The sequence below is a fragment of the Candidatus Viridilinea mediisalina genome (assembly GCF_002532535.1).
In the GTDB taxonomy this organism is placed as follows: domain Bacteria; phylum Chloroflexota; class Chloroflexia; order Chloroflexales; family Chloroflexaceae; genus Viridilinea; species Viridilinea mediisalina.
In genome coordinates this window covers 1-57,671 of the sequence record NZ_NQWI01000012.1, presented here as the reverse complement: position 1 = coordinate 57,671, position 57,671 = coordinate 1, and the positions used below count along the sequence as shown (strand labels likewise).

The following is a 57,671-nucleotide window of genomic DNA, read 5'->3' as shown; positions in this document are numbered from 1 at the left end:
TAAATTCACCAATGCCAGCACAAAATTCAGCAAATGTGAACATGCTTGTTTCTATTCTTTACCAGAAACCGTGTACACCCTGCATTATACCTGTTCCATGCAGTGGCGTCAAGCGCGGATTTGCGGCTTCGCTGTCAAAGCGCAACAACTGACGGGGGGTTGGGGGCGGCAAAGCCGCCAACTCTTTTTGTTCGGTGTTGGCGGCTTTGCCGCCAACACCGAACAAAAAACGGGGTTTGGGGCGTAGCCCCAACCTCTCCCACCGGAACGGTGGGTGCCCCCAAACCAATTTAAGCTTCAACTATCCTAGACAGATGCCCATGCAACGGCTACAATGCAGGACGCGGGCTGCGTGGTGTGCGTGTGCCCATCCTGAAACCAAGCGCTTGGGCTTGGTCTCTTTTCAGAATGAGGAGTACCCATGATCCGGTTGGAACATGAAATTCTTTTCACTCCCATCCCCGAACGTATCGCCCGTCTGCGTGAGTTGGCCTACAATCTGTGGTGGACGTGGCATCCCGAGGCGCAGGAGCTCTATCGCCAGATTGATCCTGACCTCTGGGAGTTGGATTACCACAATCCGGTTGATTTCTTGCGTGATGTGCGTCAGCGTAAGTTGGACGCGGCAGCGGCTGATCCCGCCTACCTCAAGCGCTTCGATGCCGTGATGAAGGCGTTCGATAGCTATATGGGGGCTAAGAAGACCTGGTTTAGTAAGCACCATCCGAATGCGAAGGATGTGCAAATTGCGTACTTTAGTGCCGAATTTGGTCTCCATGAGTCGCTGCCGATCTATTCCGGTGGCTTGGGCATCCTTTCGGGCGACCATGTGAAGGAGGCGTCCGATATGGCCCTCCCCTTCGTCGCTGTGGGTTTTATCTATCCCCAAGGCTATTTCCGTCAGCGCCTTGACCATAGTGGCTGGCAGTTTGCTGAGTATAACAAGATTAATTTTGCTGATGTGCCCGCGATTCCCGCCCTTGATCCCGATGGTCACGAGGTGGTGGTTGAGGTTGAGTTGCCCGGGCGCACGATTTACGCCAAGGTCTATAAGTTCCGCGTCGGGCGCGTGGAGTTGCTGTTGATGGATACCGACATCCATCCCAATAGCCCCCAGGATCGTGAACTTTCGGCACGGCTCTATGGCGGCGACCAAGAGATGCGGATCTCTCAGGAGTTGGTTTTGGGCATTGGTGGCGTGCGTGCCCTGCGCCGCCTCGGCTTTACGCCGACGGTCTGGCATATGAATGAGGGCCATTCCGCCTTTTTGGTACTCGAACTCTGCCGTGAGTTGGTTGCTCAGGGCGTGAGCTTTGAAGATGCGCTGCAACAGATTAAGACCCAGTGTGTCTTTACGACCCATACGCCCGTTCCGGCGGGTAATGATGCCTTCCCGCTGCCGATGATCGAGAAGTTCTTCTGGAACTTCTGGCCCCAATTGGGCCTTACCCGCGATGAGTTTATGCAGATTGCGCTCCAAGAGCAGCAGTGGGGGCCGACGTTTGCGATGACGGCCCTGGCGCTGCGTGGCTCCGATTTCCACAATGGGGTGAGTAAGCTCCACGGCCATGTGGCGCGCGGGATGTGGCAGTGGCTCTACCCCGGCAAGAGCCAAGATGAGGTGCCGATTGCCTCGATTACCAATGGTGTCCATACCGCTACTTGGCTCGCCCCAGAATTGCGTGAGCTCTACAATGCCTATTTGGGCAAGACGTGGGAAGATAATCTGGACGATCCCAAGGTTTGGAAGAAGATCTATCAGATTCCCGATGAGGTGCTCTGGACGACGCGCCAGAAGTTGAAGTCCCAGCTTTTGGCTTTTGCGCGTGAACGTATTGCTGCGCACCACCGCCACTTGCATCAGCATGTGCCGACCGATCCGCTGCTCGAAGAGGGGATTCTGACGATTGGCTTTGCTCGTCGCTTTGCGACCTACAAGCGGGCTACGCTGCTCTTTAAGGATATTGAGCGCCTTAAGTATCTGATCAACCGCCCCGGCAAGCCGATCCAGTTTATCTTTGCGGGTAAAGCCCACCCCAAGGACGATCCAGGCAAGCACTTTATCCAGGATGTCTACCAGTTGGCGCGCCAGCCCGGCCTCGCAGGGCGCATCGTCTTCCTTGAGGAGTACGATATGGCCGTGGGGCGGGCGATGACCCAAGGGGTTGATGTGTGGCTCAATAATCCGCGCCGTCCCTATGAGGCGAGTGGTACCAGTGGGATGAAGGCGAGCCTGAATGGTGCGCCCAATTGCTCCATTCTCGATGGCTGGTGGCCCGAAGCCTACAATGGGCAGAATGGCTGGGCGATTGGCGAAGAGCGTGAGTATAGCAATCAGGACGAGCAGGACTGGAATGATGCACAGTCGCTCTACTATCTCCTCGAACACGAGATCGCCAACCGCTTCTACGATGGACGCACCGATGCGGATGTTCCCACTGCCTGGATTCAGGTCTGCAAAGAGTCGATAGCGAGTGTCGCGCCTGCCTTTAGTATGCGGCGCATGCTTGCCGATTATGTGCGCGAGCTCTATATGCCTGCGGCGGGGCATGGTTCGGCGAAGGGGTAGGGGAACCATGTTCCCCTAAACCCTTTTTGTTCTTTCGTGTTGGCGGCGCAGCCGCCAACACGGAACAACAAGAATTCTTTCGGGGGAGGCTTCGCCGCCTCCAACCTCCATATGTTCCAACACACATTGACAATTGGGCGCATTGCAACGATCCCGATCCGGATCCACTGGAGTTGGGGGTTGGTCTTTGGGCTGTTGGTCGTAACCATGCAGCCGGTCTATGCGCTCTATGCATGTGGTACGCCTGATCCGTGTGGGCCGGGGGTGGGGTTGGCGGTGCTGATGGCGCTGCTGATTGGTGTGGCGATTGTCCTGCACGAGTTGGGCCATGCGCTGGTTGCGCTGCGACTGTTGGTGCCGGTGCATAGCATTACGCTCTTTGCTTTTGGGGGGGTGGCTGAGGTTGAACGTGATGCGCCGAGCCCCCAGGCTGAACTGGCGATTGCCATCGCTGGCCCGGCGGTAAGTCTACTTTTGGCGCTGGCTTCGGGGCTGATCTGGTGGAGCTATGGCGGTGTGGCGGCGGTGGCCCCTGTGGCGCTCTTGGCGGCCCATTTTGCGGTAGCCAATGGCATGATGGCGATCTTTAATCTGCTGCCCGGCTACCCAATGGATGGCGGTAGGGTGCTGCGGGCGGCGCTCTGGTTCTTGGGCAATGATGACTTGCTGGCCACCCGCAATGCTGCGCGGGTCGGACAGCTCTGTGGCTGGGGGTTGGCTCTGCTGGGCATCATCGTCGCCTTCGCTACCCACCAGCCCCTCACGGCCCTCTGGATGGGCTTGATTGGCCTCTTTCTGCATCGTACCGCCAGTATGAGCCACCGCCAGAGTCGGCTCCAATTGGCCCTCCGCGGTGTCTCGGTCGGCGACCTCATGCAGCGCCATGTGCGTACTGTGAGCCGTGAACTGAGCATTGAGCAATTTGTCGCACGCTACATGCTTGGTCAGGCGGAGTTGGGCTTTGCGGTGGTTGAAACAGCCCCTGATGCGCCCCAACCGCGCCTGTTGGGGATGTTGACGATCAACGATCTGCGCCGCTTTAAGACCAATCAGTGGACGATGTGTCTTGTTGGTGAGGCGATGACGCCCCGCAGTCAAGTCTTGACGCTTACCCCCACGATGGCGGCGTTTGATGTGCTGACCGAGTTGAGTTCTGCTCCCGCTGGCATGCTGCCGGTGACTGAGGGGGATGTGTTGGTGGGTATGCTGTGCCGTCGTGATGTGGCGGTCTTTGTGCAGGTGCAATTGACGCGGAGTAGCGCATGAGCTTGCTCACGATCTACGACCGGCTCCATGCCCACTTTGGCCCTATGATCGGCCCGCAAGCCTATCGGCCATGGTGGCCCATCTTTGGCCCTGATGCTCCCTTTGAGATGCTGGTTGCTGCGGTGTTGGTGCAGCAGACCCGTTGGGAGTTGGTGGAACGGGTGGTCTTGCGCCTGCTGGCTACGGACATGCTACAACCTGCGGTCTTAGCCCAAGCGCACGAGCAATCTTTGGGTGATCTGCTGCGCCCAGTTGCCTTCTACCGCCAAAAAGCCTCCGGCCTGATCGCCATTGCAAGCTACATCCAGCAGCACTACGCTGGTAGTACCGCAACACTGCTGGCCCAACCAACTGAACCCCTGCGCCAAGAGTTGCTTGCGCTACCGCGCATTGGCTACGAGACCTGCGATGTTACGCTGCTCTACGCTGGGCAGCATGCCATCTTTGTGATTGATGAGTATACGCGGCGCCTGTTTGAGCGGGTGTTCCAAGGGCAGGAGTCAGAACCTCAGGGCCAGAAGGCTACAGGCAAGAGTGTTTGGCGTCAGCCATATGAAAAACTGCGCGCGCGGGTTGAGGTTGCTCTGCGGATCGAACAGCAGCAGCATGGCCCCACCGTCCACATGGAGCAACAGACCCTCTTCGCCGATTTTCATGCCCAGATCAATGAAGTGTGTGTGCGCTACTGCCTGAGTCGCCCGCGCTGTGATGGCCCTCCTGCACGCCGCGTCTATAGTCGCCAAGAGGGCCGCGATCACTACCATGGGCGTATGGATGCGTGCCCCCTGCGGGCAATGTGTGCCTGGAGCAACTCTCAGGCTTAGAGTGTTTGAAGAGATACAGAGAATTTTACCACAGAGACACAGAGAACACAGAGAAGTTTGTGATACTCTCTCCACTACAACCTCTGTGCTCTCGGTGCCTCTGTGGTGAAATCCTCTGTATCTCTTCTCGTTGACGTTTTGAACCCCTTGTTCAACATCGAGGCATGATGAGTGAGCAACCTGCCCCCCAAGGCACACCCCTAGAGGTTTTGGCCGTCTTTACGCGCTTAGGCTTCACCTCGTTTGGTGGGCCTGTAGCCCATGTGGGTTATTTTCGGGAGGAGTTGGTCGAGCGGCGGCGCTGGTTGGATGAGGCGAATTTCGCCGATCTGGTGGCGCTCTGCCAGTTTTTACCCGGGCCTGCCAGTAGCCAGATTGGGATTGCGTTGGGCACCGCACGGGCCGGGTTGCTCGGCGGGTTCATGGCCTGGATCGGCTTCACCATGCCCTCGGCGCTATTGATGCTCAGTTTTGCCCTTGGCCTCATGGCCCTGGGTGGCGATGGCACAGCGGGTTGGTTGCAGGGCTTCAAGGTGGTGGCGGTGGCGGTTGTCACCCAAGCGCTCTGGGGCATGGCCAAGAACCTTACGCCCGACGCGCTACGCGGCACCCTAGCGATTAGCGCTGCGGTTTTGCTGCTGCTCTGGCCCGCTGCCTGGATGCAGATCGTTGTGCTGTTGCTGGGCGGGTTTGCGGGCTGGCTCTGGTTGAAGGATGGCCCCCAGGCAACCCAAGCCTCCACCTTGGCCATCCATGTACCTGCGCCACTCTCGTGGGCGAGTGGTCTGCTGCTGCTGCTCGGTTTAGGGGCGTTGCCCCTGCTTGTGGCCGTGAGCAACAACCACGGTCTGGCGCTCTTTGACGCCTTCTTCCGCGCTGGCTCGCTTGTCTTTGGCGGCGGGCATGTGGTACTGCCACTGCTTGAGCAATACGTGGTTGCGCCGGGTTGGGTGATCCGCCCCGAGTTCATTGCGGGCTACGGGGCGGCCCAGGCCATGCCGGGGCCAATGCTCAGCTTTGCGGCCTACTTGGGGGCCATGAGTGGCCCGGCCCCCAACGGGCTGCTGGGCGCAAGCATTGCGCTGCTTGGCATCTTCTTGCCCTCATTCCTGCTCATCTGGGCCAGTCTGCCCCTTTGGGCGCGCCTCCGCAGCGCCCCCAGTGCCCAAGCGGTGCTCCGCGGCATCAATGCCGCCGTCGTCGGCATCCTACTGGCCGCCCTCTACGATCCAGTCATGACCAGCGCCATTCACAGCACCTTCGATGTCGCCTTGGCGCTCAGCGCCTTTGCGGCCCTACATCTATGGCGCGTGCCGGCATGGGCTCTGGTGCTTGTGGCCGCCGCCGGGGGGCTGCTCTTTGGATGAGAGAGGGCGCAGAGGACACAGAGAATTTCACCACAGAGGCACCGAGGGCACAGAGGATTTTGTTAGCACGAAGAAGCCCTGGGCTCGTAGGGATGCGTCGCGTTGGCTGAGCTTGTCGAAGCCACTGCGACGTTGGCTTCGACAGGCTCAGCCAACGTCGCGGCCCAGAACTTTTTCGTGCTAACAGGATTTTTAGTTGGGCTACCACCCTCAAACCCTCTGTGTCCTCGGTGCCTCTGTGGTTCAAACCCTCTGTGCCCTCTCCAAAACCTCACACATTAAACAAAAAGTGGCAAATATCCCCATCCTGCACAATGTAGGTCTTGCCCTCCATGCGTACCGTGCCCTGCTTCTTGGCCTCGGCCATCGCACCGGCCTTGACCAGATCGGCATAGGGCACCACCTCGGCGCGGATGAAACCACGCTGGATGTCTGAGTGGATAGCCCCAGCGGCCTCGACGGCGGGCATACCACGGCGGATGGTCCAGGCGCGCACCTCATCGGGGCCAACGGTGAGGAAGCTGATCAGCCCCATGAGGTCATAGCTGCGCTGAATCACAAGGTCGCGCGCCGGGCTTGTGATGCCCAAATCATCCATAAAGCTCTGCGCGTCCTCATCGTCGAGTTGGGCCAATTCGGCCTCAATTTTGCCACAGAGCGGTACCACCGCACTCTGCGGGTAGGCGTACTCGAGCGTCGGAGGGGCAGCGATCTGCGCCTCACCAACATTGGGCACCAAGAGCAGCGGCTTGGCCGTGAGAAACTGGTAGCCACGGATCATGCGCTGCTCCTCATCGCTCAAGCCCAGCGCCCGGATCGGCGTCTCCGCCTCAAGGGCCGCCTGGAGGCGCACAAGCAACTCCTGCTCCGCGAGCCGCAACTCCTTCTCCTTGGCGGCCATTTTGGGAATCTCGGCACTGAGGCGGCTGAGACGCCGTTCAATGATTGCCAAATCGGAAAAGGCCAACTCCAGATCAACCGCCTGCACATCACGGCCCAGATCAAGCGAACCATCGGGGTGAGGCACCCCACTATCCTCAAAGGCGCGCACCACATGCAGCAGCGCATCGGCGGTACCGAGATAGTTGAGCAACGCCGGAGGCAAGCCGCCCCCCTGGCGGCCACCGCCACTCAGCCCCGCCACATCAATATACTGCACATCGGCGTGAACCGTCTTCTTCGGCTTAAAGATACCCGTCAACACCGCAAGGCGCTCGTCGGGCACCTTCACCGTAGCCAGATTTGGCTCCAACTGACCCGACGAATAGGCTGTGGTGGCAGCCGTGCCTCGGGTCAAGGCATTAAAGACCGTCGTCTTCCCGCTATTTGCCAATCCGATCAGCGCAATCTTCATAGTGACCTATCAGAGCGAGTCGGGCGAAGCCCTCAGCGCAACCCTCTTCCGTATCTGAAAAGCTACAGTATAGCGCGGGGGCGCAAGGGGCGCAAACAGAAAATATATTCATTGCCGCACAGGTGTCCTTCGCGGCTTCGCGGCTTTGCGCGAGCTTATTTGAAAGGTATTGGCTCTAGCTCACGCTCATGGGCGGTCTTCAACTCGGTGACCGAGTTCCGGCGCACGAACAGATCCGGCATTCCCGTCAGCGCAGCTTGCTTCCATTCCCGCAGCACCGTCGGAGCGACCCCGTGCTCAGATGCGAGCTGGGTGATGGACTTGGTCTCTTTTAGCAGCTCCAGCATGAACTGCGCCTTGAATGCAGATGTGTAAGACGTTTTCATAGACCTATGCTACGGAACCTTGGCCGGATGAGTGTCTAGATTCTTGGGTCCATCATAGGCAGCCCGCCCGCATAGATGACATCGGCCTCGACGACCGCCTTCGGCTTCTGGTAGCGTTTGCCATCGGGAACCTCGTGGGTCAGGCTCTTGGGCAACGAACGGGCGATGGTGTAGATCGTCTGGACTTTGTAGGCATCACTCGTAATCCGCAGCGTCGCGGTGCCCACGCGGGCCATATCGAGTGCCCCGCCGCGCACCGCATCGGCCCCCACAAGGAACGGCTGGCCGCAGCAGCGCCTTATTTGAAGCTAGGATGCACTATGCTACAATGAGAACGCCTTGGGACGCATCACGCGTAACCCTCGGCACATCTCGTATCTGAAGATGAGGGTAACTATGCAGACCATCACGGTTGAACTTGACCCAACAACCAGCGCACGCGCCCAACGTCTCGCCCATGCGCGAGGCACGACGATAACCGCACTCGTCCAGAGTCTCATCGTTCAACTCGACGCGAGCGACTCGGCGGTGGACAGCATTGGTGGGCTCTTTGCCGATGAACCGGCCCTCTTAGATCTTGTTGTCGCGCAAGCGCTTCATGATCGTGAGCAGCAGCCATTGCGAGCGGATCATGGCTAAAGTCCTCTTGGATACAGACATATTTTCAGAGATTCTCAAGGGCAAGGCATCCATACCCACACAACAGCAACGCCTACCACCAAGCCGTTGGTCAGAACCAACAACCCTGGCGGTAGGCGTTGCGCGTGCGTCAACCCCACCAACCCAACGGACGTTCACACTGGAGCCAATGGCCGGACTCGAACCGGCGACCGGCTGTTTACGAAACAGCTGCTCTACCTACTGAGCTACATTGGCGTAGGTGTACCATGCACGCCGGAATTATAGCCTAGCCCTACCTACATGTCAAGCACGACGCTCTCCTTTCTCCCATTGATTGCACAGTTTTCTGCATCTTGCCCTATCCGTTATAATGTTGCTGCCTATGCTATAATTATACGGCTAGGGAAATGGCCCCCTGTGGCTTTTTTATACTATAAAACAGGAGTTGTGGCGTTCCCATGGAGGTATCTGTGCAAGAAGAGACACCTGTTCTCTTCAATTTCCCATCGGCTGGAACCCCTGATTCACTGGGCGATCATTCCAGCGCCGAGCGTGATCTGATCGTGATGCCAGTGCCCGATACGGTTCTCTTTCCCCATATGCTTGCGCCGCTCTTTTTGGTGGATGAGGCCGCTATCGCTGCCGCTGAGTTGGCGTGGGCCGGTGAACGGGTGGTGCTTGCGATTACACGCCGTGAAGTTGCCCCTGGACGCTCTGCACTGGACGATCTCTATACCGTTGGGGTTGAAGCGACCCTCCAACGTTCGCGTAAGATGCCCGATGGAACCACCAGCGTGGTGCTTGAAGGCCAACGCCGAATGCGTGTCGTTGCGCCAATTGAAGATAGCCCCGCCCTGCGCGTGCGTGCGACCCCGCTCTATGGCGATGATGAACGTACCCTCGCCATTGAGGCGATGATGCGGGCCGTCCTGGCCCTCTTTGAAAAAGTTGTTCGCCTCTCGCGTACCCTCCCCGATGATGCCTATATTACTGCGCTCAATGTGGACGATCCCGGTGGGATTGCCGACCTCGTTGCTTCGACGCTGCCAATTAGCATCCCTAATCGTCAGCAGATTCTTGAGACCATTGATCCTGAAGAACGCCTCCATCGTGTCTCGACACTCCTGACCCAAGAACTTGATCTGCTTGAATTGGAAAATCGGATTCAATCACAAGTACAAAAAGAGGTAGATCGTAGCCAACGCGAATTCTTTCTGCGTGAACAACTCAAGGTTATTCAGCGTGAACTTGGTCAAGACGACCCGACACAACGTGATTTGGCCGCCCTGCGCGCCCGTGCAAAAGAGGCTCACCTGTCTGAACGCGCCCGCGCCCGCGCCGATGAGGAGATTGGTCGGCTTGAGACGATGCCTCCCATTACGCCTGAATATTCGGTTGTACGTACCTATGTTGATTGGATTATTAATTTGCCTTGGGATAAGGCGAGTGATGATGAGATTGATCTGCGCCACGCCGCCCATGTCCTTGATCAGAATCACTTTGGCCTGACCCGCATTAAAGACCGCATTCTTGAGTTTATTGCGGTGCGCCAGCTTGCCGGTCACCTCCAACGCGCCCCGATCCTCTGCTTCGTTGGGCCGCCTGGCGTTGGTAAGACCAGCCTGGGGCAGAGTATTGCCCAAGCGGTGGGGCGCCCCTTTGTACGCCTGAGCCTCGGGGGGGTGCGTGATGAGGCCGAGATTCGCGGCCATCGCCGTACCTATATTGGCGCAATGCCGGGCCGCATTATTCAACGCATGAAAGATGCCGGTACGGTTGATCCCGTCTTTATGCTTGATGAAGTTGATAAACTGAGCGCCGATTTTCGTGGTGATCCCGCCCACGCCCTGCTTGAGGTGCTTGATCCTGAACAGAATCATACCTTCTCTGATCACTACCTCGATCTTCCTTTTGATCTCTCCAAGATTTTTTTCATTACTACTGCTAACTATCTTGATGATATCCCCGAGCCACTGCTCGATCGCATGGAGGTAATTACGCTTCCTGGCTATACCGAGGACGAAAAGCTCCAGATTGCACGCCGCTTCCTGGTGCCACGCCAACAGCGTGCCTCTGGCCTCGCTGAACATCCCCTGCGCTTTAGTAACACCACGCTTACGACGATTATTCGTGGCTATACGTATGAAGCGGGGGTGCGGAACCTTGAACGCGAGATTGGCTCGATCTGCCGCAAAACTGCCCGTCGCATCGCCGAGGGTCGCACATATCCCCGCGTCATTATGCCGCGCATTGTTGAACGGCTGCTTGGGCCACCACGCCACGAAATAAAGGCCGCCGACCGCGAAGATCAAGTTGGCGTTGCTACGGGTATGGTCTATACCGGCGCTGGCGGTGATATTATGGCCGTCGAAATTTCGCTGATGGAGGGCAAAGGTCAATTGACCCTCACAGGTCAACTTGGTGAAGTGATGCAGGAATCGGCCCAAGCGGCCCTCTCCTATACCCGTGCCAATGCGAATGCCTTGAACCTCGATGTTCGCCGCTTCGAAAAGACCGATATTCACGTCCATGTCCCCGAAGGCTCCACCCCCAAAGAAGGGCCCTCTGCCGGGATTACCATCGCTACCGCGCTGATTTCTGCCCTTACCGGGCGTACCGTGCGCCATAGTATTGCGATGAGTGGCGAGTTGACCCTGCGGGGCCATGTGTTGCCGGTCGGTGGGGTCAAAGAAAAGGTGCTTGGTGCCCTGCGTGGTGGGATCAATGAGCTTATTCTGCCCCAAAAGAATCAACGTGACCTGCTCGAGATTCCCAAAGCGATCCGTGCGCGTCTGAAGATTCACTTTGTGAGTAATCTCACCCAAGTGCTTGATCTTGTCTTGGGGCCTGTCCCGCCCAATCCACCTAAACGAGCAGTCATTGCGAAAAAGTGAGGGCGTCATGTTAGTCACGATCCTGCGCGAAGAGACTCGAGCATACCACGAACGGATCGAACGTTCGCCTCTGCTCCGTGAGTTGCTCAATCCGACCCTCAATGCGCGCTTCTACGCCGCAGCCCTCGGGATTCACTATGGTATCTATGCCCCCCTTGAGGCGCGTCTGCTCTTTGCCGCCGATTGGGTCGCCCTGGGATTCGATCTGAATATCCGCCTTAAAACGCCTCTGCTTGAGGCTGATCTGGCTCACTTTGGGCTCGAAGGTGAGTTGCTGCGGGCGCTGCCCTCGTGTACCCATCTGCCGCGCCTGCCCGACCTCTTCGCTGCCCTTGGTTGTCTGTATGTGCTTGAGGGGATGACCCTCTGTAGCCAGTTGGTGGCCCGCCAATTGGCCCTGAGCCTCCAGCTTGAAGCAGAACAAGGTGCCGCCTTCTTTAATAGCTATGGTACCCAAGTGCGGCCTATGTGGCAGCAGTTTGCCGAAACGTTGCAAACCCTCGGTCACGAACAGCCCGATGCGATCATTGCCGCTGCTTCGGCTACCTATGCCTCCATCGAAACGTGGTTTAGTGAAGGCTACCGCGCCATGACCGGCGCTCGCACTGGTGTCTCCCATGTGAACCTTAGTGGCTAGGTAGACCAGCTATGCGACAACACATTGAAGTGCCAGGCGAATGGGCCAGTATCTCCACCCTGCTGGCCTTTACCGATAGCTTAGAGGCATGTGAAGTCCTTTCGCATGAACAGTGCTACCTGCTGCGCCTTGTCATTGAAGAGATTGCTACCAATATTGTAAAGTATGGCTATATTGAACAGCCGCCCGGCCCTATTCAGGTCACATGTGAGTATCATGCCTCCCGTTTGGCGATTACCATTCGTGACCGTGGTCGCCCCTTTGATCCCCGCGATCATCCCTTGCCCGACTTTACCTCCGCAACCGCTGAACGGAGCATTGGTGGCTTGGGGCTCTATTTTGTCTGCGAAATGGCCGATGATGTACATTACCACCACGATCCTACCAGTGGCTGGAATGAATTAATTGTGACGAAGGCGAGTACTTGATGATCGATCTGCTACGGCGTATTCCTCTCTTCCAAAACCTGCCCCCTTCCGACCTGCACGATCTGGCCCAGATTACCCAACGCCGTAGTCTGCTCGCGGGCGAAGTTCTCTTCCAACAGGGCGATGTTGGCCCTGAGTGCTTTGCGATCCTTGACGGCGAACTTGAAATTATTATCTATGTTAATGACGCCGAGCATCGCCTTGATGTCTATCGCCCTGGTCAACTCATTGGCGAAATGGCCCTGATTGACCAGAGTCCCCGTGCGGCAACGGTGCGTGCCCTTACCAATAGCGATCTGATTGTACTCAATGAGGCCGCTTTTCTGCGCTTGCTGCGGGCTAGCCCCGATCTAGCCATGGCGATGTTACGCAATGGTGTGGCCCGCGTGCGCCATACCAATCAGCAGATGATTGGCGATCTTGAACGCAAAAATGCTGAACTCCTGAGTGCCTACCGCCAACTCCAAGCCGCCCAGGCCGATTTGATTCGCCTCAGCCGCATTGAGGAGGAACTCGCTGTCGCCCGCCGCATCCAAGCCTCTTTCTTGCCCCGTAGCTTGCCTCAACCAGCAGGCTGGACGCTCGCTGGCTATAGTCGCGGAGCCCAAGCGGTTGGTGGCGATTTCTATGATTGTATCCCCCTGCCCGGCGGGGTGCTTGGCCTCATTGTGGCCGATGTCTGTGGCAAGGGGATCACCGCCGCGCTCTTTGTTGCCCTTACGCGCTCGCTGCTACGTGCTGCTTCGCTCTCGCCCCAAAGCTTCCTCGGTCAAGGAAACCACGACCCTGAGCATATTATTACCGGCGCGGTCTGGATGGTCAATGACTACCTCTGCCGCGAACATAGTGATAACGCCCTCTTTATTACGCTCTTCTATGCGGTGCTTGATCCGCGAACCGGCACACTCACCTATCTCAACGCTGGTCACAACCCTCCACTGATCATTGGGCGCGACCCAGAGCGCAGCATCGAGACGGAGTTGGGCTTTCTGCCCATTGGCATTACCTCCAACGAACCCTACGGTATTCTGCATGAACACCTCGCCCCCGGTGAATCGCTCGTCGCCTTTAGTGATGGGATCACCGAGGCTTTTGGCCCCGATGAAGAACAATTTGGTGAACAACGCCTCGATCAACTCCTGCGCGCCTATGCCCCCCAAGGTGCCCAGGTGATGCTCACCAAGGTGATCGAGTCCGTTGATCATTTTACCGCTGGGTTGCCCCAATCTGATGATTTAACCCTGTTTATTATTGCAAGGGGGTGTGCGTAGCCTCGCCGACCACTAGGGGAAATCGTACATGGTCATGCTATAATGCGCTACACATGTATGCTGCCCCACCCCCCTCTGTAATCTTCATATGTACTCAGAAGGAAGCTACCCATGAACGTCGAGCAGATCGACGATGTGCTGGTCTTCACCCTGCCTCAGCGCCTGGATGCCAATGGTGTTGCAGCCGTAGAACCCCAACTTGCCCAGCAAGCCGCCGCGCACCGGGGTAAGATGATTGCCGATATGAGCGAAGTCAACTTTGTGGCCAGCCTCGCGTTGCGCATGCTCCTCACGACCCTTAAAGTTGCCCAACCCCTCGGTGGCGACTTACGGATCGTTGGTTTGCAACCTCCTATCGCCGAGATTTTCCGTAAGAGCCGCTTCGATACCTTGTTCAAAATCTACCCCGACCGCGCTGCGGCTCTCGCTGACTACCAAAATAATGGGTAATCCCAGCATCATCAAGAACGCTACAGTCCATTGAGACGCCATGTTCGGCAATCTGCAATCTGCAATCTGCAATCTGCAATCTGCAATCTACATTGACCCACCTAGATCAGCATGCTATACTGCCTGCGGTATACGTGCTGTTGCTCCCGATGTTTCCACAAGACAAAGGTGTCATATGGCCCAGACCCGTTTGGTCATTGCGGATGATGAGTCGATCATCCGTATGAATCTCAAAGAGACGCTTGTTGGCCTCAATTACCTCGTGGTTGGTGAGGCTGGTGATGGTGTGAGTGTGATCAATCTCGCCCGTGAGCTGCGCCCCGATTTGGTACTCATGGATATCAAAATGCCCAAGCTCGATGGGATCCAGGCTGCTAAAATCCTGACCGAAGAGAAGATCGCACCTGTCCTGCTACTTACGGCCTACTCCGACCGCGAGCTGGTTGAACGGGCGAAAGAGGCTGGTGTCGTCAATTATGTCGTGAAGCCCTTTCGCGAAGCAGAACTCTTGCCCGCGATTGAAATTGCGATGGCGCGCTACCAAGAGTTCCTGGAGATGGATAAGCAGATCTCCGACCTCAAGGAGACGCTCGATACCCGCAAGCTCGTGGAACGTGCCAAGGGTATCCTGATGGATACCCAGGGGCTCAAAGAGGCTGAAGCCTTCCGTAAGATTCAGCAGCTTTCGATGAATACCCGTAAGTCTATGAAGGAGATCGCCCAGGCGATCTTGCTGGCGAATGAGATCTAGTGTCTGGATTGGACGAACGGCAGCCAGCCTCTGAGCCCCCTGAGCCTCCGGTTCCATCCGTGCGCTCGCGGCTCGTTGCTGTGTTGCCGTTTGCCGTGACAGCCCTTGTCGCGGTGCTGTTGAGCCTCGCAATTCAGTGGCTGCTCTTTGCCCCGCTGTCTCTGCATGCCCCAATGCCAACCCCAGTAGCCCTGAACACTCCGCTACCCGCTGCGACGCCCCCTGCCCTTACGCCTGCGCCAGCCCCCGCGCCCCTGCCCGATCTGCCCGAAAATCTCCTGCGCCTCGCAATTCTTGATCTCGAAGATCAGAATCGACGCCTGCGGAGTGACCTCTACCTGCTGCGTGCCGTCGCTCAACTTGATGATGCCCTCGTGGCCCTCCAAGCCAATCAGCTTGATGAGGTAGACCGCAGTATCCTTATGGTCTATCGCTCGCTCGACCAAGCCTATGCCTTTAGCGCCGAACAGGATAAAGGCCCCCTCGATACCTTCCGCCTCCAGTTAAGCCAGATCCGCGATGACCTGCACCTGCGCCCCGAAGGTGCCGACCGCCGCCTCCGTCAGCTCCGTGCGCTCATGTTGAGTCTGGTTGAGGCGTAGCATGGTAGCCGATCTCCTCATCTGGTGGCTGGTCGCCCAGTTGATGGGCTTGGTTGGCTTGCTTCCGGCACGCTGGCTTTTTGGGGCGCTGCCCGATCAGGGCTATGCCTATGCCAAGAGCTTGGGCCTGTTGCTGGTGGGCTATGTGGCTTGGATGCTGGCAATGCTCGGTGTGGCCCCCTTTGGGCGCATGAGCCTTGTGCTAACCATTTTGGCGCTCTTGGGCCTCGCCCTCTGGCGGGCGCGTGGCTCGTTATCGCTCGTTTGGCTACGAAAACCACGCATCCCTTTCCATGTGTTTAGCGGCGAGTTGATCTTTCTTGCGGCGCTACTCTTTGTTGTCTGGATACGCGCCCACGATCCAAATCCATGGGGGACTGAGCGCCCAATGGATTTTGCTTTTTTTAATGCTGTTCAAAACACGGGCATCTTTCCCCCTAACGATCCATGGTTGGCCGGTTTTAGTATTAACTACTACTATTTTGGCTATGTGCTCATGGGCGCAATGGCGCTGCTCAGTGGGTTGGAAGCGCCAGTGGCCTACAATCTGGCTCTGGCCCTGATCTTTGCCCTCACGGCCCAGGGCGTCGCAGGGACAATCAGTAACCTGATGCGCCTGAGCCAAGCCGCTGTGACACCAATGACCCTTGAACATGCCGCATTATCAAGCACGCAAAAGCCCATTGGGACGCCATGTTCGACAATCGACAATCTGCAATCTACCATCGTAAATGGTACGAGCCGCTGGGCCTTGATGCTGGTGTCGCTGCTGGGGGTTCTCATTGTGCTGGTGGTTGGCAATCAGTCGGGGGCGCTGCAGGTGCTGCTGGGCAATGAGCGTGCTGTGGTACTCAATGGTGCCGAGTTGCTGGCCGTTGCGCCCCAGGTTGCCCGTGGGGCCAGTGAGTTGGTGCTGCCCGCGCCCATCTTGAGCCAAGACTTTGGTCAAATCGAACGTCTAGCCCGTCAGGATCAGATCCAGTCCTTCAATTGGTGGTGGCCCTCGCGCTCGCTCTGGGATGCCTACCCGCAAGATCAGGGCTTGCGGCGTTACAATATTACCGAGTTTCCACTCTTTAGCTTCCGGCTAGGCGATCTGCACCCCCATGTCATGGCGCTGCCCTTTGGCCTGCTGGCAATGGCTTTGGCGCTGCAAACGGTGGTGGCAGCATCCGATCAGCGGGGCTTGCGAGGTGTGCAGGTGGGTTTGATTGGCTTGGTGATCGGTAGTCTCTATGTGATCAACAGTTGGGATTTGCCAAGCTACCTGCTGCTCTATGCTGGCGCGTTGGCCATTGCGGGCATGCGCGCTGCCCCTCCCTACCCCTGGCTGGCCGTGGGGCGGCAACTGTTTGTGGTGGGGCTGGTGGCCTATCTGCTCTTTTTGCCCTTCCATCTGACCTTTCGCTCGCTGGTGGGCGCGGCGGCCCCCTTGCTCGATTGGCCGATTGTGGGCCGCCTCACGTCCATTATCGCGCCCTATGCTGCTGAACGCAGCGGGCTGCATGCCTTTGTGATCATCTTTGGGCTCTTTGCGGTCGCCTTGGTGAGCTTTGTCTACCTGGTGCGGCCTACTGAAACCCCATCGGACTCTGATGAGCACCCGTTGCGCGAATTGCCCTTGGGCCTCTTTTGGTTACCCTTGGGGCTGCTGCTGCTGGGGCTGCTCTTCGGCTTCCCCCTGCTGGCCCTGGGCGCCTTGGGCTGCTTGGCCGCTTGGCGGGCTCTCACCCTCGCCCAACAACCCGCCGCGAGCTTTGTGCTCCTCGTTATCACCCTCGGTTGCGCGATTATCTTTGGGACAGAGTTGATCTTCATTCGTGATGTCTTTGGCACACGCATGAATACCATCTTCAAGTTCTACTACCAAGTCTGGCTGCTGTGGGGCACCGTAGCCCCCTTTGCGCTCTGGTGGATGCTGCACCATGCCCAAACGCCCCGCGCCCGTGGGCTGGCCTGGGGGAGTAGCGTAGCGACCCTGCTGCTCCTGATTGGTGCCTTGGTCTACCCGTGGCTGACCCTGAGCGAAGTGGGGCGGGGCCGTTGGATCGGCTTGGAGGGACGCACTCCGCGTGAGTTTAGTGCAGCAGGTGTCGCTTCGGTGCAATGGCTGCGCAGCATGGCTGCGCCGGGGAGTGTGGTGTTAGAGGCGGCGGCAGTAGACAATGCTGATGCTGTTGCGGCAGGACTCGAAACGCCGCGCTGTGGTGGTTCCTACAACGGCGAAGGTTTCGGCGGAATTGCCGCAGCCACCGGGCTACCGACCATCTTGGGTTGGGATGGACACCAGCGCCAGTGGCGCGGAGGCGACCCCGAGGCCTTAGCTGAACTGGGGCCGCGCTGCATCGCTGTGGATAGCATCTACCGCACCCTCGATAGCAACCATGCTCGTACCCTCCTCGAACGCTACCATGTGGCCTATATCTATATCGGCCAGTTGGAACAGAATCGCTACCCCCCAGAAGCCTTGGCTAAGTTTAGCAACCTGGGTGAATTGGTCTTTCACGAAGAGGAAGTAAGGATCTATCGGGTGGTGGAGTGGGCATGCGGGGATGCGGGATGCGGGGATGCCTTCAGGTAGAGCGTTTTTTGAACAAGGGGTTCAAAACGCCAACAAGAAGAGGTACTGAGGATTGAACCACAGAGGCACCGAGTACATAGAGATAGTGACAGAGGGCGTGCCAACAACGGTGATTGCTATGCCACACCCTTCTCTGTGTTCTCTGTGGTTCAATTCTCTGCATCTCTGCAAAAACTCCCTCCGCCTTGAGGACACCCCACATCCGCCTTAAGTCCCCTCTGCCCCTAGTCAATCACGTGAGCCTCAAAATCAACCTGTAGGCGTATGACAAGTCGCCTAGCTTCTGCTAGTCTATGAGTAGCAAGATCAAGCGCGTACGACAGGAGCTCACGATGTTCAAAGGTTGGTTTACACGGCGTGGCGCACGGGATGCCAAGAATGCGGTGCCGAGCTCGCACCTGATCGATCTGCGTAACATTGTCAAGACCTTCGAGAGCGCCGCGGGCAGCTTTACCGCGCTCAAGGGGGTGAGCCTGACGGTGGATCGCGGCGAGTTTGTAGCGGTCATCGGTAAATCGGGCTCCGGTAAGTCTACGCTGATCAATATGGTGACCGGGATTGATCGCCCCACTAGTGGCGAGGTTTTTGTTGGTGGTACGCCGGTGCATACGCTCAGCGAGGGCCAGATGTCGGTCTGGCGTGGCAAAAATCTGGGCATTATCTTCCAGTTTTTCCAGCTTTTACCGTCGCTTTCGGTGATCGAAAATGTGATGCTGCCGATGGATTTTTGCAATATGTATCGCCCTCGTGAGCGACGCGAGCGGGCGATGATGCTGCTGGAGCAGGTGGAGATGACTGAGAATGCCCATAAGTTGCCTTCGGCGATTTCGGGGGGGCAGCAGCAGCGGGTGGCGATTGCCCGTGCGCTTGCCAACGATCCGCCCATCCTGATTGCCGATGAGCCAACGGGTAACCTCGATAGCAAAACGGCTGAGGCGGTCTTTCGGCTCTTTGAGGAGCTGGTGGCGGCAGAGAAGACGATTGTTATGGTAACCCACGATAACGATCTGGCCCGCCGGGCCAGCCGCTCGGTGATTGTTGCCGATGGCGAGATTGTGAACCAGTATCTCGCTCAGGCGCTCCCGCGCTTGAGCCTCGATCAACTGATTACGGTCACCCGTCAGCTTGATCGGCTCAGTTTTGCGCCGGGGCAGCCGATTGTGCATCAGGGCAATCCTGCTGACTATTTCTATGTGATTACCCGTGGCCAGGTTGAGGTGATTATTGATCAGCCGGGCGGCGGTGAACTGGTTGCCGAGGTGCTAAACCAAGGGCAATACTTTGGCGAACTTGGTCTGCTTGATGCCGATGGCATGCGCCGAGCTACCGTGCGTGCCGCTCACGCTGGCGATGAGGTTGAGGTGGTGGCGCTAGATCGCGCTGAGTTTCATGCGATGCTGGATGCCTGTGAACGGACACGCGCCGATGTTGAACAGGTGGCAGGGCAGCGTAGATCGAATGGTATGGCGGCGTAAGGGAAGGTTCGATAGCCGATAGCCGAAAGCCAAAGGAGACCGCTCATGCTTGCACCGCGTTGGCGTAAAGTTGTTGGCGATCTGGTGAGCAATAAGACGCGCACGATCCTGGTGGTGCTCTCGATTGCCATTGGTGTCTTCGCGATTGGTATGGTCTCGGGCGCACGGGCGATCCTGATGCGCGACCTCAATGGCGATTGGAACGCGGTCAATCCGGCGAGTGCCTCGATTGTGGCGAATGATATTGATGATGCGTTGGTGCAGGTTGTGCGGCGTATGCCGGGTGTGGCCGATGCCCAGGCGACGCGCAGTGTTAGTCTGCGGGCGCAGAGTGCTTCGGGTGAGTGGAAAGATCTGCAGTTGCAGGTGATTACACGACCTGAAGATCTTCGGATGTATGTGCCGACGCCGCTGAGTGGCGAGTGGCCCCCCGCCCGCCGCTCAATCGTGCTGGAACGCGCTGCCCTGCCCTTCCTTGGTGTCGCTGAGGGCGATACGCTGCTCGTGGAGTTGCGGAACGGCAAGCGCCACGAACTCACCATTGGTGGTACGGTCTACAATCTGGGTAGCGGCTTCCCCACCGCATTGTCCAATATTGGCTATGGGTATATCAACGACCGCACCGGGTTGATGTTGGGCGCACCCGCCAACTACACGGCGATCGATATTCTTGTGGCTGAACACCACTACGATGAGGCACATATTCGCTCAATTGCGAGCGAAGTGGAAGCACAGATTGAACGCAGTGGGCGCATCAGTGGCGGCACCTTCATCAACAAGCCGGGCGTCTACCCCGCCGATGATTTTGTGCAAGCCTTTACGCTGCTGCTCACCATCATTGGCCTCTTTGCCCTGCTGCTCAGTGGGTTCCTCGTGATTAACACGATTGGTGCGCTGCTCACGCAGCAGATGCGCCAGATTGGGGTGATGAAATCGATTGGGGCCCGTAGTCGTGACATCGCCCAGCTCTATCTGGTGACGGTGCTGGTCTTTGGGCTGCTCTCGCTCGTCATTGCCATCCCGTTGGGCGCACTCGGCGCATGGGGTTTGGCCGCCTTCTTTGTGGCGCTCTTCAACTTCAATATTGCGACCGTCGTGCCGGCGCCTACGGTCTTGACCCAGCAGATCGCGGCGGGGCTGATCATTCCCTTGCTGGCCGCGTTGGTGCCGGTGATCAGCGGGACTCGCGTGAGTGTGCGCGAGGCGGTTGGTGGGCCTGGGTTGGGCAAGGGGCGCTTTGGGCGCAGCATCATTGACCGCATGCTCGAACGGATTCAGTTCCTCTCGCGCCCGATGCTGCTTTCGCTCCGCAATACCTTCCGGCGCAAAGTGCGGCTCATGATTACCCTGAGTACCTTGACGCTCGCTGGGCTGATCTTTATGGCCGTGATGAGCGAACGGGCAAGCTTGCATACCACCATCTCTGAGGTCTTTGAACAGATTGATAACGATGTCTTTATCTTTATGGCGCGCCCTTACCGCACCACTATGCTCGATCATGTGGCCAATCTGCCCGATGTGGTTGCGGTGGAATATTGGAACACCTATGGCACCCGGCTGATTGATGCGGATGGCCAGGAGAGTACCAAGACCTACCAGCTTCACGCGGGGCCTGCCGAGACGACGATGCTCAATGTGGTGATCAACGAGGGGCGTTGGCTGCACCCCGATGACCATGGTGCCGTCGTGCTTTCCAGCGATTATATTATAGATCACCCCGAGGTGCAGGTGGGTGATACGGTTCGCATCAAACTGAACGGGCGCGAGTTGGATCTGCAAGTGGTGGGGCTGGCGCGCAAGCCCTTCCCCATGGCTGCACTCTACGTGAACCTGCCCACCTTCAGCCGCCAGATGGGCGACACTGGGCAGGCGCGTGAGATTCGGATTGTGACGAGTGTGCGCGATCCGCTGGTGCAGCAGCGGGTAGCGACCGAAGCTGAGGCGCTGCTACGCAGCCAGGGATTTGAGGTCGCCTTTGCGCGCACACTGACCCACTTTCGGGAGCAGAACCAGTTGGGGGTGGATATGGTCATCTACTTCCTCTTGATGATGGCGATGCTCTTGGCTGCGGTGGGTGGTCTAGGGCTGATGGGTACCATGAGCATCAATGTGCTTGAGCGCACCCGCGAGATCGGGGTGATGCGTGCCATCGGCGCGAGCAACTGGGCTATTCAACGGATTGTGATTGTGGAAGGGTTACTGATCGGCATGATTAGTTGGCTGGTGGGCGCTATTCTCGCCATCCCCGTCAGCTACCTGATGCACCAGGGGATCGAGGCGATCTTCCAGGGTGACGGTTCTTTCACCTTTGTCTTCTCCATCCCCGGAGTGCTACTTTGGCTCGCTATTATCCTCTTCCTGGCCACGTTCGCCAGCTTCCTGCCCGCGTGGAACGCATCGCGGGTCACTGTTCGAGATGTGTTGGCGTATGAGTAGTGAGGAGGCATGCGGGAACCGGGTTCCCGCACCTGCCCCCTCAGCTACAGAACAAACATGACATATTGGTCATATGTAAGAGGAGTACATCCATGCGGCGCAAGATCTTCTTCACCATACTTTTGGCTAGTACGCTGCTCTTCATGGGCGCGTGTGGTCAACCCGATGCGGCGGCGGATGCAACGACGGGCAGTGCTGCTGTAGCCACAGAGCCGACGGAGATTCCGCCGGTGCAGGCACCAGCGGCGGTGATTGCTGAGGGCAAGGTGGTACCAGCGAGCAGTGTGAGTCTCAATTTTGAGCAGCCTGGTACGGTGGCTGAGTTGTTTGTAGCGGAGGGTACGATGGTCGAAGCGGGCGAGCCTTTGGCGCGCCTCGATACCCGCGAGTTGGCCTTACGCATCGATCAGGCTCAGGTTTCGTTGGAGCAGGCCCAGGCCGATTATGATCGCTTGCTCGAAGGCGCAACCCCAGAGCAGGTTGCCGCAGCGCAGGCCGAAATTGCGCGGGCGCAGGGCAATGTGCGCTCGACCCAGGCGAGTGTGACGGGCGCCGATCTGGCGGCGGCCCAAGCCGAATTGGAGAGCGCCCGTGCCCGTTTGGCCCAACTCCAGGCTGGCCCCAAGGAGACCGAGTTGGCTTCCGCGCAGGCTACCATTGACCAGGCGCAGGCCAATTTGACCAGCCAGCGCGATAATCTGTCGCGGGCGAAGGTGGATGCCGAGTTGCGCCTTACGACGGCGGCCAATGCGCTGCGTAATGTCCAAGACAACTACAGCCGCATCTATTGGGAGAATATCGAACTGGATCGGGCTTCGAGTGACGATCTGCCCCAGGCGCGTCTTGATGCCGAGGCTTCGGCGCTGCGGAACGTGCATGACGCAGAGACGGCCATGGCCCAGGCGCAATTGGCGCTTGAGCAGGCGCAGCGGGCCGAACAGAGCGGGATTGCAGCAGCGGAGGCGCAGGTACGCGACGCGCAGGCCCGTTACGACCGACTGCTCAGCCCGACCGATGCCGATGCGATTGCCGCAGCGCGGGCGCAGGTCGCCTCAGCCCAAGCGCGGATTGCGAGCCTTACGAGTGGCCAGCGTGAAGGCAACGTCGCCGCAGCCCAAGCGGGGGTTGCCGCAGCCCAAGCGCGTCTCGCCGAGATCCAAGCCGCCCCCAGTGATGCCCAACTCGCCTCGGCGGCAGCGCGGGTACGCGGGGCCGAAGTGGGGCTCCGCCAAGCCGAACTGAACCTCGAACGGGCCACCCTGCTGGCCCCCATGAACGGCGTCGTCGCACAACTCAACCTCAAGGTTGGCGAAGTACCCAACCAGAGCCAGGCCGCACTCATCATTGCCGACCTAAGCAGTTGGCAGATCGAGACCGAAGACCTCAGCGAACTGAGCATCGTGCAGGTACGCGAAGGCGACGCGGTAACGATTGGCTTTGACGCCCTACCCGACTTCACCTTACCCGGCACCGTCAGCCAAATCAAGCCCTTGGGCCAAAACCGCCAAGGCGACATCGTCTACACCGTTGTGATCAAGCCAACCAGTTGGGACGAGCGGCTCCGCTGGAACATGACCGCCACCGTCCGCATTGGGGAGTGATGTGATCTTGGTGTGTTCCGTAGGGGCGTAGCAGCGGCCCCCCCAACGATCACCGCGCCGGAGGGGATGTATGGGCCGCTGCTACGCCCTACCCGGCGGAGATCGCCCATCCTGCGCAAGCGAGGTTTAAGGACAGACAGAACATGTGTTCATTGCCGCAAAAGAGCGCAAAGAAACGCACAAAAACTGCGGTTAGGGAAGCAGAAATTGTTGTTAGCGCGAAAAAGCCTTGGGCTCGTAGGGATGCGTCGCGTTGGCTGAGCCTGTCGAAGCCACCGCGACGTTGGCTTCGACAGGCTCAGCCAACGTCACGGCCCAGAGCTTTTTCGCGCTAACAAAAGCCTGTTAGCACGAAGAAGTCCTGGGCTCGTAGGGGGGCGTCGCGGTGGCTGAGCTTGTCGAAGCCACCGCGACGTTGGCTTCGACAGGCTCAGCCAACGTCGCGGCCCAAGGCTTCTTCGCGCTAACAAAAGCCTTGGGTTGGCAGGCGACCTCATGGATTTCCATATGATTTGAGTATAACATGCTCCCAAAAAGGGAGTAAATCCCAAGCTTCGTGACGCATTGGCGAGTGATGTAATCTTGGTGTATTATACCGTTTTCGATTGTAGATTGTAGATTGCAGATTGCCGAACATGGCGTTCCAATGGGCTTTTGCGTGCTTGATGATGCGGCATGTTCAAGAGTAATTGGTATTTAGGAGGCATGCAGCGCATCCTGAGGCCGCAAATCTATTTTCTATTTGCTCGTTTTTGTATCCTTCCCTTATCCTTCCCTTATCCTTACAATCTAGTATGCTCATTTGGCTCACGCTTGGCCTAATTGGGGTCTTGGTGCTGACGGGATTGGTGGCGCTGCTTTGGCGGCGCTTCTACCGCGACGATCCCAGCAATGTGGCGCGGCGGGTCTTTAAGAATAGTGCGGTGACCTTTGGGCTGCGCTTGGTGGTGCGTGGCCTGGATATGGTGGTCTTCTTTTTGCTTGCTGGGACGCTCAATGTGGCCCGGTTTGGCGATTATACCTTTGCTGCGCTCTTGGTGAGCCAATATTTGGCTATTTTTACCGAGTTTGGCTTGGGTATTCTGTTGACCCGCGAAGTGGCCCGCGATCCGACGGCGGCGCGGCGTCTCTTTGGGGTTACGCTGGCGCTGCGCTTGGTGCTGATTGTGGCTGGGGCGCTGCCGATTGCGCTGTTGGTGCTGGCCAGTTTTGCACTGGTGGGTCAGCCGCTTTCCGGCGAGGGCGCGGCGGCCATTCTGGTGCTGATGCTCACCCTCGTGCCAGGGGCCTATGCCGGGGCGGTGACGGCGCTCTATACCGCGAATGAGCGCATGGAGGTGCCCGCCATGCTGGAGTTGGTCACGGCGGCCCTCAGCTTTTTGGCGCGCATTGTGGTGATTGTGGTGGCCCCAACGATCTTGGGCCTTGCTTGGTCGGCAGTGGCGGTGAGTAGCATTACGGCGACGATCTTCTTCTTTTTGCAGCGGCGCGACTTCTTTGCGCCGACGTTGGCCTGGGATGCGGCGGCGATGCGGGCGACCATTCCGGTTGCGTTGCCGTTGATGCTCAACAATCTGTTGAGTGCGGTCTTTTTTCGTTTCGATGTCTTTATTGTGCGCGCCTTTAGTGGCGATGCGGCTGAGGGGTTGGTGGGGCAGTACAACTTGACCTACACCATCCTGGGGATTGCGATGATCATTCCGCCCGCCGTGACCTTTGCGGTCTTTCCGTTGCTTTCGCGGCGCGCCGGGGGTGAGCGGGGGGCGTTTGCACTGGCGCAGCAGCGCACGTTGCAGCTCTTGTTGATCCTGGCGTTCCCCTTGGCTATGGGCATTTCGATCTTGGCCTATGATCTCGTCCATTTCTTCACCCGCTCGCAGTTTGGCGATTACCCGCATGCGGTCTGGGCACTGGCCATTCTGGCCTGGTTCCTGCCGATCTCATTCGCCAATGGTCTGCTACAATATGCACTGATCGCGCTCAACCAGCAGCGGGCGATTACGCGGGCCTTTCTGATTGGGGCGGGCTTCAATCTAGGAGCCAACTTCATCGCCATCCCGTTCGCCTCGGTCGTTTTAGGGCGGGCCGATTGGGGCTTGTATGCCGCAGCAGGCATTACCATTCTTTCAGAATTCGTCCTCTACCTTGTGTTTCGCCCGCTGTTACAACGGGAAGGCTTAGCCCCCAGGGTGGCAGCCCTCAGCCTGCGTCCAGCCCTAGCGGCGCTGGTCATGGGGGGCTTGATGCTCAGTCTCCAACAGCTTATCGGCGCATGGCCGGGCAGCGTTGTTGCGGCGCTTACGGCCCCGCTGGCCTACGCAGCAGCCTTGTGGCTGGTGGGGGGCATTGGTGCCGCCGAGCGCGAGTTGGTAGCGAAGATTTTAGGACGCTGACGGAAGGTTCGTAGGCTCTTTTCCGTTTGCGAGGACGCGAGGGCGCGAGGACGCGAGGATGCGAGGATGCGAGGACGCGAAGCTCTCGCCTCTTCGCCTCTTCGCCTCTTCGCCTCTTCGCTAAAAACAGAATGTTCAAGGAGGTATCAACATGCATCGGATCAGCATATTCTTACTGATCACACTTTTACTCGTGGCCTGCGGTAGCCCCACAGCGGCACCGCCGAGTCCACCGGCCCAGGCGCCTGGCGCTGAGGTAGATGCGCCAAGCCCACCGGCCCAGGCTGATCGTCTGGTGGTGATGAGCCACGACAGTTTTAGTCTGAGCCAGGAGGTGTTGGCCACCTTTGAGGCGGAGACGGGGGCGCGGGTGGAGTTTCTGAGGATGGGCGATACGGGCAGTGCGCTCAATCAGGCGATCTTGAGTCGTGATGCGCCGCTGGCTGATGTCTTTTTTGGGATAGATAATACGTTTCTTAGCCGGGCGCTGGAGGCGGACATCTTTGTGCCCTATGCGGCCCCGGCCCTTGCGGAGATTCCTGCCGAGTTGCAACTCGATCCAGAGCAGCGCCTGTTGCCGGTAGATTTTGGCTATGTACTGATCAACTATGACCGTGCTGCGCTCGAGGCTCGTGGGCGCACGCCGCCCACGAGCTTAGAGGATTTGATGCTGAACGAGTGGCGCGGGCAGTTGGTGGTGCAGAATCCGGCAACCTCATCGCCTGGGTTAGCCTTCTTGCTGGCCACGATTGCCTATTTTGGCGAAGATGGGGAATACAGTTGGCAAGATTTCTGGCGCGCGTTGCGTAAGAACGAAGTTGCCGTAAGCCAAGGTTGGTCGGAAGCCTACTACACGCAGTTCAGTGGCAGTAGTGGCGAAGGCCCCTACCCATTGGTGGTGAGCTACTCGACCAGCCCGGCGGCTGAGGTCTTTTTTAGCGACGAAGCGCTTGATGAACCGCCCACCGGCAACCTGATTATCCCTGGGGGGGTATTCCGCCAGATCGAATTTGTCGGCATTTTGCGCGGCACCCAGAACGAGGAGTTGGCGCAGCGCTTTGTGGATTTCATGCTTGGGCCGACCTTCCAAGCTGACATCCCGCTCCAGATGTTTGTCTATCCAGCCAACCCAACCACACCACTACCCGATGTTTTCACCCGTTTTGCCGAAGTCCCAGCCCAGCCCACCATCCTCAGCCCTGAGGAGATTGAGCAGAACCGTGAGCGTTGGATCGAGGAGTGGTTGGATGTAGTGCTGCGTTGATGGGGGCTTTCAGATAGCGCGTTTTTGAAGAGACGCAGAGTTTTTTCACCACAGAGACACAGAGAACACAGAGATGTGTGTGGTAAAGCAAGCACCAGAGACGCAGAGTTTTTTCACCACAGAGACACAGAGAACACAGAGATGTGTGTGGTAAAGCAAGCACCATGGTTGGTACGCCTGCATCAAAACCTCTGTGTCCTCTGTGCCTCTGTGGTTCAATCGCTCTGTGCCCTCACCTCTCTCCCTCGCCTCTGTGCCCTCACCTCTCTTCTCTACTCCGCGATCACCCGCCCAGTGCCCAGAAGTTGCTCTAAGCCTGCAAGCAGCCCTGCCGAGACGCTGACGGTATACTGCGATTGCAGCACCACCGTGCCTACGCCGTTGGGCAGGTAGAGCGTCACCCGATCGGGGCCGTCGCTGCTACGCAGGATGTTGTAGACCTCCTGCATGCGCTGAATATCGGCTTCGTAGTCTTCGGTGCGCGGTAGGTAGAGGCGCAGCACACGCCCACTGAAGGGAGCAGGTTCGCTCGCTTGGTAGCCTCCATTGCTGTAGGTGCTGGGAGGGCTTGAGGCTGCTGGCGCAGGCGTTTCGCTCTTGCCGTTGCCCACTTTGACCTGCGCTTTGGCGCGGGGCATCCTGATGGGCGCTGCGGCAGGGCTTGGGGCTGTCGTTGCTGCTGCCACTTCAGGCTCGGGTTGGGCGGCTGGGAGAGCCGTTGCCTCAAGCTGCTCACCCATCTCTTCAAGGTCCATCTCGCTCGCCACCGCCGCCGGGGGCGGCAGGGTACCTGCAACCACCGCTTCAAGCGCATCAACCACCAACTGCGTCGTATCGCGGCGGTTCTCTACTTTGGCCTTGAGCCGGACGGCAACATCGTTTTGGAGCAGATCACCGCTCTTGGCTACCAACTTGGGGAAGATCACCAACTCAATCGTGCCGGTCTGATCTTCAAGGTTGGCCACCACCATCTTGTCGCCCTTCTTGGTCGCAATCTGCCGCACACCGTTGAGTACCCCCACAAAATGCAGCGTCTCGCCAATATGCTCATCGGAGATGTCGCTCAGACTGGTGATGCCGCTCAGATCAACGCCTTCGAGCGCTTTGGCCACCGGATCATCGGCCAGATTGAGCCCCAGCAACTCCTTCTCCCAGAGCAGTTGCTCCTTCTGGTCGGCGGGGCTCTCGTGGATCACCGGCATAGGCAGACGAGCGGCACTGGTGGCCGCATTGCCACTACTTTCCCCAAACATATCAAAGAGGCTACTCTGGCCAATCTCACGCGCCTTCTGGGCCTCGGCCCCTGCACTCAGGGCTTGATCGAGAATGGCCAATTTTTGGCGCCGGGTGCCGGGCAGATTATCGAGCGCCCCGGCTTTAATCAGGCTCTCGACAACACGCTTGTTGATGGCATGGCGATCCACACGGGCACAGAGATCTTCGAGGCTTTGGAAGGGGCCATTGGCTGTGCGCTCTTTGATCAACTCCTGCACTGGCCCTTCGCCCACATTCTTGATCGCGGCCAGCCCAAAACGAATCCCGCGCCCAAACTTGACCCCAGCGGGCCGGTCTTCGGGCAGCGGCTCCAGTTCAAAGCCAAGCTGCGAACAGTTGACATCGGGCCCCAAGACGGCCACACCCAACCGTCGCGCCTCAAGTGCGCCCTTGGCAATATCCTCAATCGAGCCACCCGCACCCGTGAGCACGGCGGCCATATACTCAACCGGGTAGTTCACCTTGAGCCAACTGGTCTGGTAGCTCAGTAGCCCGTAGAGCGTCGCGTGGGGCCGGTTGAAGGAGTAGCCCGCAAAGGGCAGAATCAGTTCCCAGAGCGCATCGGCCACCTCACGGCTAATGCCCTTCTTGCTGCAACCCTCTTTGAAAATTGCCTCATTCTCGGCCATCAGCGCCTTACTCTTCTTGCTGATCGCCTTGATCACCACATAGGCTTGGCCGAGCGTATAATCGGCTACCGTCTGGAGCAACTGCATAATCTGCTCCTGGTAGACAATCACCCCATAGGTATCTTCAAGGATCGGCTTGAGGATCGGGTGCAGATATTTGATCTGGCTGGGATTATTTTTATTGGCAATATAGAGAGGAATTTGCTCTAGTGGCCCAGGGCGATAGAGCGCAACCATCGCATAGAGGTCTTCGACGCGGGTGGGCTTGAGCTGCATAAGGTAGCGCGTCATGCCCGCCGACTCCAACTGGAAGACATTGCGCGTCTCGCCACGGCTCAGGCTGGCAAAGACCTTGGGATCTTCGGTGGGAATCTGATCAAGCCACATGGATGTGCCAGTGGTCTGCTCGATATACTTGAGCGCCTCGGCCACCACCGAGAGATTGGTGAGGCCCAGGATGTCCATTTTGAGCAGGCCCATCTTGGCGAGGGTGGGGCCTTCGTAGGCAGCCATGACCGCGTGTTCGTCTTTGGTAGTACGTTGCAGCGGTACAATCGCATCGAGCGGACTACGGCTCACAACAAGGCCACAAGCGTGGGTACCGACCGAACGCATACGTCCTTCGACGCGCTGGGCATTCTCCAGCAACTCCCTGAATTGCGGCTGGGTCTCATAGATTTGGCGCAACTCAGGCACACGCTCAAGCGCCTGGCTAATCGTCGTACCAACGGGCTGCGCGGGAATCAGCTTGGCCACCCGATCAACTTCAGACAACTCAATACCCATCACGCGGCCCATATCACGCAGAGCAGCCTTGGCCCCGAGTGTGCCATAGGTAATAATTTGGGCGACATTTTCGCGGCCATACTTCTCAGCAATATAGTCCAAAATCTCGTGGCGGCGGGTATCAGCAAAATCGGTATCAATATCAGGCATCTCAAGGCGCTCACGCGAAAGGAAGCGCTCAAAGAGCAACTTATTCGCCACAGGGTCCACGTCGGTAATCTCAAGGGCATAGAGTACCAGCGAAGCTCCCGCCGAGCCACGGGGCAGACAAGGAATACCCCGCGAGCGCGCAAACTTTACATAATCCCAGACAATGAGCATATAGTCAGGAAAGCCGGTCGCATTAATCACATCAAGCTCATCAGCGAGGCGCGCCATGTAGTGGGGCGGGGGATGGCCCTGCATGCGCCGCATCAAGCCCTCTTCACAAACGAGGCGCAGGTAGCTTGAGGCATCGTGGCCTTCAGGAATTTCAAAAGCGGGAAGCTGCACACGCCCAAATTCAAGCGTAAGCTGACACATATCAGCGATGCGGCGGGTATTCTCAAGTGGTGCCGTACCATAGCGCTTAAACTTCTCCCACATCTGCTCACCCGACATGATGTGGTAGCTCTCGTCCATGGCATAATTCTTCCCACAGAACTCCTGGTAGGTCAGGTTCATGCCCATCGCCATAACCATATGCTGGGTCTTGACATCTTCGGCGCGCACAAAGTGGGTATCATTCGTCACTACCATCGGCAGGCCCAACTCACTACCGATTCGCATCAACTCATCGTTCAGACCCTCAAGCTCTGGGGTATTATCGTGGAGTTGCAGTTCAAGGAAATAGTTATCGGGGCCAAGCAGATCGCGGTAGTAGGCCGCCGTCTCGATGGCCTGCTTGCGCTGTTGGGCAGTGAGCGCCTGAATAACCTCACCAGCAATGCAGGAAGATGTTACAATCAGACCCTCGTGGTGCTGCTCGAGCAACTCACGGTCAATGCGGGGGCGCGCAAAGATACCCTTGCCCATGCCATCAAGGTGGGCGCGGGTAGTCATGCGCACAAGATTGCGGTAGCCCACCTCATTCTTCGCCAAGAGCAGCAGGTGGTAATAGTTCTTAGCCCCCTTGCTCATCGCATCACCGCGCCCAGCGGGGGCCATATAGGCTTCGACGCCAATAATCGGGCGAATCCCCGCCTTCTTTGCCGCATCATAGAACTCCATCGCCCCATACATCACCCCATGGTCGGTCAGAGCGATGCTATCCATGCCCAACTCGGCAGCGCGGGCGGCAATTGCCTTGGTTGAGGCGTACCCATCGAGTAGGCTATACTCGGAGTGGACGTGCAGGTGTACGAAGTCTTTCATGGGCAAAAGTCTTTACACTACAAAAACGAAAAAACGCGACTAACTGCGCCAAAAACGAATGTTTTCCACAGGCGCATTGTCAATTTAGGGCAACATAATGCCTTTTTTAGACATAATGTAACCACATGACGGTAGCATGGCGTGCTGCCGTCATTATAGCATATGGGCATGGGTTCAGGGGTAGTGTAAAGGTTAGTATTGCTGTGGATAACCGTAGGCTTTGTTGTGGATAACGTGTGGACACGAGGATGCGAGGATGCGAGGATGCGAGGATGCGAGGATGCGAGGATGCGAGGATGCGAGGATGCGAGGATGCGAGGATGCGAGGATGCGCGAGGATGCGAGGATGCGAGGATGCGAGGATGCGAGGGTGCGAGGGTGCGAGGAGGCGAGGGTGCGAGGGCGCGAGGAGGCGAGGGTGCGAGGGTGCGAGGATGCGAGGATGCGAGGATGCGAGGATGCGAGGGTGCGCGGGCGCGCGGATGCGCGGGCGCGAGGATTCGAGGAGGCGAAGTCTTCGCCTCTTCGCCTCTTCGCCTCTTCGCCTCTTCGCCTCTTCGCCTCTTCGCCTCTTCGCCTCTTCGCCTCGCGCATCCTTGCAAGACGGTAAAACGGCCTTTTGCTTTTCTGAAACCTTTCCAGAAGAGCTATTTGCTCACAAGCCCACAGACGGCGCGACCTTGGCGGCCACCGGATTCACGATGCTGCGGCATTGTGGATTGGTACACCCAGGGCAGCGCAGGCGATACTGGGTTGAGTATGGCTCTTCGCGTTGCAGGTGGTCGCAGACAATCTGTGCGAGAGCCTGTTGGAATGTGGGGGCGTCATTGAGCGCGGGGGCGCGCACGAAGTGACGTATGCCAACCTTGTGGGCCAACTCAGCATACTCAAGGTCAATCTCGCCCAGCGTCTCGATGTGGTCGCTGGTGAAGGCAATAGGAACGACCACCACACTACGCTGGCCTTGGGCCGCGATGCGGGGAATAGCCTGCTCGATGCTGGGGCCGAGCCAACGAACCGGGCCGACATCCGACTGGTAGCAGAGCAGAAATGGGTTGCGCGTGCCCAGACGCTGCACAACAGCGTGCATACTGGCGGCTATCTCGTGGGGATAGGGATCGCCCCGATTGATCAGCTTGAGCGGCAGGGCGTGGGCACTAAAGAGCAGCAGGGTCTGCTCGCGCTCGGCAGCGGGAATCTGCTGCAAGGCATATTCGACACTCTGGGCCATCGCTTCAATGAAGCCGGGATGGGTAGGCCAGCGGTCGAGTACACTCCACGTAAAGGCATCTTCCAGCCCGCTCTGGCGCACGGCCCGCCAGAGTTCATTGAGGCTCGATCCGGTAGTGGCACAAGAAAACTGCGGATACTGGGTAAAGGCGACCGCACGGCGCACGCCGTCGGCCTGCATCTGGCGCAGTGCATCAGCACTGAAGGGCGAAGCATAGCGGAAGGCCACATAGGCGCGGTGGGGGGCCGTTGCGGGGGAACGCTGATCGAGCCAACGCACCATCCCCTCAGCCTGGAGCGTCGTCCAGTGCAGCAGCGGGGAACTCCCTCCAATCGCACGGTAATTTTCCTGCACCTTCGGTGTGCGTCGGCGGGCAATCAAAGGGCCAAGCCAGCGTTGGGCCGGCAACTGAATGATCTCACGGTCGGCAAAGAGGCGGAGCAGAAACGGGCCAACCTCATCAAGGTTATTCGGCCCGCCCAGGTTGAGCATCACGATCCCGGTCTGGACGGTCATGGTACAGAGCCTCGCAGCAAATCTTAGCAAATCTATGCAACATTGACTATGAGTATAGCACAGATTGCGCATAGCGACCGAACGCCCCCAAATGACCGGGTGGACGCCGCTGCTTGACGCCCCCCCAAGCTCTTGCTATACTCTAGCCTAATGGCGATGACGGGGACAGTAGTGCCGCACGCTTCACCACAGCGAGCCCGGGTTGGTGTGAGCCGGGTGGTTGACGGCGGTACGAAGATCACCCCTGAGCTGGCGGGTGAACGGAGCTTTCTCAGTAGCTTGGCCCGGCCTTGTCCTCCGTGAACGGGACAGAGCGTTGCTTGACGCTCACGAAGTGCAGGTGGTAGCTTGGGCATCAGGCTGCGATCTGAAGCGGGGTGGTACCGCGGGGTTTTTTCAGCCTCGTCCCCTTTGGCTTGGGGGCGGGGTTTTTTGTGTGCCGTCAAAGACTCTTGTTGTTCCGTGTTGGCGGCGAAGCCGCCAACACGGAACAACAAGAAGAGGGCTTGGGGCGAAGCCCTACACAAAGCGTGAAGCACGAAAAATAACGGAGGCTGTTCATGTTCAAACCTGTCGCTACGGGGGTTTCGTTCCCCCAGTTGGAGCAGGAGGTGCTGGAGTGGTGGGGCGCGGAGCGCATTGTGGCCCAGTCGCTCGCCTCCGGTCAGAAGCCCTTTGTCTTCTATGAGGGGCCGCCTACGGCTAATGGTCGCCCAGGTTTGCACCATGTGATTAGTCGCGCCTTTAAGGACATTATTCTGCGCTATCGTGCCATGCAGGGCTATAAGATCATTGGTCGCCGTGAGGGGTGGGATACCCACGGGCTGCCGGTGGAGATTGAGGTCGAGAAGAAGCTTGGCTTTAGTGGTAAGCCCGATATTGAACGCTATGGCATTGCGGCGTTTAACAAGTTGTGCCGCGAGAGTGTCTGGGAGTATATTCAAGAATGGAAAACGTTTACCCAGCGTATCGCCTATTGGGTTGATGAGGATGGCTACTATACCTACGATAATAAGTATATTGAATCGCTCTGGTGGATCTTTAGTCAGCTTTGGCAGCGCCAGTTGCTCTTCCGTGACTATAAGGTGACTATGCACTGCCCCCGTTGCGGCACGAGCCTCAGTGACCATGAGGTCAGCCTTGGGGCGCGTGATGATGTGGATGATCCTAGTGTCTTCATCAAGTTCCGTCTCACCGGCACATGCTTTCGTGGCGATGATGCGACCCTCGCCGCTTCGCTCCAAGGGGCATGTATGCTGGCATGGACGACGACGCCGTGGACGCTACCTGCCAATATTGCCCTGGCGGTGCAGCACGGTGCTACCTATGCCGAGGTGGAGCATGAGGGCGAACGGCTGATTCTGGCCGAGAGTCTCGTGGAGCGTGTGGTTGGTGCGGAGGTGACACTGCTGCGTACCTTTAGTGGCAATGAGCTTGTGGGCTTGCAGTATGAGCCGCTCTTCAATGGTGTGCCCGGCGCGGGTGATACGCCCGATCTGGCTGCCGCCTATCGCGTGATTGCCGACGAGATTGTGACGCTCGATGATGGCACTGGTGTGGTACATATCGCGCCCGCCTACGGCGACCTGGAGGTTGGGCGCAAACATGGTCTGCCCACGGTCTTTTCGGTTGACCTGAATGGCATGGTGATGGCCGAGTTGGGCGCTTTCCCCTTTACGGGCAAGTTCTTCAAAGAGGCCGATCCGGAGATTACGCGCAACCTGAAGGAGCGGGGCCTGCTGCTCAAGAGTGGCCGCGTGCGCCACTACTATCCCTTCTGCTGGCGCTGCAATACGCCCCTGCTCTTCTACGCCAAGCCCTCCTGGTACATCCGCACGACCGCCTTTAAGCCTGATCTGGTGGCCAATAATCAGCAGATCCATTGGGTGCCGGAGCATATCCGCGATGGGCGTTTTGGCAATTGGTTGGCTAATAACATTGATTGGGCCGTTAGCCGTGAGCGCTACTGGGGTACGCCCCTGCCGATCTGGACGAATGCCGATGGCAGCCACATGGAGTGCATCGGCAGCCTCGCCGAGCTTGAGGCGAAGGCCGGGCGCTCCTTGGGCGACCTGGATCTGCACCGGCCCTATGTGGACGAGGTGACCTGGGAAGACCCGCAGCACGGTCTGATGCGTCGCATCCCTGATGTGGCCGATTGTTGGTTCGATAGCGGCGCGATGCCGGTTGCACAGTGGCACTACCCCTTCGAGAACCAGCAACTCTTTGAGGCCTCGCATCCTGCCGACTACATCTGTGAAGCGGTAGACCAGACCCGCGGTTGGTTCTATACGCTCCACGCCGAGAGCACGTTGCTCTTTGATCGCCCCGCTTTCCACAATGTGATCTGTTTGGGCCACATTCTGGATGAGCATGGCCAGAAGATGAGTAAGACCAAGGGCAATATTGTGCAGCCCAGTGAGGTGATTGATGCCTTTGGGGTAGACGCATTGCGCTGGTACCTCTTTGCCGCCGCGCCTCCGGGCAACCCGCGTCGTTTCAGCCTCAACTTGGTGAATGAGAGCCTGCGTAAGTTCCTGCTGACGCTCTGGAACACCTACGGCTTCTTTGTTACCTACGCCCAGTTGGATGGCTGGCGGCCTGACGGGAGCGGCGGGGAGGTGGGAGGCGAGGAGGCGCGAGGCGGGGATGCGGGGACGCGAGGAGGCGGGGAGGTGGGGACGCGAGGAGGCGAGGCGGCGGGAGGCGGGGATGTGGGGACGCGAGGAGGCGGAGCGGCAACCGGGTTAGCCTTGCAGCCGATTGACCGCTGGGCCTTGGCGGCGCTCAATGGGCTGGTGCGCGACGTAACCAACGACTTTGAGCAGTACGAGGTCTACCCGGCGGCGCGGCGCATCGAACGCTTCGTAGACGAACTCTCCAACTGGTATGTGCGGCGCAACCGGCGGCGCTTCTGGAAGAGTGAAGCCGACAGCGACAAACAGGCGGCCTACCACACCCTCTACACCTGCTTGCTCACCCTGGCCAAACTGAGTGCGCCCTTCATCCCCTTCGTGAGCGAAGCGATCTACCGCAACCTAACGGGCCAAGCGAGCGGCGCAGTGAGCGCAGGGGTCGCTCAGAGCGTTCACTTGGCCGCGTGGCCCCAAGTGGAGGCCCAGTACCTCGACGAAGGCCTCGTAGCCGACACCGCAGCCTTGCTCGCGGCGGTCTCGTTGGGGCGAGCGGCGCGCAAAGGGGCCAACCTGAAGGTACGTCAGCCCTTGGGCGAACTCTGGTTGCGGGCCAGCAACCCCAACGCGCTCGCGGGTGTGCGCCGCTTCGAGGCCGACCTGCGCGACGAACTGAATGTCAAGGCGGTCAAGTACCTTGAGGCCAGCACGGCGTTGGTGGAGTACCGCTTCAAGCCCAATCTGCGGCTCGTGGGCAAAAAGTATGGCAAGCAGGTACCGGCGCTGACGGCTGCGCTCAAAGCGCTTGAGGGCGAAACGGCGCGCAGCTTCGCGCAGCGTTGCGAAGCGGGCGAAACGCTAGAACTACAGCTCGCCGATGGCCAGACGCTCACCCTCTTGGCCGCAGAGGTCTTGGTGGAGAGCAGCGCCCCCGCAGGCTTTGCGGTGGCCGAAGGCGACGGCATGCTGGTCGCATTGAGTACCGTTGTCACACCGGAGTTGCGCTTGGAAGGGGCTGCCCGTGATCTCGTGCGGAGCATCCAGGATGCACGCAAGAGCGCCGGGCTGGCGATTGCGGATCGCATCGCGCTCTACCTACACAGCGCGGACGAGGCGGAACTCTTAGGGCAGACCGTAGCCACCTGGGGCGACTACCTACGCACTGAAACCTTGGCTACAAGCGTCACCATCGGCCCAGTGCCGAGCGACGCGCACCGCGAGAGCATCGAGTTTGGCGCAGGCCAAGCGGAAGTGGGGGTGAAGAAAGGATAGAGCAAGGAGGAAACAGGAAAGAGGCAGTAGGAGCATGGCGGTGCCGTGCCCCTACGCTCAACGGTTTAAGGGCGGACAGAACGTTTGCTTCGGTAGCGACCGATAGGGCTTTGAGATGCCTTGGATGGCCCTCACCCCTACCCCCTTCGGCAAGCTCAGGGCACCGCCGCTCCCACGTTGTGGGAGTGGGGCGAAGGCACCGCAGTTTTGTTGCGTTCCTGTGAGTTCTTTTGATGCCACAAACCTATTTTTTATTTTCTCGTTTCTGTATCCTTGCCTTTGTTCATTAATCTACCTAATATTTCATTATGGCCAATGAAGAAATCCACTTGGTTACCGCGAGTCAGCAGGGTGATGTTGAAGCTTTCAACCAACTCGTGCGGCTCTATGAGGTGCGCGTCTATAATCTGTGCTACCGCATGCTCGGTGATACTGACGCCGCTGCTGATGTAACCCAGGATAGCTTTATTTCGGCCTATCGCAATCTGCACCGCTTTCGGGGCGGTGTTTTTCGTGCATGGCTCTTTCGCATTGCGACGAATGCATGTTACGATGTTTTAAGGGTGCGTAAGCGTCGTCCTAGTATTCCCTTTAGTGCGTTCGCTGGCCCTGATGATGACGGCCCGGCCTTTGATCGCCCTGATGAGGCTGAAGCGCCTGATGAGGTGGCGCTGCGCCACGAGTTGGCCGCAGCCATTGAGGCGGGCTTGGAGCAACTGCCCGCCGATCAGCGCATTGTTGTGATTCTGAGTGACATCCAGGGCTTGGCCTATGATGAGATTGCCCAAGTGACTGAGAGTAACCTTGGTACGGTGAAGTCGCGCCTGAGCCGTGGGCGCGCCCGCCTGCGCGCTATTCTGCGCGCCGGGGAACTATTGCCGCCTCAGTTTCGTCATGATTCTGGGTAGATTGTAGATTGTAGATTGTAGATTGTAGATTGTAGATTGTAGATTGTAGATTGTAGATTGTAGAGCCAGATTCGGCAATCTGAAATCTGAAATCTGAAATCTAAAGACGTGATGAGCAATGCATAGCCCGCAGCCACAACCGAATATGCTGCCTGAGCAGGATAGTGAACTGCTTTCGGCCTACCTCGATCGGCAGTTGAGCGCTCAGGCGCAGGCCGATCTGGAGCGCCGTTTGCAGCAAGAGCCAGCCCTGCGCGATGAGTTGGGCGATCTGCGTGCGACGGTGGCCTCCCTGCGCCAGCTTGAGCCCGTGCGTCCGCCTCGCTCCTTTACACTTGATCCGACTACGGTAGCGCGGCCACGTTCACGCTTCGCATTGGGTTGGGTTATGCAGTTTGGCAGCAGCCTTGCCGGGGTGGTGCTGATTCTGTTGGCTACCTTCCAACTGTTGGGCAGCGGTGCCCAGCCAACCATGACCGCAATGGATGTTGTTGCAACCCAACCCGCGCCGATGGCCCCTGCGCCAATGGCTGCACCTGAAGCAGAGCTGGCACCAATGTTGGCCGCGCCTGATGAAGCATTGGAACCGGCCATTGCCCAACGCATTATGGAGGATGATGCGACCATGAGTGCAGCGGAGGTAGCGCCTGAGGGGCTCACAAGTACCGCTGCGGCGGATGAGGCAACCATGAGCGCAGCGGAGGTAGCGCCTGAGGGGCTCACAAGCACCACTGCGGCAGATCCGCCGCTTGCCAGTGGCGCAAGCGATGCTCCGTTGCCGCCGATGACCGCAGCGCCATCCCAAAGCTATGCCGAGCAGACGCAACGCTCAGGCGTGTCGCCCGGCCTCATGTTGGCCTTGGGGGTCATGCTGGTTGGGCTGGGGCTGGGGGGCTATTTGTACAACCGTGGGCGAATGGGGCGGTAGCTTGCGTTGGGGCTACGCCCCCTTTCGTATGAAGTTTAGGGCCAATACCTTTCAAATAAGCTCGCGCAAAGGCGCAAAGGTTTGGCGCTCAAATGCAAAAAACTCTGCGCCCTTGCGCCTTTGCGTCAAGAAACCCGGCGTAGTTGAAGGGCTGCTGCCCTACAACTGGCATCAACTCTCACTCGCAGCACAGAGCTTGATGCGCAGCCGTTTGAGCGCAGTGAGCCAAGCCGAGAGTTCGGCCCGTCGTTCGGGCTCAAGGTTTGGCGCGGTACTACTGGCACGCATGCGCTCAAAGAGTGTGGCAGCGGGCGGCGGCGGCCTGAGTTGTCCCTCAATGGCACCAATCAGTTCGTCTAGATCATGCAGTGCCGCATGCACCCGACTCTGGGTCAGCCGTAGCTGATCGCGCAACTCGCAGAGCTCCGATGCACGCTGCTGATCAAGCGTGCGTAAATCGAGCAACGCCTGCGAAAGGCGGGTAATCTGCGACTCAAAGAGCAGGCTCGAATCAGGGGGGCGCTTATCACCTGATGGAGCTTGATCAGGCGCATGTAGGCTGTTGGTGCCAAGCAGCCGACGCAGGCGCTGGTTGAGAGGCGAAGAGCGATCGCTCACGACAAGACCTTATTTCAACCCGGTCGCGCCGCACAGCGCGGCTCTGCCCTCTATTATAACGATTTGGGCTAGGAGATACAATCCCTAACCTTACTTTACCCGCGTACCAATGTTATCTGTCGCCCGCTAGGGGTTGTCGCAGGCATGGCGCTGGTACGTTCGGCAATGGGTGGCAGATCGGGCCGTTGGTCAAAGATTACCAACCAGCCGGTGGTTAGCCCCAAGCCCGCCAAGTAACCATCAAGTTGCGCCAAACCTTCGGCCAGCGGGTCGGCTGCTCCGGAGCGCCACACCTTCACTTCAATGGCCAGCATGATGCCGCGCAGTTCCAAGCGCAGATCGAGGCGGCCACGCCCCACGGCGTATTCGCGCTCCACCCGGCCCCCACCATTGGCCACGCGATCCAGAAAGGCCATGAGCACCAAATGGGGCGCAATCTCATGGTAGCTCGTGGTACCTAGTAGGGGTTGCCCGTGCTGCCGCCAAAAGGATAAGAAGGCTGCTAAGAGTCCTTCTGGATCAAACTGGCCGCTTGCGTTGAGCCAAGTTGGGTTGAGCGGGGGAAAAAAGGCGCGTGTGGTAAAGGTCAGGGTGCGTGGAAGCACCGCTGCATAGATCGGGTTGGCAAGCTCTAAGCCCTGTTGCGCGTCCATCCGTACTAGCCCAAGATCCAGTACGAACTGGATGTCGTCGCTTGGCAAGGTGGGCGGCAACAGACCAGCCAAGAGCGGCTCTACTACTGCCCGCACTCGTGGTTCGCGTAACCGCTCGGCGAGGCTATCGAGATGGGTGTCTTGGCGTTCGATCAGGACATCTGTGGCCGCAGTGATCAGCGCTGGTGTAATGGGCGTGGCTGAGTCGGTTGCGAGCTCTTCTACAACCACTTTGGCCAAGGCGTTGACCAACCATGGTTGGCCTTGGGTGAGCCGAAAGGCTTCTGCAACCGCTTCAGGTGTGAAGGGTTGCCCGGTATCTGCCGTGTGCTGGGCGTAGAGCGTCGCTACATCCTCGGCAGTGAAATTGCCCAGCGTAAGTGAGCGGGTCTTGATGTTGAAGGGTCTCGCCGTTCCCAAGCGCCCACTACCTCCAGCAGCGACTTTATAGTCGCGCACGTCGCGCATGCCGATGAGGGCTAAAGCGTGGGGAAAGGCTGTGGGGCGATCATTATAGCCTGTTCGCAATTGGCGTAGTACTGAGATGAGCGTGGTGTCTTGCAGGGCGTCAATCTCATCAATGAGGAGGACGAGTGGACGGGTGCTCATGTGTGCCCAAGCGCTTAACGCCGCTCCGATCTGCTGCCCCTCAGGGGCAGGGGGCCATGCAGGAGGATGCAGATCGGAAGGCAGACGATGCCTAATGGCATTACGCCATGAACTGAGGATCGCCGCTTCCGCTTTGCCTGGCTCTTGATTGAAGGCACTACCCACCTCAACCGAGAGCACCACCGCTGTCCACTTGCCACTCGCGGTAAGTTGCTGCGCCAACGCCCACATCGCGGTTGTCTTGCCGGTCTGGCGCGGGGCGTGTAGTACAAAGTAGGACTGTTGGGCAATCAAGCGGTCGAGTTCGGGCAGGCGTGCTAGGGGCGGCAGCATGTAGTGAATTTCGGGGCGGCAAGGGCCAGCCACATTGAACCAGCGGTTCATAGGGTTACCTTTTGCGAGGACGCGAGGAGGCGAGGAGGCGAGGAGGCGAGGAGGCGAGGACGCGAGGAGGCGAGGACGCGAGGAGGCGAGGACGCGAGGAGGCGAGGACGCGAGGACGCGAGGACGCGAGGACGCGAGGACGCGAGGATGCGAAGCCAGCGCCTCTCCGCCTCACGCATCCTCTCAGCTTAAACCTTCCCTTATGACCCAAACTGCTGCAATTGCTCCCAAAGGGTAGCGAAGAACGTTGGGAGTTGGGCAAAGAATTCTGGATCGAAGAACATGATCGCGCCGAGCCCGACCACAAGGGCCAAGAGGACCGCAGTGGTGATAACCAATGAGCGCGGCAGGCTGCGTGGCAGTGGGTGGCCCCCCAGGGCTGGCAGGGGCGCAATGACATCGCCGAAGCCTTGGGTGCGGAGTTCTTCCAGCATGCTGCTGGCGTCTACGTCGAGGTGTTCGGCGTAGCGTTTGATCATCTGCAATGCCGCTGGCCCACGCGGGAGCAGGGTGTATTTTTCGTCTTCGATGGCTTGCAGGTAGGCCATGCGAATCTTGAGATCGTTCTCGACCTGCACGAGGGTCATGTGGCGGCGCATGCGCTCGGCGCGCATCTGGTTACCGACGCCACCGTTACCACCGAGGTCGGGGGGCGGCTTGGTTGCCGGGGTGGCCTTGAGTTGGCGGGTGCGGAGCATGGCCAACTCTTCCGCTTCAGTCATGAAGACTTTTGCATCAACGAGCGTTTCTGGTGCTTCACTGCGCCGCTTGGGCGGGCTGGGCGCTTCTGCCGGTTCGCTGCTGGTTGTTGCGGTATCGATGGTCGCTGGGGTTGCGCCCACCACACTGGCGTTCATTGCAATGCTTGGCGTCAGTGCGGCAACCGGCGTACCGAGCCGTACCCGTAGCCGCGCTAACAATTCGCTGCTGCGGTAGGGTTTGGCGATATGGTCGGTTGCGCCAGCCTCTAAGGCGCGCACGACATCCTCCTCGCGCGCTGCACTACTCACGACCATCACTGGTACCTCTGCCGCCAGACGCTCTAAGAGTTCCCAACCTGCATCATGCCCACTTCGTACATCCAAGATCACGAGGTCGGGCCGCGCTTCGGCAAAGCGTTGCGCCCCATGGCTGAGATCGCTGCTCTTGTCCACTTTGTAGCCAGCCTCCTCGAGTTGGACACCTAAGCGGGTTAGGAGGGTTACATCATCGTCTATAATGAGCAGAGAGTTCAAAAGGTTGCTCCTCAATCTGCTGAAAGATCTCCTTGGGCCGTTATTATACCACTATGCAGCATGGTTACGATATTCTGGTTGTAGGCGCTGGTCACGCCGGTTGCGAGGCGGCTGCCGCTGCGGCGCGTATGGGCTGCCGTACTCTGCTGCTCACCATTGATCTCGATAAGTTGGCCCATATGGCCTGCAATCCTAGTATCGGTGGCCCGGCTAAGGGCCATTTGGTGCGCGAGATTGATGCGCTGGGCGGTTTGATGGGCCGCGTTACTGATCAGTGCGCCATCCAAATTCGGCTACTCAATGAGAGCAAAGGGCCAGCGGTGCAGTCGCTGCGCGCCCAGTGCGATAAGCGGCTCTATAGCCAGGTGATGAAGCACGCGCTGGAAGAACAACCTTTGCTTGATCTGCGTCAGGCTATGGTGGAGCGCATTCTGCCGCCCTTGACGGCCAATCTCGCGCATCCTTCGAGCCAGGCCCATCCGACCCATTTCACGGTGCTGACCAACACGGGCTTTTGCTACTACGCCCGCGCCCTTGTGCTTACGACCGGCACATTTCTGCGTGGACGGGTGATTACTGGCGCGGCTTCGTGGGCCGCTGGGCGCGCCGGTGAAGCACCCGCCCTTGCGTTGGGTGAAGATTTGGCTACGCTAGGTTTTCCTTTGGTGCGTCTCAAGACGGGTACACCACCACGGGTGCATGCACGCAGTATTGATTTTAGCCAGACTGAGTTGCAGTATGGTAGCACGAAGCCCTACAGCTTCGGTCACTACTACGATCAGCCGTTGCCCGCGCCAGCCTACCATGGCCCCCCGGCGCGCTGCTACCCAGAGCCAATGTTGCAGGGCTGGCGGCCCCAGTTGCCATGCTACCAGGTCTTTACCAATTCCGCATTTCACGATCTGATCCGCGCCAATCTCGACCGCGCTCCGCTCTTTAGTGGTGTGATTGCTGGGGTTGGGCCGCGCTACTGTCCGAGCATTGAAGATAAGATTGTCCGCTTCGCCGACAAAGAGCGCCATAGCCTCTTCCTTGAGCCGGAAGGCTGGCAAAACCACGAGGTCTATGTGCAGGGCTGCAATACCTCGTTGCCCGAAGATGTGCAGTGGGCGATGATCCGCACGATCCCTGCGCTGCGCAATGCTGAACTGATGCGGATCGGCTATGCCATTGAGTATGACGCAGTGGCGAGTGGCGAAATTGGGGCCGATTTGCAGAGCCGTCGCTTGGCTGGCCTCTTTCTCGCTGGCCAGATCAATGGTACCACGGGGTATGAAGAGGCCGCTGCCCAAGGACTCATGGCGGGTATCAATGCGGTACGCTATGTTCGCAACCAGCCCGCTGTGATCTTGGGGCGCGATCAAGCCTATATTGGAGTGCTGCTTGATGACCTGGTTACCAAGGAGATCCACGAGCCCTACCGGATGTTCACTAGCCGCGCCGAGTATCGCCTGTTGCTGCGTGGCGACAATGCCGATCTGCGCTTGAGCCCCCTGGCCCATACGCTGGGCCTGGTGGATACTGCCCGCGCCCATTCGGTCGAAGAGCGTCGCGCTGCTGCCGCTGCGCTGCGGGCCAAGCTTGAAGGCCAGCGCGTCTATCCAAGTGCCGCCGTCAACCAACGCCTCATCGCAGCAGGGGTTGGCTCGCTCAACCACCCTGCGAGTGTCGCTGAGTTACTGACCCGCCCCCACGTCGGTTATGCTCACCTGAGTGCTGCCCTTGATCTGCCTCATGTGCCTGCCCACCTGAGTGAATTGGTCGAGGTTGAATGTAAGTATGGCGGCTATATTAGCCGTCAGCAGCGTGAAGTCGAGCGCATACGCAAAATGGAGCATCGTCGTATTCCTGCCAACCTCGACTACAACCAACTGCCTGGGCTGCGCTATGAGGCACGCCAAGTCCTCCAGCGCTTCCGCCCGGCAACCCTGGGCCAAGCGGGACGCCTCGCCGGTATTAACCCTGCCGATGTGGCCATCATCCTCTTTGCGCTTGAACGTGAGCGCAGTTTGGTTTGAGAGGCTATCTGAAAATGCTGTGGGCACGCCGCGTGGAGTGCCGACTTCAGCCGGCTAAAGCCGGCACTCCACAACGTTCAGACAGCTTCTGAAAAGCTCCATCCTACGGTGTGATTGCGCTCAATCCAAGATTTAGGAGCAACATCATGAAGACCATCCCCGTCGTCACACGGATACTCTGTGTATGCGTGTTTGTTTGGTTTGCTCTGACGCTGTGGCGTGATGCGAACGCTACGACCCAGACGGTTGCCTTGGCTACGCTTGATGCCTGTGAGCCTATTGAAAGCGATACTACCTGGAGTGCAGGCGGTGTCTACACGGCCCACGAATGTGACGTGATCGTTGCAGCAGGGGCCACCCTCACCCTAGAGCCGGGGGTGGTGGTGAAGCTGGGCGGCGGATGCTCTGGGACAAACGATAGCAACTGCGCCTTCGTGGTGCAGGGGCGCTTGATCAGCCAAGGGACTGCGGCCAATCCGGTGGTCTTGACCAGTTGGCGCGACGATGATCATGGTGGGAATACCAATGGCTCTGGCCCTAGTAGCGGCAACCCCGGCGATTGGTACGGCCTCTTCCTAGCCCCTGGGAGCGAAGCTGAACTGAGCCATACCCAGGTCTATTATGCTGGCTCAGGCCAAAATGCGGGACCCGCTGCGGGCTCGCGTCCCAACCGGGCCCAGATTCAGGTGCAAGATGCCAGCTTGACGCTCCAAGATGTCACGGTTGCCTATGGCTTGAGAAGTGGCATTGCGCTCTATGGCGAGCAGACCCGGGCGCTGATTGGTAGTACGCAGGTTATCAGTAACACTGGCGCAGCAAATACCAACTGCCCCGGCGCGATCTTTCAGGAATTTCGCCATATTGATGCGGTCTACCGTGACCTGAGCCTGACGGATAACATCCGTGATGTGGTGGCACTGCGTCCCCATGCCATCACCAAAGATATTACGCTGGACGGTGCGCCGCTGCTGAGTTGTGGCTCAAGCTTCACGCTGCCAGAGGGCTACGCTCTGCAACTCAAGCCCGGTACGCTGCTGCGTTTTGTGCATTCTACCAATCTGGTCATCAGCCCGGGGGCCTATTTGACCGCAACGGGAACGCTGGAGGAGCCGGTAACCTTTGCGCCCTTGTTTGATGATGCGGGCGATATTACGAGCACATGGGGCGGCCTGCGCGTGGATCAGGGGGCTACTGCTAGCTTTGAGCATGTGGCCATCCGTGGTGGTGGCGGCATTCTCAATTGGGGCAGCCATTTTGCTGGCCTCTGGCTGCGCTCCTCGGATGTGACCCTGCGTGACACCAGTATCTATGGCGGTCCCTATGATGGCCTTCGCATCAGCCAGACTGGTACCCAAGCCACCCTGCAGAATGTCACCCTCCGCGATAACGCCCGCGACGGTATGCTGCTCAACACTGCCGGCGGGCAGGTTCGCATGAGCGGCGGGGCCATCACGGGCAACGGGCGCGACGGTGTCCGTTTTGCTGATGGTGCGCTCTCCGGCGAAGAGCGCCCAATAGACCAGACGCTGATCATGGACGGGGTGAGTATTCGTGAACAGAGCCAAACTGGTCTGTATGTTGCCAGCATCAGCTCGACGGTTATTCTCAGCAATACCACCATTGCCGACAATGAAGGTGCGGCGATGGCGATGCACCCGGACAACGACACGCCCCGCGTAACGAACCTGACGCTTACGGACAACAATCCCAACGGTTTGGCATTACTGAACGGTTCGTTGTTGGGCGAGCGCCATTGGGGCGTGGGCATGAGCGATGTGCCGATTGTAGCGCGGAATGTCAGCCTGACCATTCGGGAGCAAGGCGCACTCACGTTGGAGCCGGGCGTAACCATGCGTTTGGGCTTGGTTGGCGGTGGGTTGAGTCCCAAGATCAATGTGCAGGGCAATGGCCGCCTTACCGCCATTGGCACCCCAGAGCAACCCATTCGCTTCCTGGGGCTCGACAACACACCGGGGCGTTGGGGCCAAATCAGCCTCTCCAATACCAGTGCGATGACTCTCACCCACTGTGAGATTGCCTATGGGGGCCGCGATCAGGACTATGGCGGTATGATTCCGCTGCTCGAAATCAATACCACCGGCGCAGTCCATGTTGAAGCATGCAACTTCGGGGTCAGTTGGGGCGGGCAGGCGATTATGGCTGTGACGAGCGGGGATCATGTGATCCGCAACAGCCAGATTGCAGAGAGTGTCAGAGGGCCATCCACGACCGATGCGCCACTCGATCTCCGCTACAACTGGTGGGGCCATCCCAGTGGCCCGCGGCATGCCACGCTCAACCCAGCGGGTCAAGGCCCCGCTGCCAGCGGCAATGTCCTGATCAGCCCGTGGCTCACCGCCTCGCCCATTCCGCCCGCTGCGGTAGAACTGAAGATCACCGGCCCGCGCAGCATGGCTTCAGGCCAAATGGTCACCTATGGCATCTCCTATGCGAACAACATGACCACCACAATCGAGAGTGCGGTGCTCATGGCGCGCTTGCCCGTCCTGACCACCTATCGTGGTAGTAGCGAAGGCGGCATCTTCTGGCCGGAACGCCGTCAGGTCTTCTGGAAGCTTGGCGATCTTGAGCCTGGCGCAACGGGCCACCTGCTGATCAACGTGCAGTACCATTGGGGCATCCCTGATCGCACCAACGACAATCTGGCGGCCATGCTGGTGGGCACGAACTACAACGCCGAGCGCCTCGATGTGGCCCCCTACCTGAGCTATACGCCGCTCAGCGCAACCAGCGTCCAGACCCTCTCCGAGGAGCAGTGGGAGGCCCACGTCGCGCAGCGGGAAGCCTTGGAAACTCTCCAGAGCCAAGCGTCCAGTGAGGGGTTCATGTGGGCCAGTGCCGAGCGCATCACGCTCAACGATGGTCGCGTGGTGATGCAGGCGATCCTGCTGCATCCGCAGCAACCTTGGGTGCGGACGCTGCACACCTTGGGCAACGATAATCGGGCGACCACCTATAGACCCCAACGCTACAGTGTTCAGGACACCACAGGCGGCTTAGAGTGGCATACTGCCAGTGACCAGTTGCGTCTCTGGGGCAGTTGGGATCTGGCGAGCGGCGCAGCCTGGCCGGGCGTCCAACTGGATGCAGAACTCTGCGACGCCGGGGGTGTGGGCTGCTGTCTGGGCAATTGTCTGGGCAAAGTAGCACTGAACGCAGTCGTAGGGCATAAGGTCAAAGTAATTGGGGACGTTATGACTGCGCGGGCCTGCGCGAATGTCATTGCTACTGGTGGTGCAGCGGAAGCCTTGGGTGATTGCGCGGCCAGCCTGAAGGCGAATTGGATTAAAGTCAATGATCTGCCGGTCTTAGGCGATCTCGCCAGCATCACCGAGTGCCTCGCCCAGTGCGCTGGGGATCCCAACAGCAACGACTGTACCAGCGATCTGATCACCTGCGACAAGCCGTGGTACAACATCTACTACTGGGCGGGGATTCCCAACCGCACGGTTTGGCGCTGCCAGGATGGTTGTTACAGCTCGATTCCCAATTTCCTGCCCTGCGCCTTTGGCGAGTGCTGCATGCCCGGTGTAGGCTGTGTCTCGGGCGAAGGGATGGACTGTCAGAACACGGAATCCTTTGTAGCCCGCGATCCCAACGAGAAGTATGGGCCACAGGATGATCTGCTGCCTGGCGATTGGGTGGACTACCGCATTGAGTATGAGAATGTGGGGGAAGCCCCGGCCTTCGGGGTCTTCATTACCGACCGCCTAGACGAAGCCTTCGACGACAGCACGCTGCAACTTGGCCCCAATGCCAGCTACTTCTCTGATACGCGCCTGATCGTCTGGGACATTGGCGAACTCGATCCGGCAGGCCAGCCTGGGGCCACTGGCGAGGTGACGCTTACCGTGCGACTGCAGGAGAACCTGCCAGGGGGCACGCTGCTCACCAACCAAGCCGTGGTCTACTTCCCCAGTGTGCCCGAAGAGACGCCCACGAGCGTACTCATCCACCGCATCGCGCCCGTCGTAGCCACAGGGCAGACGCTCACCACCGCGTATGCCACACCGCTTGAGCTTACCCTGAGCGGGCGAGAAGTTTCGGATGCCGCCTTGAGCTATCGCATCGTGGAAGCGCCAACCTACGGCACGCTTACCGGCACAGCGCCCAACCTGGTCTACACCCCCATGGCCAACTTCACAGGCGTGGATCGCTTCAGCTTCGTGGCCAACAACGGCCTGACGGACAGCAGCCCTGCCCATGTGGCCATCAACGTCACCCCGGCGGGCGACAGCACACCGCCCACGGTACTCTGGACCAGCCCGACGGCCAACGCCAGCGGCGTACTCGCTTCAGCCAGCCACATCTTCACCGACAGCAGCGGCCCACTCTACGAGCCAGGCATCCTGATCGGCATGTCGGAGCCACTCGATGCCACAACCGTCACCACAGCCAGCGTCACCCTCACCGGCGACAACGGCCCAATTGCGGCTCTGGTCAGCTTTGATCCAAGCAGCAACCAGATCATCCTATACCCACGCGAAGCCCTGGCCGACGGCATCTACAGTGTCAGCGTAGGCACCGAGGTGACTGATCGTGCGGGCAACGGGCTCGCCAGCCCCTTCGTGCTGCGCTTCAGCATCGGCGAAGCCGCAGCAGCGCTACGGGTCTATCTACCGCTCGTGGTCACGCCGCGTTAGAGAGGTAGCTACTTGTTAGAGTCTGTCTGAAAAGTCTATTGGTTGGCGTTGGAGTGCCGGCTTTAGCCGGCTAAAGCCGGCACTCCAGCGTGTGTCCCCCGGCTTTTCAGACAGCTTCTTAGGGGAGGACGCGCATCCTCGCCGCCTCGCCTCACGCCTCACGCATCCTCGCCTCACGCATCCTCTGTACCTAGCCTTGCTCCACAACCTGGGGCAAGGCACGCGCAAGATCAAGGGCTGGCCCGCCGGGTTGCAGCCATGCAAGAAATTCATGGTTACCCGCAGGCCCGGTGATTGGTGAGCGCACGAGGCCGCAGAGGGTTAATGCGTGTGTTTGGGCATAGCCTAGCACATCCTGCAGAACCTTGCGGTGAATGGCGGGATCGTGTACAACGCCGCCTTTGCCCACATGTTCAGGGCCAGCCTCAAATTGAGGCTTGATCAGGGCAACGATCCAGGCCGCAGGTTCAAGTAGGGGCACCACGGCAGGCAGCACTAGGCGCAGCGAGATGAAGGCGACATCAATGACCGCACAGGCTACTCGTGACTGATCGGGCAGGGCGGTGAGGTAGCGGATGTTGGTGCGTTCGAGCGCAACGACGCGCACATCGGCGCGTAGGCGATAGTCGAGGATGCCATAGCCCACATCCACCGCATAGACCCGTGTTGCACCGCGTTGCAGCAGCACATCGGTAAAGCCGCCGGTGGAAGCGCCCACATCAAGCGCCGTCAGCCCACGCGGATCGAGGCCAAACTGATCGAGCGCGTGGGCCAACTTATAGCCCCCGCGGCTCACATAGGGCAAGCCCGCGCTCACCTGCACCTCAGCGCCACTATCTACGAGCGTCCCGGGCTTAGAAAGAGTCTGCCCTGCAACCCGCACACTCCCAGCCATCACCAAGGCCTGAGCCTTGGTACGTGTCTCAGCCAGGCCGCGGCTTACGAGGAGGTGATCAAGGCGCACTTTGGGCATGGGGGGAAGGAGATAGGAGATAGGAGATAGCAGATAGGAGATAGCAGATAGGAGATAGGAGATAGGAGATAGGAGATAGGAGATAGGAGATAGGAGATAGGAGATAGGAGATAGGAGATAGCAGATAGGAGATAGCAGATAGGAGATAGCAGATAGGAGATAGGAGATAGGAGATAGGAGATAGCAGATAGGAGATAGCAGATAGGAGATAGGAGATAGGGAAGCAGAATTTGTTACGTATCCCAGCAGCCTGTCATGCGGAATAGTCCATGGGCGGGCATCGTAGTGCCGACTTATGGTCTTCCAGAAATTAATCCGGTGTCGCGGCACGGACTAGACCTGATAGATATGCCAGATCTGCGAGGTCTGGTTAGCGGATTATTTACTGGAAGACCATTAGTCGGCTGAGGTCTTTGGCAGCGATGGGAAGCCGACTAAAGTCGGCACTCCAACGGTAAAGCTGAAAGGCCGTTTCTGAAACCATCCCCAAAGCTCATTGGAACACCCTGTTCGGCAATCTGAAATCTACAATCTGAAATCTACAATCTGAAATCTACAATCTGAAATCTACAATCTGAAATCTACAATTATTACCCCTGCGAACCGCCTGCACCAACGTGGCGCTCAAGGCGGGCGATCTCGGCCTCGAGGTCGGCTACCATTTGGGCGAGCCAGGCGGGCGCGGGGTTGTGGCTATCCTTGAGGCGCGGGCGGAGGCGGCGCAGCTCTTGGCGGCGGCGGCGCAACTCTTCGTTGAGATCGGCCCCCAGTGCTTGGGCGCTTGCGCTCGGTGGTTCAGGCATCCCATCGAGGTAGTTGCTCAACAACTCGGTGAGCAGATCATCAAGCTCGCGCTCCTCCTGGCGCAACAGAAACTGAAGCTGCAGGCGCTGCCCGGCGCTCAGGTAGACCCGCGTAGGAATGGTGAAGTGGCCCTTGGACATGGTTCGTAGCTGCTTTATCGTGTGTGAGGACGCGGGGATGCGGGGATGCGGGGATGCGGGGATGCGGGGATGCGGGGACGCGGGGATGCGCCTCATCGCTTCTTCGCTTCTTCGCCTCATCGCCTCACGCATCCTCACTTGATCCGTTCGCGCAAGAACGTGGGCAACTCGCTAATCGCCACGCGCTCTTGGGTCATGGTGTCACGCTCGCGCACCGTGACGGTGCCGCTCAGGCTGGCATCTTTGCCTGCGCCAAGTGTATCAAAATCTACGGTAATACAGAAGGGCGTACCGATCTCATCTTGGCGTCGGTAGAGCTTGCCAATCGCGCCGGTATCGTCATAAACGGTACGCACACCGTTTTCGGCTTGAAGCTGGCGGCGGATCTGCTTTGCGGTGGCGACAAGTTCTTCGTGGTTGCGCTTAAGCGGAAAGACGGCCACTTTGACTGGGGCGAGCTTCGGGCGCAGACGCAGGACGGTGCGGTAGTGTTCATCGAGCAGCGGTTGGGCTTGACCGCGCACCTTTTTGGCCAGTTCAATCGCATCGGCCCCGGGCATAGCCAGCAGCGGTTCGACTTCGGCAAGGCGTTCCGGCAGATCGGCAGCAATCTGCTGGCCCCGTTCCAGCAACGCATCGCGCTGGGCAGCCGAAAGCTTCTCGCTCTTGCCAACCGACTTGAGGAAGGCGGTTAGGGCAGCATGCACCGTCTGGAGCCGTTCGGGCGCGGGGGCTTTGGTCATCTCTTCGGCATAGGCTTCGCAGAGCACAGCCAAGACCCCACGCCCGACACCAGCCGAGGGTTCGATCACATAGGGCACAATATGGCTGCGGCTATCAGGATCGAAGTAGGTCAAACGAGCAGTACTATCTTCGTTTAGATTCACCCGTGCGGTTAGCTTCAGATTAGCCTGATCCTTACTATGGGAGCCGAGGTCATAATCGGTGCGATTCGCAATCCCTTCGATCTCTTGCGGCCCGAGGGAGGGATAGTCATACATGAGATCGTAGGTACGCTTGGAGTAGTGGGCCAACTCATCAGCGGGCACATCATAGATCGAGATGCGCTCACGGGGTACCCCAACACCCTCCCACCAAGCGAGGCGCGCCTCGAGCCACTGTTGATGCCAGGCTTCATCGCTACCGGGCAGCACAAAGAACTCAATTTCCATTTGATCAAACTCACGCACACGGAAGAGGAAATTGCGCGGATTGATCTCATTACGAAAGGCTTTACCCACCTGCGCGATGCCAAAGGGCAGCTTACGGCTGGTGGTAGCGAGCACATTGGCAAAATTGGCAAAGATACCCTGGGCCGTTTCGGGGCGCAAATAGGCAAACGAGCCGCTATCAGCCACCGGGCCAACCTGGGTCTTAAACATCATATTGAAGGGCCGCGGCTCAGTCAGATCGCTTGAGCCACAACTAGGGCAGACGCCATGGATATGGTCGGCGCGCCAGCGCGCCTTACACGTGCGACAATCCACCAACGGATCGTTAAACGTCTCCTCGTGGCCGGAATACTTCCAGACCAAGCGGTTCATGAGGATTGCGGCATCGAGCCCTTCCATATCATCGCGTTCATAGACATTGGTACGCCACCAATCATTGATCAGGTGGTTTTTGAGCTCCACACCGAGGGGTCCAAAGTCATAGGCACCTTGCAGGCCGCCGTAGATTTCAGAACCGGGAAAGATAAAACCACGGCGCTTGCAGAGCGAAACAATCTGATCCATTGAAACAGCGGCCATAGGGGTATCTCCCTACTCATCAACATCTTCGAGATCAACGACGAGTACAGCCTGATCTTCCATCGCCTCAACCTGCTCTTCCACTGCTTCAACGTGCTGGGCAAGCGGTTCAGGTTCACCATTATTATACTGGGAATAGATTTGGGTGGTAGAGAGCGAAGCGTGGCCAAGGCGTTCTTGGACTTCACGCAACTCAGCCCCATTCTTGAGCAGATGGGCTGCAAAGGAGTGGCGCAGGGTATGGGGGGTCAATTCTTGGAGGCCAACGGCTTCGGCATAGCCTTTGAGAATCAGCCAAAAGCCTTGGCGCGTCAGCCGTTTACCGCGATGGTTGAGGAAGAGCGCGGGGCTAGACTGAGCGTGCATACGAGCCAATTGGGGCCGTGCGGTATAGAGATACTCTTCAAGCGACGTGGTAGCGGTATCGGTGATAGGCAAGCTGCGCTCGCGCCCGCCGCGCCCGGCACAGCGCACCGTGGCGGCCTCAAGCACGAGATCGGACAGATCGAGTGCGACCAGTTCACCGACACGCATGCCGGTGGCATAGAGCAACTCAAGCATCGCCTTATCGCGCAGGCTCTCTGGGGTAGAAGCGCGCAAGGGCAACTCGAGCAACGCATCCACCTGGTGGGTCGAGAGCGCCTTGGGGGGAGCGCGATCAACTTTGGGCGAATCGATGCGATCGGCTGGATCGCTCGTGATCAAGCCCTGCTCGGCCAAATAGCCAAAGAAGGTTTTGAGTGCAGCAGTACGGCGCGCCAGGGTACTATTGGCATAGCGGCGGGTACGCAGGAAGAGCAAGAAACCGAGTACATGCTCGTGGGTAACCTCAGACCACTCCGTCAGGCTCTGTTCGCCCAGATAGGCACAGAGTTGATCGAGATCGGTGCGATAGGCGGACGTCGTATTGGCCGACAACCCACGCTCGTGCGCCAAATACTCAAGAAACCGCTCAACATAAGCTTGCATACCGTCCACATTACCCACAATGATGGCCTAGTTTAGGCCGTAGCATTCCGTTGCAGTGTAGCGCGTATGGTAACCCAAAGGCTAAGGGGTGTCAATTGCCATGTGGGGTGTGGTATACTGCTTGCGCATTATTGATGTTAGAGGCTGTCTGAAAAGTCTATGGGTTGGTGCTGGAGTGCCGGCTTTAGCCGGCTAAAGCCGGCACTCCAGCGTGAGTCCTCCGGCTTTTCAGACAGCTTTTTAGGGTTATCGTCTTCCGCCAGATGAACCTATGCGTACCATGCTCGTATTTAATCCAAATGCTGGCCAGGCTGAGGCGCTTGAGCGCGAATTGGCGCTTGCCGCCGAGGTTTGGCGTGAGGCTGGTTGGCAGGTGGAGATTGCGCCGACGCTCAGTGCTGGTGATGGGACGCGGCTTGGGCAACTTGCGGTTGCGCGTGGCTTGGATCTGGTGGTTGCGGCTGGTGGTGATGGCACCTTGAACGAGGTGCTCAATGGCTTGGCAGGCTCCCCAACCGCATTGGCCCCCCTGCCCCTCGGTACGATGAATGTCTGGGCCCGTGAGCTGCACCTACCTCTCCAACCACGGGCAGCCGCTGAAGCGATCCTTACGTGGCGTCCAAGACGGATTGACCTGGGGCGTGCGGGTGACCGCTACTTCCTGCTGATGGCTGGGATTGGCTTTGATGCGGCGATTACGGTTGATGTGCGCGCCGATGAGAAACGCCGCCTCGGAGCGCTGGCCTATGTCTTGCGTGGCATTATGCAGACGCTGCGCATCCGTGGGGCCCGTACCCGCCTTGTGATTGATGGGCGGGTTCACCGGGGGCGCGTGCTTATGGTGGTGATTGGCAATACCCAACTCTATGGTGGTCTGGTCAAAATCACCCATCGCGCCACGATTGACGATGGTATGCTCGATATTGCCGTCTTCAAAGGCTACAATGGCTTCAATGTCATCGGCAGTTTTTTTGCGATTTTGCGCCGTCGTTACAGTGACGACCCCGATATTGAATACTACCGGGCCCGCAGCATCGAGATTTCGGCGCGTCCGTGCCTGCCCGTGCAGGTGGACGGTGATGCGATTGGGATGACGCCGATGAGCTTTGAGGTTGCACCGGGGGCTTTGTGGGCGCTGTTGCCCCCCAATCTATCCGAAGACCTTGTGCAACAACCGCTGATCAAGCCGGGGCGACGCACCTTGCCGCGCCTGCTTGGTTGGTTGGCAGGGCGGTAGTGTAGTGGTGAGGCGCAAGTTTGGCCCATTGCTCATCTTTTTGGGCTTGAGCCTGTTCATGACATGGCCGCTTGCTCGCTATGCGGGTCATGGGCTGACTGATGGCGGTGATGCGCTACTTCAAGCTTGGATCTTTGCTTGGAACAGCCATGCCCTTGCGACGCAGCCCACAGCAGTGTGGGATGCGCCCATCTTCTATCCCTACCCCGACGGGCTAGCCTTCACCGATAACCATCTTCTGCTTGCCGCACTTACTGCCCCCCTCACATGGTACTCTAGCGAGCCGCTGTTAGCCTACAATCTGCTGTTGCTGGCTAGTTTTGCGCTGAGTGGCTGGGCTGTTTTTCTGCTGGCCCGCGCCACGCTGCACGATCAGGGTGTAGCGCCAGCTTCAGCCCAGTGGGCCGCGCTGGTTGCTGGGGCGGCTTTCGCCTTTTGTGCCTACCGTTTTGCCCATATTACCCATTTTCAACTGCTGCAGACCTATTGGATGCTCTTTGCGCTCTTCTATCTGCGGCGGCTCTTACGGCCCCCGGATGCTGGTGGGGGGCGTTGGGTTGATGCGCTGCTCTGTGGGCTGTTTGCGGCAGCCCAGGTTGTGACGGCGCTCTACTATGCCTGGTTTACCGCACTCCTCTTGGGGGGCTACGCAGGGCTGTGGGTGCTGGCAATGCTCTGGCTGCGTCTGCGTACCAACCAAGCCTTGCCTTGGCGTCAACTTGGGCTGGGCGCGTTGGCCGCAACACTGGCCGGGTTGCTCGCATGGCCCGTTCTTCAGCCCTATATGCGCGTCTATGGCAGTCTGGGTATCGTGCGCTCGCTGCGCGAACTTGATGGCTGGTCGGCACCGTTGCGGGCCTATCTCACGGTGCCCCAGGAGCATGTGCTCTTTGGTTGGTTGGCACCGACGCTGCGCGGCACGGGCGAGATGGTGCTCTTTCCGGGCGGAATGGTGACACTCCTGGCCCTTGGGTCTGTCGCTACGCTGCTCTGGGCTGGCGGGCGCAAGCTTGTAGGCAGAGAATTCATGCCAGCGCTGCGCTCCCCTGCGCCCTCTGCGTCGATCCTCCCTAGCATTGATCGCCTCTTCTGGCCCCTCATCGCGCTTATTGCTTTTATCCTCTCGTTGGGCACGGGGGTGCACTTGGAGCGTTTTGACGAGCCGTTGCCCATCCCGTTGCCCTACCTGCTGCTCTACAACTACCTGCCCGGCTTTGGGGCGCTGCGTGTCCCCGCTCGCTGGGGCATCCTCGTGACCCTAGCCTGCGCCCTCTTGGCGGCATTGGCGCTGGCAAAGCTGCTGGCCCAACGCCATGCGCGTACACGCACCATCTTGGGCAGCTTGGCCCTGATCATCGTTTTGAGCGAACAGGCCGCGCCACCAGGGGCATGGCGTATAGGTGCCGAATTGACCGATGTGCCTCCGGTCTATGTGTGGCTTGCTCAGCCAGCGCAGGATGATATTCAGGCCATCCTTGAACTGCCGGTAGCAGCCGTGCCGCGTGGGGCCGAACTCGAACAGGTCACCTGGCGTCAATGGTATGGCCGCCAACACTGGCGTCCGCTCGTGGCCTCCTATAGTGGCCTGATGCCCTTTGGCAGCAGTGATCTGCTGCGTCGCGCCCAGCATCTGCCTGCACCAGCAGTGGTCTCGTTTCTGCAACTGAGTGGTGTGGATACGCTGATCATCCACCGTGAAGCCTATGGCCCTGGTGAGGCTGACGCGCTGTTGGAGGGGCTATTGGCCAACCCGGAGGTGAGCCAGCGGGCTGAGGTGGGCACAGCAATCGTTTTGAGCCTGCGGCCCGATCCGCGCATTGTAGCGATCATGGCTGCGGCTGGGCCAGGAGGAAGCATCTATCTCTCGGCGGATGAACGTATTCCTGGGGTGTTGCCGCTCGCCTTGAGCCATACGCTGCGGGCGGCGGGCTATCCCCTCTATGGGCCGGGGCGCACGCGCTTCTATGAGCCCCTGCATACGCCCCAATTGGGCCAAAGCTTTGCGGCGGGCCTGCTTGCCGCCGATGAAGACCCGCGTGCGTATGGCTTTAGACCTGAAGATGTTGTCTGGCAAGCCCATAGCTTGGCGCTCTACCGTGGCGATCCACGCTTGCTGGCGCACCTGCGGCTGGCGCAACAGGTGCCTGGCTGGTTCCATCCCCACTTTCCCACGAGCCTTGAACTTCAGCGCACCGCCGCTGGTCTGTTGGTTGGTGAGCAACTGTTGGCCTTGGAGGAAGCAGGTGCGTTGCAGATCGAACTGGACAGCGCTAGTCTCTACCCTCAGAGCTTGCTGATTGACGGCGTGGAGTTGACGCTACCGCCAGGATTGAGTACCATCCGTGTGCCCCTTGCTGCCGAGGCGCGTATGAAGGTGCAGGCTGCCAGCGACGATCTGGCGCTCTTACGCCTGCGGGTGCTGCATGCTACAGATGAGCCAATGAGTATCCGTACCGACGCAGGTTTTATTGCTGCTGCCGAGGTGAACTTCAAAGACGCAACGCTTCAAGTCTCTGCACGAGCAGCAGGGATCGAAGCGCTGCGCCTCGATATTCGTGGTGCCGCAGCCTACGATGATCGCCCCATTCGTTTATTGGCCGGTAGTCAACCCGTATCCGCCGACGGCAAACCGATCGCGTTCGCAGTTGATCTGTTGCAGCCCGAGGCTGTGTGGCTGGAGAGCCAAGAGCCTGGCGTAGACGGACGTTACATTGCGTATCTCAAAGATGCAGCCCAACCGGAGAGCCCAGGGGTGCCCATTGCCAAATTCAACCTTGTTGCTGGCCAGGTCGTTGCTGCCGAGCCAGTGCCGTTGCCGTTGAGTCTGGTGCCGTAATATGATTGGAGATTGGAGATTGGAGATTGGAGATTGGAGATTGGAGATTGGAGATTGGAGATTGGAGATTGGAGATTGG

General features: G+C 58.8%; 38 protein-coding genes, 1 tRNA gene and 1 other annotated feature (1 of these 40 running past the window's edge). Of the genes, 26 read left to right on the top strand and 13 right to left on the bottom strand.

Annotated features, from left to right (window positions below):
- The 5 genes from CJ255_RS22475 to chrA form a co-directional block, all read left to right on the top strand.
- Positions 1-247, top strand: the 3' portion of a protein-coding gene (locus CJ255_RS22475) for a hypothetical protein (protein ID WP_124681811.1). 23 nt of this gene lie to the left of the window's left edge; the window shows 247 of its 270 coding nt (coding positions 24-270); its start codon lies beyond the left edge, outside the window; its stop codon occupies positions 245-247.
- Between the two features lie 174 nt (positions 248-421).
- Complete coding sequence (gene glgP / locus CJ255_RS04420; protein WP_097642881.1) at positions 422-2,569, top strand: alpha-glucan family phosphorylase; 2,148 nt, start codon at positions 422-424, stop codon at positions 2,567-2,569.
- A 111-nt stretch (positions 2,570-2,680) separates the two neighbouring features.
- A complete protein-coding gene (locus CJ255_RS04415) occupies positions 2,681-3,835 on the top strand; it encodes a site-2 protease family protein (RefSeq protein WP_097642880.1) in 1,155 nt (384 codons plus the stop codon).
- Positions 3,832-4,659: an endonuclease III domain-containing protein gene (locus CJ255_RS04410; protein ID WP_097642879.1), complete on the top strand. Its 828-nt coding sequence runs from the start codon at positions 3,832-3,834 to the stop codon at positions 4,657-4,659. The genes CJ255_RS04415 and CJ255_RS04410 overlap by 4 nt, the downstream gene beginning before the upstream one ends.
- A 164-nt stretch (positions 4,660-4,823) precedes the next feature.
- Positions 4,824-6,026: a chromate efflux transporter gene (gene chrA / locus CJ255_RS04405; RefSeq protein WP_097642878.1), complete on the top strand. Its 1,203-nt coding sequence runs from the start codon at positions 4,824-4,826 to the stop codon at positions 6,024-6,026.
- A 271-nt stretch (positions 6,027-6,297) separates the two neighbouring features.
- Here chrA and ychF read toward each other — a convergent pair whose 3' ends face one another.
- The 3 genes from ychF to CJ255_RS04390 form a co-directional block, all read right to left on the bottom strand.
- Positions 6,298-7,380, bottom strand: a complete 1,083-nt coding sequence (ychF, locus tag CJ255_RS04400) for a redox-regulated ATPase YchF (RefSeq protein WP_097642877.1) — start codon at positions 7,378-7,380, stop codon at positions 6,298-6,300.
- A gap of 155 nt (positions 7,381-7,535) precedes the next feature.
- Positions 7,536-7,766 carry a transposase gene (locus tag CJ255_RS04395; protein ID WP_097642876.1) on the bottom strand — a complete coding sequence of 77 codons (231 nt, stop codon included), beginning with the start codon at positions 7,764-7,766 and terminating at the stop codon, positions 7,536-7,538.
- Positions 7,767-7,801: 35 nt separating this feature from the next.
- Positions 7,802-8,038, bottom strand: coding sequence for a hypothetical protein (locus CJ255_RS04390; RefSeq protein WP_097642875.1), 237 nt, complete (start codon positions 8,036-8,038; stop codon positions 7,802-7,804).
- Positions 8,039-8,162: 124 nt separating this feature from the next.
- Between CJ255_RS04390 and CJ255_RS04385 the strand changes: the two genes are divergently transcribed.
- Positions 8,163-8,405 carry a hypothetical protein gene (locus CJ255_RS04385; protein ID WP_097642874.1) on the top strand — a complete coding sequence of 81 codons (243 nt, stop codon included), beginning with the start codon at positions 8,163-8,165 and terminating at the stop codon, positions 8,403-8,405.
- Positions 8,406-8,566: 161 nt separating this feature from the next.
- Here CJ255_RS04385 and CJ255_RS04380 read toward each other — a convergent pair.
- Positions 8,567-8,642, bottom strand: a tRNA-Thr gene (locus CJ255_RS04380).
- A gap of 215 nt (positions 8,643-8,857) precedes the next feature.
- Here CJ255_RS04380 and lon point away from each other — a divergent pair.
- The 13 genes from lon to CJ255_RS04320 all read left to right on the top strand — a co-directional run bounded on the left by lon (position 8,858) and on the right by CJ255_RS04320 (position 27,170).
- Positions 8,858-11,281 (top strand): endopeptidase La, encoded by a 2,424-nt coding sequence (gene lon / locus CJ255_RS04375; protein ID WP_245863183.1) that lies wholly within the window; start codon positions 8,858-8,860, stop codon positions 11,279-11,281.
- 7 nt (positions 11,282-11,288) lie between these two features.
- A complete protein-coding gene (locus CJ255_RS04370; protein WP_097642872.1) occupies positions 11,289-11,918 on the top strand; it encodes a biliverdin-producing heme oxygenase in 630 nt (209 codons plus the stop codon).
- Positions 11,919-11,929: 11 nt separating this feature from the next.
- The gene (locus tag CJ255_RS24330) at positions 11,930-12,346 is read left to right on the top strand and encodes an ATP-binding protein (protein WP_245863181.1); all 417 of its coding nucleotides are present in this window, start codon (positions 11,930-11,932) and stop codon (positions 12,344-12,346) included.
- Entirely contained in the window at positions 12,346-13,617 is a 1,272-nt protein-coding gene (locus CJ255_RS04365; RefSeq protein ID WP_245863180.1) for a PP2C family protein-serine/threonine phosphatase, read from the top strand. The genes CJ255_RS24330 and CJ255_RS04365 overlap by 1 nt, the downstream gene beginning before the upstream one ends.
- Before the next feature lie 111 nt (positions 13,618-13,728).
- Positions 13,729-14,067: an STAS domain-containing protein gene (locus tag CJ255_RS04360; RefSeq protein WP_097642871.1), complete on the top strand. Its 339-nt coding sequence runs from the start codon at positions 13,729-13,731 to the stop codon at positions 14,065-14,067.
- A 175-nt stretch (positions 14,068-14,242) separates the two neighbouring features.
- Positions 14,243-14,818: an ANTAR domain-containing response regulator gene (locus CJ255_RS04355; protein ID WP_097642870.1), complete on the top strand. Its 576-nt coding sequence runs from the start codon at positions 14,243-14,245 to the stop codon at positions 14,816-14,818.
- Positions 14,818-15,420, top strand: coding sequence for a hypothetical protein (locus CJ255_RS04350; protein WP_245863178.1), 603 nt, complete (start codon positions 14,818-14,820; stop codon positions 15,418-15,420). Before CJ255_RS04355 ends, CJ255_RS04350 begins: the two co-directional genes overlap by 1 nt.
- Position 15,421: 1 nt before the next feature.
- On the top strand, positions 15,422-18,001 hold the full coding sequence (locus CJ255_RS04345) for a DUF2298 domain-containing protein (RefSeq protein ID WP_097642869.1): 2,580 nt from the start codon (positions 15,422-15,424) through the stop codon (positions 17,999-18,001).
- Positions 18,002-18,333: 332 nt separating this feature from the next.
- On the top strand, positions 18,334-19,476 hold the full coding sequence (locus tag CJ255_RS04340) for an ABC transporter ATP-binding protein (RefSeq protein ID WP_097642868.1): 1,143 nt from the start codon (positions 18,334-18,336) through the stop codon (positions 19,474-19,476).
- Between the two features lie 45 nt (positions 19,477-19,521).
- Complete coding sequence (locus CJ255_RS04335) at positions 19,522-21,912, top strand: FtsX-like permease family protein (RefSeq protein WP_097642867.1); 2,391 nt, start codon at positions 19,522-19,524, stop codon at positions 21,910-21,912.
- A 92-nt stretch (positions 21,913-22,004) separates the two neighbouring features.
- On the top strand, positions 22,005-23,513 hold the full coding sequence (locus CJ255_RS04330; RefSeq protein ID WP_097642866.1) for an HlyD family efflux transporter periplasmic adaptor subunit: 1,509 nt from the start codon (positions 22,005-22,007) through the stop codon (positions 23,511-23,513).
- 794 nt (positions 23,514-24,307) lie between these two features.
- Entirely contained in the window at positions 24,308-25,906 is a 1,599-nt protein-coding gene (locus CJ255_RS04325; protein WP_097642865.1) for a flippase, read from the top strand.
- Positions 25,907-26,057: 151 nt separating this feature from the next.
- Positions 26,058-27,170: a thiamine ABC transporter substrate-binding protein gene (locus CJ255_RS04320; protein ID WP_097642864.1), complete on the top strand. Its 1,113-nt coding sequence runs from the start codon at positions 26,058-26,060 to the stop codon at positions 27,168-27,170.
- A 272-nt stretch (positions 27,171-27,442) separates the two neighbouring features.
- Here CJ255_RS04320 and dnaE read toward each other — a convergent pair whose 3' ends face one another.
- Positions 27,443-31,213, bottom strand: coding sequence for a DNA polymerase III subunit alpha (dnaE, locus tag CJ255_RS04315; RefSeq protein ID WP_097642863.1), 3,771 nt, complete (start codon positions 31,211-31,213; stop codon positions 27,443-27,445).
- Positions 31,214-31,868: 655 nt separating this feature from the next.
- Entirely contained in the window at positions 31,869-32,960 is a 1,092-nt protein-coding gene (gene hemH, locus CJ255_RS04305) for a ferrochelatase (protein WP_217352400.1), read from the bottom strand.
- 147 nt (positions 32,961-33,107) lie between these two features.
- Positions 33,108-33,373: a binding site (T-box leader), on the top strand.
- 147 nt (positions 33,374-33,520) lie between these two features.
- Between hemH and ileS the strand changes: the two genes are divergently transcribed.
- From ileS to CJ255_RS04290, 3 genes are all read left to right on the top strand, one after another.
- Entirely contained in the window at positions 33,521-36,865 is a 3,345-nt protein-coding gene (ileS, locus tag CJ255_RS24325; RefSeq protein WP_097642861.1) for an isoleucine--tRNA ligase, read from the top strand.
- Between the two features lie 308 nt (positions 36,866-37,173).
- Positions 37,174-37,773 (top strand): sigma-70 family RNA polymerase sigma factor, encoded by a 600-nt coding sequence (locus CJ255_RS04295; RefSeq protein ID WP_097642860.1) that lies wholly within the window; start codon positions 37,174-37,176, stop codon positions 37,771-37,773.
- A gap of 118 nt (positions 37,774-37,891) precedes the next feature.
- The gene (locus tag CJ255_RS04290) at positions 37,892-38,701 is read left to right on the top strand and encodes an anti-sigma factor family protein (RefSeq protein ID WP_097642859.1); all 810 of its coding nucleotides are present in this window, start codon (positions 37,892-37,894) and stop codon (positions 38,699-38,701) included.
- A 171-nt stretch (positions 38,702-38,872) separates the two neighbouring features.
- Here CJ255_RS04290 and CJ255_RS04285 read toward each other — a convergent pair whose 3' ends face one another.
- The 3 genes from CJ255_RS04285 to CJ255_RS04270 form a co-directional block, all read right to left on the bottom strand.
- Complete coding sequence (locus CJ255_RS04285) at positions 38,873-39,319, bottom strand: hypothetical protein (RefSeq protein WP_097642858.1); 447 nt, start codon at positions 39,317-39,319, stop codon at positions 38,873-38,875.
- A gap of 95 nt (positions 39,320-39,414) precedes the next feature.
- On the bottom strand, positions 39,415-40,965 hold the full coding sequence (locus CJ255_RS04280; protein WP_097642857.1) for an ATP-binding protein: 1,551 nt from the start codon (positions 40,963-40,965) through the stop codon (positions 39,415-39,417).
- A 200-nt stretch (positions 40,966-41,165) separates the two neighbouring features.
- Positions 41,166-42,200 (bottom strand): response regulator, encoded by a 1,035-nt coding sequence (locus tag CJ255_RS04270; protein ID WP_097642855.1) that lies wholly within the window; start codon positions 42,198-42,200, stop codon positions 41,166-41,168.
- Between the two features lie 53 nt (positions 42,201-42,253).
- Between CJ255_RS04270 and mnmG the strand changes: the two genes are divergently transcribed.
- Positions 42,254-44,218, top strand: coding sequence for a tRNA uridine-5-carboxymethylaminomethyl(34) synthesis enzyme MnmG (gene mnmG, locus CJ255_RS04265; RefSeq protein ID WP_097642854.1), 1,965 nt, complete (start codon positions 42,254-42,256; stop codon positions 44,216-44,218).
- A gap of 146 nt (positions 44,219-44,364) precedes the next feature.
- Positions 44,365-48,882: a beta-helix domain-containing protein gene (locus CJ255_RS04260; protein WP_097642853.1), complete on the top strand. Its 4,518-nt coding sequence runs from the start codon at positions 44,365-44,367 to the stop codon at positions 48,880-48,882.
- Between the two features lie 190 nt (positions 48,883-49,072).
- Here the strand turns inward: CJ255_RS04260 and CJ255_RS04255 are convergent, their stop codons facing one another.
- The 4 genes from CJ255_RS04255 to CJ255_RS04235 form a co-directional block, all read right to left on the bottom strand.
- Entirely contained in the window at positions 49,073-49,855 is a 783-nt protein-coding gene (locus CJ255_RS04255) for a TlyA family RNA methyltransferase (protein WP_097642852.1), read from the bottom strand.
- A 590-nt stretch (positions 49,856-50,445) separates the two neighbouring features.
- Positions 50,446-50,799: a hypothetical protein gene (locus CJ255_RS04245; protein WP_097642851.1), complete on the bottom strand. Its 354-nt coding sequence runs from the start codon at positions 50,797-50,799 to the stop codon at positions 50,446-50,448.
- 134 nt (positions 50,800-50,933) lie between these two features.
- Positions 50,934-52,550, bottom strand: a complete 1,617-nt coding sequence (locus tag CJ255_RS04240) for a glycine--tRNA ligase (protein WP_097642850.1) — start codon at positions 52,548-52,550, stop codon at positions 50,934-50,936.
- 12 nt (positions 52,551-52,562) lie between these two features.
- Entirely contained in the window at positions 52,563-53,519 is a 957-nt protein-coding gene (locus CJ255_RS04235; protein WP_097642849.1) for a tyrosine recombinase, read from the bottom strand.
- A gap of 271 nt (positions 53,520-53,790) precedes the next feature.
- Here CJ255_RS04235 and CJ255_RS04230 point away from each other — a divergent pair, with 271 nt between their 5' ends.
- Entirely contained in the window at positions 53,791-54,756 is a 966-nt protein-coding gene (locus CJ255_RS04230; protein ID WP_097642848.1) for a diacylglycerol/lipid kinase family protein, read from the top strand.
- Positions 54,757-54,814: 58 nt separating this feature from the next.
- Positions 54,815-57,592 (top strand): hypothetical protein, encoded by a 2,778-nt coding sequence (locus CJ255_RS04225; RefSeq protein ID WP_124681809.1) that lies wholly within the window; start codon positions 54,815-54,817, stop codon positions 57,590-57,592.
- Positions 57,593-57,671 lie beyond the last annotated feature (79 nt).

Coding starts and splice junctions, on each gene's coding strand:
- glgP (WP_097642881.1), top strand. CDS start 422: ATGATCCGGTTGGAACATGAAATTCTTTTCACTCCCATCCCCGAACGT.
- CJ255_RS04415 (WP_097642880.1), top strand. CDS start 2,681: ATGTTCCAACACACATTGACAATTGGGCGCATTGCAACGATCCCGATC.
- CJ255_RS04410 (WP_097642879.1), top strand. CDS start 3,832: ATGAGCTTGCTCACGATCTACGACCGGCTCCATGCCCACTTTGGCCCT.
- chrA (WP_097642878.1), top strand. CDS start 4,824: ATGATGAGTGAGCAACCTGCCCCCCAAGGCACACCCCTAGAGGTTTTG.
- ychF (WP_097642877.1), bottom strand. CDS start 7,380: ATGAAGATTGCGCTGATCGGATTGGCAAATAGCGGGAAGACGACGGTC.
- CJ255_RS04395 (WP_097642876.1), bottom strand. CDS start 7,766: ATGAAAACGTCTTACACATCTGCATTCAAGGCGCAGTTCATGCTGGAG.
- CJ255_RS04385 (WP_097642874.1), top strand. CDS start 8,163: ATGCAGACCATCACGGTTGAACTTGACCCAACAACCAGCGCACGCGCC.
- CJ255_RS04370 (WP_097642872.1), top strand. CDS start 11,289: ATGTTAGTCACGATCCTGCGCGAAGAGACTCGAGCATACCACGAACGG.
- CJ255_RS24330 (WP_245863181.1), top strand. CDS start 11,930: ATGCGACAACACATTGAAGTGCCAGGCGAATGGGCCAGTATCTCCACC.
- CJ255_RS04365 (WP_245863180.1), top strand. CDS start 12,346: ATGATCGATCTGCTACGGCGTATTCCTCTCTTCCAAAACCTGCCCCCT.
- CJ255_RS04360 (WP_097642871.1), top strand. CDS start 13,729: ATGAACGTCGAGCAGATCGACGATGTGCTGGTCTTCACCCTGCCTCAG.
- CJ255_RS04355 (WP_097642870.1), top strand. CDS start 14,243: ATGGCCCAGACCCGTTTGGTCATTGCGGATGATGAGTCGATCATCCGT.
- CJ255_RS04345 (WP_097642869.1), top strand. CDS start 15,422: ATGGTAGCCGATCTCCTCATCTGGTGGCTGGTCGCCCAGTTGATGGGC.
- CJ255_RS04340 (WP_097642868.1), top strand. CDS start 18,334: ATGTTCAAAGGTTGGTTTACACGGCGTGGCGCACGGGATGCCAAGAAT.
- CJ255_RS04335 (WP_097642867.1), top strand. CDS start 19,522: ATGCTTGCACCGCGTTGGCGTAAAGTTGTTGGCGATCTGGTGAGCAAT.
- CJ255_RS04330 (WP_097642866.1), top strand. CDS start 22,005: ATGCGGCGCAAGATCTTCTTCACCATACTTTTGGCTAGTACGCTGCTC.
- CJ255_RS04325 (WP_097642865.1), top strand. CDS start 24,308: ATGCTCATTTGGCTCACGCTTGGCCTAATTGGGGTCTTGGTGCTGACG.
- CJ255_RS04320 (WP_097642864.1), top strand. CDS start 26,058: ATGCATCGGATCAGCATATTCTTACTGATCACACTTTTACTCGTGGCC.
- dnaE (WP_097642863.1), bottom strand. CDS start 31,213: ATGAAAGACTTCGTACACCTGCACGTCCACTCCGAGTATAGCCTACTC.
- hemH (WP_217352400.1), bottom strand. CDS start 32,960: ATGACCGTCCAGACCGGGATCGTGATGCTCAACCTGGGCGGGCCGAAT.
- ileS (WP_097642861.1), top strand. CDS start 33,521: ATGTTCAAACCTGTCGCTACGGGGGTTTCGTTCCCCCAGTTGGAGCAG.
- CJ255_RS04295 (WP_097642860.1), top strand. CDS start 37,174: ATGGCCAATGAAGAAATCCACTTGGTTACCGCGAGTCAGCAGGGTGAT.
- CJ255_RS04290 (WP_097642859.1), top strand. CDS start 37,892: ATGCATAGCCCGCAGCCACAACCGAATATGCTGCCTGAGCAGGATAGT.
- CJ255_RS04280 (WP_097642857.1), bottom strand. CDS start 40,965: ATGAACCGCTGGTTCAATGTGGCTGGCCCTTGCCGCCCCGAAATTCAC.
- mnmG (WP_097642854.1), top strand. CDS start 42,254: ATGCAGCATGGTTACGATATTCTGGTTGTAGGCGCTGGTCACGCCGGT.
- CJ255_RS04260 (WP_097642853.1), top strand. CDS start 44,365: ATGAAGACCATCCCCGTCGTCACACGGATACTCTGTGTATGCGTGTTT.
- CJ255_RS04255 (WP_097642852.1), bottom strand. CDS start 49,855: ATGCCCAAAGTGCGCCTTGATCACCTCCTCGTAAGCCGCGGCCTGGCT.
- CJ255_RS04245 (WP_097642851.1), bottom strand. CDS start 50,799: ATGTCCAAGGGCCACTTCACCATTCCTACGCGGGTCTACCTGAGCGCC.
- CJ255_RS04240 (WP_097642850.1), bottom strand. CDS start 52,550: ATGGCCGCTGTTTCAATGGATCAGATTGTTTCGCTCTGCAAGCGCCGT.
- CJ255_RS04235 (WP_097642849.1), bottom strand. CDS start 53,519: ATGCAAGCTTATGTTGAGCGGTTTCTTGAGTATTTGGCGCACGAGCGT.
- CJ255_RS04230 (WP_097642848.1), top strand. CDS start 53,791: ATGCGTACCATGCTCGTATTTAATCCAAATGCTGGCCAGGCTGAGGCG.
- CJ255_RS04225 (WP_124681809.1), top strand. CDS start 54,815: ATGACATGGCCGCTTGCTCGCTATGCGGGTCATGGGCTGACTGATGGC.